The sequence below is a fragment of the Embleya hyalina genome (assembly GCF_003967355.1).
Lineage (GTDB): Bacteria > Actinomycetota > Actinomycetes > Streptomycetales > Streptomycetaceae > Embleya > Embleya hyalina.
The window spans coordinates 10,113-67,322 of the sequence record NZ_BIFH01000049.1 but is presented as its reverse complement, the minus strand read 5'-3'; the positions used below and the strand labels follow the sequence as shown (position 1 = coordinate 67,322).

General features: G+C 71.1%; 52 protein-coding genes (1 of these 52 cut by a window edge). 15 read left to right on the top strand and 37 right to left on the bottom strand.

Annotation, left to right across the window (positions count from 1 at the left end):
- Positions 1 to 253, top strand: the final stretch of a protein-coding gene (locus EMA17_RS45570; RefSeq protein ID WP_126643107.1) for a DUF1003 domain-containing protein. The gene continues 326 nt to the left of window position 1, outside the view; only the last 253 of its 579 coding nucleotides appear in the window; the start codon falls outside the window, past its left edge; the stop codon is at positions 251 to 253.
- 73 nt (positions 254 to 326) lie between these two features.
- On the top strand, positions 327 to 908 hold the full coding sequence (locus tag EMA17_RS45565; protein ID WP_126643106.1) for a TetR/AcrR family transcriptional regulator: 582 nt from the start codon (positions 327 to 329) through the stop codon (positions 906 to 908).
- On the opposite strand, the gene EMA17_RS45560 is transcribed toward EMA17_RS45565, so the two are convergent.
- From EMA17_RS45560 to EMA17_RS45550, 3 genes are read right to left on the bottom strand one after another with little or no spacing between them, the layout of a single operon-like run.
- Positions 883 to 2,133: a benzoate/H(+) symporter BenE family transporter gene (locus EMA17_RS45560; RefSeq protein ID WP_126643105.1), complete on the bottom strand. Its 1,251-nt coding sequence runs from the start codon at positions 2,131 to 2,133 to the stop codon at positions 883 to 885. The genes EMA17_RS45565 and EMA17_RS45560 overlap by 26 nt on opposite strands.
- An 18-nt stretch (positions 2,134 to 2,151) precedes the next feature.
- The gene (locus EMA17_RS45555; RefSeq protein WP_126643104.1) at positions 2,152 to 2,628 is read right to left on the bottom strand and encodes a macro domain-containing protein; all 477 of its coding nucleotides are present in this window, start codon (positions 2,626 to 2,628) and stop codon (positions 2,152 to 2,154) included.
- A gap of 42 nt (positions 2,629 to 2,670) precedes the next feature.
- A complete protein-coding gene (locus tag EMA17_RS45550) occupies positions 2,671 to 3,582 on the bottom strand; it encodes an amidohydrolase family protein (RefSeq protein ID WP_126643148.1) in 912 nt (303 codons plus the stop codon).
- A gap of 99 nt (positions 3,583 to 3,681) precedes the next feature.
- Here EMA17_RS45550 and EMA17_RS45545 point away from each other — a divergent pair, with 99 nt between their 5' ends.
- The gene (locus tag EMA17_RS45545; protein ID WP_371863198.1) at positions 3,682 to 4,830 is read left to right on the top strand and encodes an Mrp/NBP35 family ATP-binding protein; all 1,149 of its coding nucleotides are present in this window, start codon (positions 3,682 to 3,684) and stop codon (positions 4,828 to 4,830) included.
- Positions 4,831 to 4,939: 109 nt separating this feature from the next.
- On the opposite strand, the gene EMA17_RS45540 is transcribed toward EMA17_RS45545, so the two are convergent.
- From EMA17_RS45540 to sigE, 5 genes are all read right to left on the bottom strand, one after another.
- Positions 4,940 to 5,584: a hypothetical protein gene (locus EMA17_RS45540; protein WP_126643103.1), complete on the bottom strand. Its 645-nt coding sequence runs from the start codon at positions 5,582 to 5,584 to the stop codon at positions 4,940 to 4,942.
- A gap of 261 nt (positions 5,585 to 5,845) precedes the next feature.
- Positions 5,846 to 6,286, bottom strand: a complete 441-nt coding sequence (locus tag EMA17_RS45535; protein ID WP_246127319.1) for a Sec-independent protein translocase subunit TatB — start codon at positions 6,284 to 6,286, stop codon at positions 5,846 to 5,848.
- A 253-nt stretch (positions 6,287 to 6,539) separates the two neighbouring features.
- Positions 6,540 to 8,540: a trypsin-like peptidase domain-containing protein gene (locus EMA17_RS45530; protein ID WP_126643101.1), complete on the bottom strand. Its 2,001-nt coding sequence runs from the start codon at positions 8,538 to 8,540 to the stop codon at positions 6,540 to 6,542.
- A gap of 218 nt (positions 8,541 to 8,758) precedes the next feature.
- Complete coding sequence (locus EMA17_RS45525) at positions 8,759 to 9,379, bottom strand: anti-sigma factor family protein (RefSeq protein ID WP_160161804.1); 621 nt, start codon at positions 9,377 to 9,379, stop codon at positions 8,759 to 8,761.
- Positions 9,380 to 9,483: 104 nt separating this feature from the next.
- Positions 9,484 to 10,101, bottom strand: a complete 618-nt coding sequence (gene sigE / locus EMA17_RS45520; RefSeq protein WP_101897113.1) for an RNA polymerase sigma factor SigE — start codon at positions 10,099 to 10,101, stop codon at positions 9,484 to 9,486.
- Positions 10,102 to 11,149: 1,048 nt separating this feature from the next.
- Between sigE and EMA17_RS45515 the strand changes: the two genes are divergently transcribed.
- Positions 11,150 to 11,785: an O-methyltransferase gene (locus EMA17_RS45515; protein ID WP_078979442.1), complete on the top strand. Its 636-nt coding sequence runs from the start codon at positions 11,150 to 11,152 to the stop codon at positions 11,783 to 11,785.
- A 119-nt stretch (positions 11,786 to 11,904) separates the two neighbouring features.
- Here EMA17_RS45515 and EMA17_RS45510 read toward each other — a convergent pair whose 3' ends face one another.
- Positions 11,905 to 12,072 (bottom strand): DUF3117 domain-containing protein, encoded by a 168-nt coding sequence (locus tag EMA17_RS45510; RefSeq protein ID WP_078976897.1) that lies wholly within the window; start codon positions 12,070 to 12,072, stop codon positions 11,905 to 11,907.
- 282 nt (positions 12,073 to 12,354) lie between these two features.
- On the opposite strand from EMA17_RS45510, the gene EMA17_RS45505 reads away from it, so the two are divergent.
- Positions 12,355 to 13,152, top strand: coding sequence for an enoyl-CoA hydratase/isomerase family protein (locus tag EMA17_RS45505; protein WP_126643099.1), 798 nt, complete (start codon positions 12,355 to 12,357; stop codon positions 13,150 to 13,152).
- 45 nt (positions 13,153 to 13,197) lie between these two features.
- Here the strand turns inward: EMA17_RS45505 and EMA17_RS45500 are convergent, their stop codons facing one another.
- Both EMA17_RS45500 and EMA17_RS45495 read right to left on the bottom strand, forming a co-directional pair.
- Entirely contained in the window at positions 13,198 to 13,791 is a 594-nt protein-coding gene (locus EMA17_RS45500; protein ID WP_126643098.1) for a DNA-3-methyladenine glycosylase I, read from the bottom strand.
- On the bottom strand, positions 13,788 to 14,465 hold the full coding sequence (locus tag EMA17_RS45495; RefSeq protein WP_160161803.1) for a DivIVA domain-containing protein: 678 nt from the start codon (positions 14,463 to 14,465) through the stop codon (positions 13,788 to 13,790). Before EMA17_RS45495 ends, EMA17_RS45500 begins: the two co-directional genes overlap by 4 nt.
- Positions 14,466 to 14,667: 202 nt before the next feature.
- On the opposite strand from EMA17_RS45495, the gene folP reads away from it, so the two are divergent.
- Positions 14,668 to 15,480, top strand: a complete 813-nt coding sequence (folP, locus tag EMA17_RS45490; RefSeq protein WP_170222364.1) for a dihydropteroate synthase — start codon at positions 14,668 to 14,670, stop codon at positions 15,478 to 15,480.
- 163 nt (positions 15,481 to 15,643) lie between these two features.
- Here folP and EMA17_RS45485 read toward each other — a convergent pair whose 3' ends face one another.
- The 5 genes from EMA17_RS45485 to fdxA form a co-directional block, all read right to left on the bottom strand.
- Entirely contained in the window at positions 15,644 to 17,050 is a 1,407-nt protein-coding gene (locus EMA17_RS45485; RefSeq protein WP_126643095.1) for an alkaline phosphatase PhoX, read from the bottom strand.
- A 99-nt stretch (positions 17,051 to 17,149) separates the two neighbouring features.
- Positions 17,150 to 17,932 carry an LOG family protein gene (locus tag EMA17_RS45480; protein ID WP_126643094.1) on the bottom strand — a complete coding sequence of 261 codons (783 nt, stop codon included), beginning with the start codon at positions 17,930 to 17,932 and terminating at the stop codon, positions 17,150 to 17,152.
- A 134-nt stretch (positions 17,933 to 18,066) separates the two neighbouring features.
- Complete coding sequence (gene dapE / locus EMA17_RS45475) at positions 18,067 to 19,128, bottom strand: succinyl-diaminopimelate desuccinylase (protein ID WP_126643093.1); 1,062 nt, start codon at positions 19,126 to 19,128, stop codon at positions 18,067 to 18,069.
- A 66-nt stretch (positions 19,129 to 19,194) separates the two neighbouring features.
- On the bottom strand, positions 19,195 to 20,277 hold the full coding sequence (gene dapC, locus EMA17_RS45470) for a succinyldiaminopimelate transaminase (RefSeq protein WP_126643146.1): 1,083 nt from the start codon (positions 20,275 to 20,277) through the stop codon (positions 19,195 to 19,197).
- Between the two features lie 87 nt (positions 20,278 to 20,364).
- Entirely contained in the window at positions 20,365 to 20,691 is a 327-nt protein-coding gene (gene fdxA / locus EMA17_RS45465; RefSeq protein WP_020556628.1) for a ferredoxin, read from the bottom strand.
- 180 nt (positions 20,692 to 20,871) lie between these two features.
- Here fdxA and EMA17_RS45460 point away from each other — a divergent pair, with 180 nt between their 5' ends.
- A complete protein-coding gene (locus EMA17_RS45460) occupies positions 20,872 to 21,831 on the top strand; it encodes a GNAT family N-acetyltransferase (protein ID WP_246127314.1) in 960 nt (319 codons plus the stop codon).
- Positions 21,828 to 22,667 carry a SirB1 family protein gene (locus tag EMA17_RS45455; protein ID WP_126643092.1) on the top strand — a complete coding sequence of 280 codons (840 nt, stop codon included), beginning with the start codon at positions 21,828 to 21,830 and terminating at the stop codon, positions 22,665 to 22,667. The genes EMA17_RS45460 and EMA17_RS45455 overlap by 4 nt, the downstream gene beginning before the upstream one ends.
- 75 nt (positions 22,668 to 22,742) lie before the next feature.
- On the opposite strand, the gene EMA17_RS45450 is transcribed toward EMA17_RS45455, so the two are convergent.
- From EMA17_RS45450 to EMA17_RS45430, 5 genes are all read right to left on the bottom strand, one after another.
- Positions 22,743 to 24,335 (bottom strand): glycoside hydrolase family 18 protein, encoded by a 1,593-nt coding sequence (locus EMA17_RS45450; RefSeq protein WP_160161802.1) that lies wholly within the window; start codon positions 24,333 to 24,335, stop codon positions 22,743 to 22,745.
- 210 nt (positions 24,336 to 24,545) lie between these two features.
- Positions 24,546 to 25,151, bottom strand: a complete 606-nt coding sequence (locus EMA17_RS45445) for a response regulator transcription factor (RefSeq protein WP_126643090.1) — start codon at positions 25,149 to 25,151, stop codon at positions 24,546 to 24,548.
- A 10-nt stretch (positions 25,152 to 25,161) separates the two neighbouring features.
- Complete coding sequence (locus tag EMA17_RS45440; RefSeq protein ID WP_126643089.1) at positions 25,162 to 26,379, bottom strand: sensor histidine kinase; 1,218 nt, start codon at positions 26,377 to 26,379, stop codon at positions 25,162 to 25,164.
- A gap of 71 nt (positions 26,380 to 26,450) precedes the next feature.
- The gene (locus tag EMA17_RS45435; protein ID WP_126643088.1) at positions 26,451 to 27,179 is read right to left on the bottom strand and encodes an ABC transporter permease; all 729 of its coding nucleotides are present in this window, start codon (positions 27,177 to 27,179) and stop codon (positions 26,451 to 26,453) included.
- Positions 27,176 to 28,126: an ABC transporter ATP-binding protein gene (locus EMA17_RS45430; protein ID WP_126643087.1), complete on the bottom strand. Its 951-nt coding sequence runs from the start codon at positions 28,124 to 28,126 to the stop codon at positions 27,176 to 27,178. Before EMA17_RS45430 ends, EMA17_RS45435 begins: the two co-directional genes overlap by 4 nt.
- Before the next feature lie 123 nt (positions 28,127 to 28,249).
- Here EMA17_RS45430 and EMA17_RS45425 point away from each other — a divergent pair, with 123 nt between their 5' ends.
- Complete coding sequence (locus tag EMA17_RS45425) at positions 28,250 to 28,969, top strand: hypothetical protein (RefSeq protein WP_126643086.1); 720 nt, start codon at positions 28,250 to 28,252, stop codon at positions 28,967 to 28,969.
- Positions 28,970 to 29,066: 97 nt separating this feature from the next.
- Here EMA17_RS45425 and EMA17_RS45420 read toward each other — a convergent pair whose 3' ends face one another.
- The 5 genes from EMA17_RS45420 to EMA17_RS45400 form a co-directional block, all read right to left on the bottom strand.
- The gene (locus tag EMA17_RS45420) at positions 29,067 to 31,928 is read right to left on the bottom strand and encodes a VanW family protein (RefSeq protein WP_126643085.1); all 2,862 of its coding nucleotides are present in this window, start codon (positions 31,926 to 31,928) and stop codon (positions 29,067 to 29,069) included.
- Positions 31,929 to 32,283: 355 nt separating this feature from the next.
- A complete protein-coding gene (locus EMA17_RS45415; RefSeq protein ID WP_126643084.1) occupies positions 32,284 to 32,676 on the bottom strand; it encodes a DUF6113 family protein in 393 nt (130 codons plus the stop codon).
- 10 nt (positions 32,677 to 32,686) lie between these two features.
- Positions 32,687 to 33,589: an N-acetyl-1-D-myo-inositol-2-amino-2-deoxy-alpha-D-glucopyranoside deacetylase gene (gene mshB, locus EMA17_RS45410; protein ID WP_126643083.1), complete on the bottom strand. Its 903-nt coding sequence runs from the start codon at positions 33,587 to 33,589 to the stop codon at positions 32,687 to 32,689.
- A 46-nt stretch (positions 33,590 to 33,635) separates the two neighbouring features.
- Positions 33,636 to 34,265 (bottom strand): class I SAM-dependent methyltransferase, encoded by a 630-nt coding sequence (locus EMA17_RS45405; protein ID WP_126643082.1) that lies wholly within the window; start codon positions 34,263 to 34,265, stop codon positions 33,636 to 33,638.
- 90 nt (positions 34,266 to 34,355) lie between these two features.
- The gene (locus EMA17_RS45400; protein ID WP_126643144.1) at positions 34,356 to 34,550 is read right to left on the bottom strand and encodes a DUF2304 domain-containing protein; all 195 of its coding nucleotides are present in this window, start codon (positions 34,548 to 34,550) and stop codon (positions 34,356 to 34,358) included.
- Positions 34,551 to 34,763: 213 nt separating this feature from the next.
- Between EMA17_RS45400 and EMA17_RS45395 the strand changes: the two genes are divergently transcribed.
- Complete coding sequence (locus EMA17_RS45395) at positions 34,764 to 36,896, top strand: prolyl oligopeptidase family serine peptidase (protein ID WP_126643081.1); 2,133 nt, start codon at positions 34,764 to 34,766, stop codon at positions 36,894 to 36,896.
- Positions 36,897 to 36,967: 71 nt separating this feature from the next.
- On the opposite strand, the gene EMA17_RS45390 is transcribed toward EMA17_RS45395, so the two are convergent.
- The 11 genes from EMA17_RS45390 to typA form a co-directional block, all read right to left on the bottom strand.
- Complete coding sequence (locus EMA17_RS45390) at positions 36,968 to 38,050, bottom strand: ABC transporter ATP-binding protein (RefSeq protein WP_126643080.1); 1,083 nt, start codon at positions 38,048 to 38,050, stop codon at positions 36,968 to 36,970.
- A complete protein-coding gene (locus EMA17_RS45385) occupies positions 38,043 to 39,086 on the bottom strand; it encodes an ABC transporter ATP-binding protein (RefSeq protein WP_126643079.1) in 1,044 nt (347 codons plus the stop codon). The genes EMA17_RS45390 and EMA17_RS45385 overlap by 8 nt, the downstream gene beginning before the upstream one ends.
- A gap of 16 nt (positions 39,087 to 39,102) precedes the next feature.
- Positions 39,103 to 40,116 carry an ABC transporter permease gene (locus EMA17_RS45380; protein WP_126643078.1) on the bottom strand — a complete coding sequence of 338 codons (1,014 nt, stop codon included), beginning with the start codon at positions 40,114 to 40,116 and terminating at the stop codon, positions 39,103 to 39,105.
- Positions 40,109 to 41,038 (bottom strand): ABC transporter permease, encoded by a 930-nt coding sequence (locus tag EMA17_RS45375; protein ID WP_126643077.1) that lies wholly within the window; start codon positions 41,036 to 41,038, stop codon positions 40,109 to 40,111. The genes EMA17_RS45380 and EMA17_RS45375 overlap by 8 nt, the downstream gene beginning before the upstream one ends.
- 158 nt (positions 41,039 to 41,196) lie before the next feature.
- Entirely contained in the window at positions 41,197 to 42,855 is a 1,659-nt protein-coding gene (locus EMA17_RS45370; RefSeq protein WP_126643076.1) for a peptide ABC transporter substrate-binding protein, read from the bottom strand.
- Positions 42,856 to 43,364: 509 nt separating this feature from the next.
- Positions 43,365 to 44,498: an ABC transporter ATP-binding protein gene (locus tag EMA17_RS45365; protein WP_126643075.1), complete on the bottom strand. Its 1,134-nt coding sequence runs from the start codon at positions 44,496 to 44,498 to the stop codon at positions 43,365 to 43,367.
- A 41-nt stretch (positions 44,499 to 44,539) separates the two neighbouring features.
- Complete coding sequence (locus tag EMA17_RS45360) at positions 44,540 to 45,652, bottom strand: ABC transporter ATP-binding protein (RefSeq protein WP_246127313.1); 1,113 nt, start codon at positions 45,650 to 45,652, stop codon at positions 44,540 to 44,542.
- Between the two features lie 62 nt (positions 45,653 to 45,714).
- Positions 45,715 to 46,698, bottom strand: coding sequence for an ABC transporter permease (locus EMA17_RS45355; protein ID WP_078976868.1), 984 nt, complete (start codon positions 46,696 to 46,698; stop codon positions 45,715 to 45,717).
- 130 nt (positions 46,699 to 46,828) lie between these two features.
- Positions 46,829 to 48,592, bottom strand: a complete 1,764-nt coding sequence (locus EMA17_RS45350) for an ABC transporter substrate-binding protein (RefSeq protein ID WP_126643074.1) — start codon at positions 48,590 to 48,592, stop codon at positions 46,829 to 46,831.
- Between the two features lie 129 nt (positions 48,593 to 48,721).
- Positions 48,722 to 49,765, bottom strand: coding sequence for an ABC transporter permease (locus EMA17_RS45345; protein WP_126643073.1), 1,044 nt, complete (start codon positions 49,763 to 49,765; stop codon positions 48,722 to 48,724).
- A gap of 326 nt (positions 49,766 to 50,091) precedes the next feature.
- Positions 50,092 to 51,957 carry a translational GTPase TypA gene (typA, locus tag EMA17_RS45340; RefSeq protein WP_126643072.1) on the bottom strand — a complete coding sequence of 622 codons (1,866 nt, stop codon included), beginning with the start codon at positions 51,955 to 51,957 and terminating at the stop codon, positions 50,092 to 50,094.
- Positions 51,958 to 52,259: 302 nt separating this feature from the next.
- On the opposite strand from typA, the gene EMA17_RS45335 reads away from it, so the two are divergent.
- From EMA17_RS45335 to EMA17_RS45315, 5 genes are all read left to right on the top strand, one after another.
- Positions 52,260 to 52,967 (top strand): hypothetical protein, encoded by a 708-nt coding sequence (locus EMA17_RS45335; protein WP_126643071.1) that lies wholly within the window; start codon positions 52,260 to 52,262, stop codon positions 52,965 to 52,967.
- 324 nt (positions 52,968 to 53,291) lie between these two features.
- A complete protein-coding gene (locus EMA17_RS45330) occupies positions 53,292 to 53,615 on the top strand; it encodes an Rv0250c family protein (protein ID WP_218043259.1) in 324 nt (107 codons plus the stop codon).
- Between the two features lie 4 nt (positions 53,616 to 53,619).
- Positions 53,620 to 54,441 (top strand): succinate dehydrogenase subunit SdhC, encoded by an 822-nt coding sequence (sdhC, locus tag EMA17_RS45325; protein ID WP_126643070.1) that lies wholly within the window; start codon positions 53,620 to 53,622, stop codon positions 54,439 to 54,441.
- A 69-nt stretch (positions 54,442 to 54,510) separates the two neighbouring features.
- A complete protein-coding gene (locus EMA17_RS45320; protein ID WP_126643069.1) occupies positions 54,511 to 56,439 on the top strand; it encodes a fumarate reductase/succinate dehydrogenase flavoprotein subunit in 1,929 nt (642 codons plus the stop codon).
- Complete coding sequence (locus EMA17_RS45315; protein WP_126643068.1) at positions 56,439 to 57,197, top strand: succinate dehydrogenase/fumarate reductase iron-sulfur subunit; 759 nt, start codon at positions 56,439 to 56,441, stop codon at positions 57,195 to 57,197. Before EMA17_RS45320 ends, EMA17_RS45315 begins: the two co-directional genes overlap by 1 nt.
- Positions 57,198 to 57,210: the final 13 nt, after the last annotated feature.

Here is a 57,210-nt window from a genome sequence, read left to right as displayed (position 1 = left end):
GGACCGGGTCAACCTGGAGCAGGACCGGGCCCGCAACGAGCGCAACATCGCCGACACCGAGTATCTGACCCGCGAGGTCGCGGCGCTGCGGATCGCCCTCGGCGAGGTCGCCACGCGCGACTTCCTGCGCTCGGAACTGCAGTCCATGCTCAAGGAGTTGGACGAGCGTCGGGAGACGGACGGCTGGCTGATGGGCCGCGAGGTCACCGACGCGCACCCGGGCCGGGGGCCGCGCCCGCCGGAGTCCGAGTAGCCCCGACCGTCTTATACATATGTATCAGTCATCCGTATAAGACATCCGTCTAGGACGGCGCTACCATCGGGTCATGGGACATCGCGAAGACCTGCTGGCCGGAGCCAAACGTTGCCTGTACGAGAAGGGCTACATGCGCACCACCGCGCGCGACATCGTCGCCGCGTCGGGAACCAACCTGGGCTCGATCGGTTACCACTACGGCTCGAAGGACGCGCTCATGCAGCAGGCGCTCCTGGAGTCGATCGAGGGGTGGGGCGAGGAGTTGTCCGGTGCGCTGGCCGAGGCGGTCGGGGACCGGGCCGCGCCGCCGGAGCGGTTCGAGGCGATCTGGACCCGGGTGATCGACCTGATGGAGTCGCACCGGATGATGTGGGCCGCCAACTTCGAGATCCTGGCCTACCTCGACGAGTTGCCGGAGATCCGCAAGGTGCTCGCGGCGGCGCAGGACGAGGGTCGCTCCGGCCTCGCCTCGATCTTCCTGGGCCTGCCCGAGGAGGGCAACGAGCACCTGACCGGCACGGTCGGGGCGCTGTGTCAGGCGCTGCTCGTGGGTGTGGTCGGGCAGTGGATGCTCGACCCGGACAACGCCCCCACCGGGCGCGACCTCGCCGAGGGCATGCGGGTGCTCATGGGCGCGCGGCCGGCCGGCTGAACCACCTCGACGAGAGCACCACGTGGGCCAGGACCCCCGCGATCAACCCCCAGAACGCGGAGCCGACGCCCTGGATGGTCACCCCCGAGGCGGTGGCCAGGAAGGTGATCAGCGCCGCCTCCCGGTGCTCGTCGTCGGCCATCGCACCGGTCAGCCCGCTCGCCAGCGCGCCGAACAGGGCGACCCCCGCGACCGCGGCGACCAGTTCCCTGGGCAGGCCCGCGAACACCGCGACCAGGGTCGACCCGAACATCCCGACGACCAGGTAGAACACGCCACACGCGACCCCCGCGACATAACGCCTGCGGGGGTCGCGGTGCGCCTCGGGTCCGGTACAGATCGCCGCGGTGATCGCGGCCAGGTTGATCGCGTGCGACCCGAACGGCGCGAGCAGCGTGGACACCGCGCCGGTGGAGCCGATCAGCACCCGGTCGTCGGGCCGGTAGCCGGAGGCGGCCAGCACCCCCATCCCGGGCGCGTTCTGCGAGGCGAGCGTGGCCACCAGGAGCGGCACGGTGATCCCGATCAGCGCGGGTACGGACAGGTGCGGCGTGGTCCACACCGGCCGGGCGATCTCGAACGAGTCCACGTGTACGCGCAACCGCGACCCGGCCGCCGCGCAGCCCACCCCGACCACCAGCGCGACGAGCACCGCGTAGCGCGGCACGAAGCGCTTGGCCACCAGGTAGCCGAGCAGCACCCCGCCGCCGATCCACGGCGCCGTGCGCACCGAGGTGAACACCCCGGTGCCGAACGAGAACAGGATCCCGGCGAGCATCGCGGAGACCACCGCGCTCGGTACCTTGCGGATCAACCGGCCGAACACGCCGGTCACCCCGATCACGGTGATCAGCACGCCGGTGACCACGAACGCGCCGATCGCCTCGGGATACGCGTACGAGCCCAGACTGGTCACCAGGAGCGCGGCGCCCGGGGTGGACCACGCGGTGACGATCGGCATCCGGGTGTACAGGCTCAGGCCCAGGCAGGTCAGCCCGCTGCCGATGGACAGCGCCCACACCCACGAGCCGGTCCGCGCCGGGCTCAGGCCCGCGCCGTCGGCGGCGGACAACACGATCACCAGCGGCCCCGAGTAGGAGACCAGCACCGCGATCAGGCCGGCGAGCACCGCCGACAGGGAGGCGTCGCGCCACAGGTTGGGCCGGCTCGCCGGCGCCGCGGCCTCGGCGTCCGCGTCGGTGTCCGTCGTGGTTCGGATGGTCACCGCGCGCCCGCCTCGTGGTCAGTCGTGGTCGTAGACGGTGACCGGGACACCGCGCCCGCTCAACCGTTCGAGGATGAGCGGCTCCACCCTGCCCCAGGTGCCCCCGGCCAGACCACAGCCAATCCGCGGCATGTGGACCGACGCGCCGAGTTCGAGCACCCGCTCGCCGAGGGTGCCCAGGGCCCGGTCGATCGCGTCGTAGCGCACCGGCGGACCCTTGCTGCCGGTACGGGTGCCGTGCTGACCGATCAGGTTGGCCACCCACACGTAGGGGTCCACCCGGATCAGCCGCACCGCGCCGAGCCCGAAGTCGTTGTCCGCCCGCTCGCGATACCAGCGCCGGTAGTCGGCCTCCGGCTCCGGCCACCGCTTGGACAGCGCGAGCACGAAGCCCTTGCCCCAGCCGCCCCGGTCGTTGCACACGTGCGCGATGACCTTGACGCCCTTGCCCAGCGGCGTGGTCGCATCGCCCCGGACGTACCCGATCGTCTCCACCCCCGGCACGGTAGCCGGCCGCACCGACACGCCGGTATCGGTTTACGGGTGGGCGCGCGGGCCGTCGGACAGGCCCCCGGCGAGCCCGAACAGCCGCGCCGCGTTGTCGTGGCAGACCGCACGCAGCCAGTCGTCGCCGAGGTCGACCCGGGTGAGCGCGGCGAGCGCGTCGGCGTAGCCGTAGGGGATGTTCGGGAAGTCGCTGCCCCACAGGATGCGATCCGCCGCGTCGAGCAGTCGGGGCCGGTCCGCCGGCGGGAACGGGGCGGCGGCCTCGACGAATTCGGTGAACGCCATCGTGGTGTCCAGGTGCACCCTCGGGTAGCGCTCCGCCAGGTCCAGGAACGCGCCGTACTCCGGCATCCCCATGTGCGCGACGATCAGCGCCAGCCGCGGATGCCGGGCCAGCACCCGGGCGATCGGCTCCGGCCCGGTGTGCGCCCCGGGCACCGGCCCGGACCCGCAGTGCGCGACCACCGGCACCCCGGCGTCGGCGAGCGTGCCCCACACGTCGTCCAGGAGCGGATCGGTCGGATCCCAGCCGCCGACCTGGACGTGCGCCTTGAACACCACCGCGCCCGCGTCGATCGCCTCGCGCACGTACTTGGCCGCGTCGGGTTCGGCGAAGAACGTCGCCGTGTGCAGACAGTCGGGGGTCCGGGCGGCGAACTCGCGGGACCACGCGTTCAGCCACGCGGCCATCGCCGGCTTGTGCGGGTACAACATCGACGTGAACGCCGAGACACCGAAGCCGCGCAGCGTGGCGACCCGCGCGTCCTCGTCCAGGCGGTAGGTGATCGGCCACGGCCGGCCGATCAGCGGACCGGCCGCGTCGAAGTACGCCCACACCTTGTCGAGCACCTGTTTGGGCATGAAGTGCGTGTGCACGTCGATCAGCGTCGTCAGGCCCAGGGCCCGGCGGAACTCCGCCACTCGTGTGCGCTCGGCCGACATCGTCACGCGGCCACCTCCCCGTCGGTTCGCAGCCCCCGCTCCGGGCCCGGATCCCGATGCTCGCAAAGGATTCCGGCGCGAGGGTCGTAAGCTCACGGTATGGCTTCTGCAACCCTGCCCTCGGCGGACGACGTCCAGGATGCCCTGGCGACCGTCCAGGACCCCGAGATCCACCGGCCCATCACCGAACTGGGCATGGTCAAATCCGTCGAGATCCTGGCCGACGGTCGGATCGAGGTCGCGGTCTATCTGACGGTCAGCGGCTGTCCGATGCGCGAGACGATCATCAGCCGGGTGGAGACCGCCGTGGCCGCGCTGCCCGGGGTGACCTCGGTCGGCGTCGAACTCGACGTGATGAGCGACACGCAGCGCAAGGAGCTGGCGAACCACCTGCGCGGCGGGCAGGCCGAGCGCGAGGTGCCGTTCGCCAAGCCCGGCTCGCTGACCCGGGTCTACGCGGTGGCCTCCGGCAAGGGCGGCGTCGGCAAGTCCTCGGTCACGGTGAACCTGGCCGCGGCGATGGTCGGGCAGGGCCTGAAGGTCGGCGTGGTGGACGCGGACATCTACGGCCACTCGGTGCCGCGCATGCTCGGCGCCGAGGGCAAGCCCACCCAGGTCGAGAACATGATCATGCCGCCGTCGGCGCTGGGCGTGAAGGTCATCTCGATCGGCATGTTCACCCCCGGCAACACGCCGGTGGTCTGGCGCGGGCCGATGTTGCACCGCGCGCTCCAGCAGTTCCTGGCCGACGTCTACTGGGGCGACCTCGACGTCCTGCTCCTCGACCTCCCCCCGGGCACCGGCGACATCGCCATCTCGGTCGCCCAGTTGGTGCCCAACGCGGAGATCCTGGTGGTGACCACGCCGCAGCAGGCCGCCGCCGAGGTGGCCGAGCGGGCCGGCACGATCGCGGTCGAGACCCGCCAGACGATCGCCGGCGTGATCGAGAACATGTCCGGGCTGCCCTGCCCGCACTGCGGCGAGATGGTCGACGTGTTCGGCTCCGGCGGCGGACAGCGCGTCGCCGACGGGCTCTCCGCGGCCACCGGCACGAAGGTCCCGCTGCTCGGCTCGATCCCGATCGACACCCGGCTGCGCGAGGGCGGCGACACCGGCCGCCCGGTCGTGGTCGACGCGCCCGACTCGCCCGCCGCCGTCGCGCTCGCCGCGGTCGCGGCCAAGCTCGGCGGTCGCGAGCGCGGCCTGTCCGGCCTCCAACTCGGCCTGACCCCGCTGCGCAACTTCTAGGGCGTGCCCCGCCGGGGCCCCGGCGCCGGGCCGGGTCTCGGCGTGCCGATCCCGGGGGCACGCCCGCCCGGTTCGGCGCGTCCGTGACCCCGGGGCCGGCGCCGGGCGCTCACACGTCCGGCGTCGCGTACGTGCGCAGGTCCACCGAGCGGGACAGGCCCAGGCCGTACGCGCTCGCGCCCCGGCCGTACACCCCCAGGTACACCCCCGCGCTCTCGCCCGCGAGCACCCAGCCGTACGCCGACTCCCGGTAGCGGAACCGCGCCGGCACCCCGTCGACCGGGATCGCCAGGTCCGTCCACCCCGGCCCGGGGAGATTGTCGGACAGGTCCCACGCGATGTTCGTCTGCTGATCCAGCCACTCCGCACGGGTCGCGCGGTCCAACTGCCACGGCCAACTGTCCGCGAGCAACGCCACCCCTGCGAGTGACGCCGCGCTCGCCTTCGAGGTGGCCTCCATCTGCCCCGTGCCGTCGCCGGCCGGCCGCTTCGGCCGCTGCGGGACGGTCACCACGGACACGAACCGGCGGGGCGTGGGATCGCCGGGCCGGCGGCTGGGCAGGTCCCCGTGGCCCAGCGTGCCGTACTCGATCGTGCCCCGGCCCCGGCACACCGAGGACAACCAACGCCGCCCGTTCCAGCCCTCGTCCAGGCCGTACCAGGGGAAGTCCGCGCCCAGGTATTCCGCCAGCAGATCGGGCCTGCCGGCCCCGTCGGCGGGCAACGCCTCACCCGCGTGGCTGATTGTGTCCATGCTCCGCCTCAGGTCCTCTCGCGCGGCGCGACGGCGCCGCGCCGGCTGCCTCGGTCTGCCATGTCGGGCGGCCACTCCCCCGAACGATTCCGGGTGGACGAGCCGTGCGATACATGTATCCGCCGAGTCACCGGCCACACACCGCCCGTGTACTCCGGCTCCATAGTGCCCGAACGCGCGGGTGCTCCGAGGCCGTCTCCGGCGCCGCCCGGCCGGAATCCGGGCCGCGAAATCCCCTGCCGGGGACGAGCGGATCGACCCTCAGGTGGCGTCGGCGTCGTACGGCGGACGCTCGCCGGGCTCGACCCGGGCGGCACCGCCGTTCTTGTGCAGCGAGGTCTTCGGCGCGGACGACTGCCCGGCCGCCGGACGGTGGGAGGTGTCGGGCACGTCCGGTTCGAAGAGATTGCCGCTCGCCAGGCCCTTGATGTCCTCGAAGTCCTTGCCGAGCGAGTCGCGCAACTCCCGGATGCCCAGATCGTCGTCGCCGTCGCCCATCAGGTTCTTGCGGACGAAGGTCTTCGGGTTCAGGTCCTCCAGGTGCATGTCCTGGAACTCCGGGCCCAGTTCCTTCTTCAGGTCCGCACGGGCCCCGGAGGAGAACTCGCGGAACTTGCGAATGGTGCGGGCCACGTCGCCGATCATCTTCGGCAGCTTCTCGGGACCGAAGATGACGATCGCGAGGATGACGAGCGCGACCATCTCGGGTGCACCGACGTCGAACACCTGGACTCCACGAGATTGCGCGAGGGGGTTCGGTCGGGCGACCGAACCCCCTCAGAGTAGTCGTCGACCCCCCGAACGGAAGGTCGCGGGCGGCACCGAACCGGTCGCTTGGCGCCTATTGGCAAAAGTTGTGATCACCCGGCCATGTGTACGTCATGTCCGAGTCATCCTGCTTGGCGGCCGACCGGCCCCTCGGGGTCGGCCGGCCCGCGGTCGGCCCGCCTCCGGGTCAGCCCGCCTCGAGCGTCATCTCGACCGAGCGCTCCGCGCCGTCGCGCTCGATGGTGAGCTTGACCACGCCGCCCGGCGCCTTGGACCGGATCGCCACGATCAACTCGTTCGCGTCGTGCACCCGGCGGCCGTCGATCGCCTTGATCACGTCGCCCGGCTTGAGCCCGGCCCGCTCGGCGGGTCCGCCCGGACGCACCGGCGGCGTGCCCTTGACGTCCTCCGACGCGATCCGGGCACCGTCGCCCGTGTAGGCGACGTCGAGCGAGACGCCGATCACCGGATGCGAGGCCTTGCCGGTGTCGATCAACTGCTGCGCGACCCGGCGCGCCTGGTTGATCGGGATCGCGAAGCCGAGGCCGATGCTGCCCGACTCCTGCTGCGCCCCGAACGGATTGCCCTGGCCACCGCCGCCGGCCGAGCGGATCGCCGAGTTGATCCCGATCACCGAACCCGCCGCGTCGATCAGCGGGCCGCCCGAGTTGCCGGGGTTGATCGGCGCGTCGGTCTGCAACGCGCTGATGTAGGAGACGTCGCTGCCGGAGGAACCGGCGCTGACCGCGCGGTCCTTGGCGCTGATGATCCCGGAGGTGACCGTGCCCTCCAGGTTGAACGGCGCGCCGATGGCGATCACCGGGTCGCCGACCTGCACGCCGTCGGAGTTGCCCAGCGGCAGCGGGTGCAGCCCCTGGACGCCGGACACCCGGATCACCGCGAGGTCGTAGCCCGCGTCCCGACCGACCAGGGTCGCGGTGGTGCGCTGCCCGTCGTTGAACGTCACCGTGATCGTGCCGCCGGACGCGGCCGAGTCCACGACGTGGTTGTTGGTCAGGATGTCGCCGGCGGTGTCCAGCACGAAGCCGGTGCCGGTGGCCTCGCCGCGACCGGTCTTGGCGTGGATGTACACCACGCCGGGCAGCGTGCGGTCCGCGAGGCCGGCGATGGTGTCCTTGCCCCGGGCCGGACCGCTCTGCGGCGGGTCGCCCAGGCGGATCCTGGTGTCGTGCCGATCGGCGATCCAGGCCCCGATCCCGCCGCCGATCAACCCGGCCACGAGCGCGAGGGCCGCGGCCCACACCACCAGCCGACGCCCGTAGCGCCGACCCAGGTCCTCCGTGGGCCCGCCCGCCCCGGTCATGTCCCCGGGGACCGCGTAGCCGTACGGCACGGCCTGATAGGGCGCGTAGCCGGTCTGCGGGGCATACGAGGGGTACGGCCCGTAGGGCCCGTAACCCGGATGCGCGGCGCCGGCCGGCACACCGTAGGGACCGGGCTGCCCGTGCTGCCCGTGCTGCGCCGGATATCCCGGCCACTGCCCGGTCGGCTGCTGCGGAGGCGGCCCGGCGGGCGGCGGTTGCGGGGGCGGGGGCGGGGCGAAGGGGTCGTAGCCGGGATCGTCCGCGACCGGCAACTCGGCGGTGCCGTGCACCACGGGCACCTCGGCGGTCACCGCGTCCCGGACATCGGGCGTCGGCGCCCCGAACGCGTCGGGCTCGGCGGCGGGATCGGCCGGCGGCGGCTCGACGGCCGCACCCGCCGGCACGTCCTTGGCCAACGACGTCCGCGCGGGAAACGCGGCGGGCTCGGCATCGGCCGCGTCGGGACGCCCCGACTCGGCGAAGCCATCGCCGGCCGCGTGCGAACCGCCCGGCGCGGCGGGGCCTTCGGTGGTCGCGTCCCGGTGGCCGGGCTCGCCGGCCGCGTCCCCGCGACCCGGCTCGGCGCCCGCGTCCGAAGCCCGCGAGTCGTCCCCGGCGGCGGCCTCCGCCCCCGACACGGGCCGAATCTCGGTGGGCGGCTCCTCGTCCGCCGCATGGCCGGAAGCCGCGGAGCCCGAAGTCGCGCCGTCGGGTGTGTCCTCTCCGGGGTCCGTCGACACCCGCGGGCCGCCGGGCGGGAAGGCCGCCGGCTCCTCGCCGTGGTCGTGCTCGGGTGCCGGTCCGGCCGGCGCGTCGTCGCCTCGCGGCGGCTCCGCTCCCCCACGGCCGTATGCGTCGCTCATCGTGTGCCTTCCTACCGCTCCCGGTGTGCCGGGGCATCCGCTGCTTCTCCGGCCCGGCCACAGTCTTGCGCGTGCCGCTCGCCGGCGTCCGGGCGGCAGCGGATACCCGTCACATCCGGCGCGCGAACCCGCCCGAAAGCACCGCGCCCGCGCGGATCCGCGCGGGCGCCCCGAACCCGGCGCATCGACGCACGGGGCCGGGTGTACGGGCCCGCACCCTAGGGCGTGGCCTCGATCGTGTGGACGGGCACCGTCAGGGACGCCCCCGCGAGCACCGGCTCGGAGCGTTTGGCCGACTTGCCCGCGGGCAGCGCGGTGGTACTCGCGGCCTGCTCCACCAGGTAGCGCTCGACGGCCGGGGCCGCGGGTCGGCCCTCGGTGCCGCCGCTGGTCCCGCCCGGCACGAAGGCGCTGCTCAGCGCGACGGCCATCATCGAGAACGCGCCCGCCGCCGCGAACGTCAACCGGCGCCGGCTCACCGGCGGGCGCACCCGCTCGGGCATGTTGCCGGGCCGGCCCGCCCGCGGGCCGGTCGACCGCGAACGTGCGCGGGTCGAGCCCGTCGGTCGCCCGGCGGCCGGGAACATGAATCGATCGCCGCCCGCGGGCGGCGCGGGCGGCTCCTCGGCGGATTCCCCGAGCGCGAGCAGCCGCGCCATCAGGTCCTCGGAGGGGCCGGGTTGGCGCGCGTTGCCGAGCAGCTGCTTCACCTGGCGCTGCTCCTCGGCCTCCACGCGACAGTCCGCGCATTCGGCGAGGTGCGCCAGCACCTTCTCGCGGGCCTCATGGCCCAGTTCGCCGTCCACATAGGCGGCGAGTTTGTCGTCGGGGTGGCTCATGTCCCCACCTCGCATGTCACACATCGGGTCGCGGCGCGCCCCAGCCGTGTGGCACTCACTACCCCCCTGCCCAAGCGGTCGCCGGGCTCACTGCTCACGGTCCCTCATCTCCGCACCGTGGTCCGGACCTCCGCAGCCGTCTCCTGGCCTGCCTTGTTCCGGGGAGCACGATGCCGCAGCGCCGCACGGAGCTGGGACCGGCCGCGGTGGATGCGGCTGCGCACGGTCCCGAGTTTCACTCCGAGCGTGGTGGCGATCTCCTCGTACGACAGGCCCTCGATGTCACACAGTACGACCGCGGCGCGGAACTCCGGCGCGAGCGCGTCCAGCGCCTGCTGGACGTCCGCGTCCAGGTGGGCGTCGTCGTATGCCTGCGCGGGCGAGAGCTCACGACCGGCGAGGCGTTCGCCCGCGTCGTCGCCCAGACCCTCGAAGCGGATGCGCTGACGGCGCCGAACCATGTCGAGGAAAAGGTTCGTGGTGATGCGGTGCAGCCAACCCTCGAACGTGCCGGGCGTGTAGCTCGACAACGATCGGAACACTCGGACGAACACCTCTTGGGTGATGTCGTCCGCGTCGTGCGGGTTGCCACTGAGGCGGTAGGCGAGCCGATACACCCGCGCGGAGTGGGTGCGGACGATGTCCTCCCACGTCGGCGGGACCCATTCGGCCTGGGCTGGGCTGCTGGTTGCGTTTGCGGCTTCGGCCACGTGATCCGGCATCGGCGACGGCTCGCGAGTACAGGATTGTTCCCCGCGACGGTCGACCACTGCCACACCTCCTCTTCCGAGTAGCGCAACCACCATAAGCGTCCTGCCTGTTAAGCCCGGATAAGGGCGCCGAGCCCCGGTCCGACCCAACCTCTGGTGCCGCGAGACCACGAGCCTCGTGTTCACCTGTCTTCCGGGGGGCCAACGAACCACATCGGTGCGGGGTTCCCTTGTCGGACGCTTCGGGTTGGGGGGGAGGGGGTGGGTGGGGTGGGCGTGGCGGCAGGGGGTGGGTGGGGGCGGTCGCGACCGCGGCGCGGGGACGGGCACGGTCGCGACCGCGGCGCGGGGACGGGCACGGTCGCGACCGCGGCGCGGGGACGGGCACGGACGCGACCGCGGCGCGGGGACGGACACCGACACGACCACCGCACGGGGACGGACACCGACACGACCACCGCACGGGGACGGACACCGACACGACCACCGCACGGGGACGGACACCGACACGACCACGGCGTTGCTTTTTATTGGGCGCTCCGCGCCGGCTCGCGAGGGGCCGCTTTTTTCTCTCCCCCGCTTCGCTCCTCCGAGAAAAAAGCGGCCCCTCGCTCGGGGCTGTGCGCCCCTCCGCTTCGCTCCGGGTCACCCAGCCCAAACTCTGCGGCTCCGCCGCTCTCCGCGCTGCGCGCGTCGATCACCACGGTGAGCCCGGGTCGGGGGCGCTGACGCGCCCGGGCGTGGCGCGTCCCGTGTTTCGGGGTGGCCTGAGGCGGGGGCGCTGACGCGCCTGGGGGTGGCGCGTGCCGTGGTTCGGGGTGGGTGGCCTGAGGTGGGGGCGCTGACGCGCCTGGGGGTGGCGCGTGCTGTGGTTCGGGGTGGGTGGGCTGGGGTGGGGGCGCTGACGTGCCCGGGGGTGGGGCGTCTCGTGGTTTGGGGTGGGGTTGGGTGATTGGGTGGCGCTCCGCGGGCGGTGGGGGGAGGCCTCGGTAATACCCTTGCGCTCAGGTGGCCGACCCGTCCCGATCGCGAGCGGGCGGCCGGGACAGAGGAGGAAGCCATTTCCGGCAATCGCCAGGCGAGCTGGGCGTTCGCGGAAGAGTACGTCGGCGAGGACGCCGTCCTCGCGGGCGCCCGCGCCCGCGCCCGGGAAGTCGGCGTGCTCCCGATAGGTCCCGGCGGCGGCGCCGCGCTGCGCTTCCTCGCCGCCGCGGTCGAGGCCAAGGCGGTCGCCGAGATCGGGACCGGGACGGGGGTGTCCGGCCTCTACCTGCTGCGTGGCATGCGCTCCGACGGGGTGCTCACCACGGTCGACGCCGATCCCGAGAACCAGCGGCTCGCCAAGGAGACCTTCACCGAGGCGGGCTTTCCCAGCGGGCGCGCCAGGTTCATCCCGGGCCGGGCCCTGGAGGTGCTGCCCCGGCTCGCCGACGGCGGCTACGACCTGGTGTTCTGCGACGGGGACAAGCTCGAATACCTGGACTACCTCGCCGAGGCGCTGCGGTTGTTGCGGCCCGGCGGCGTGGTCTGCTTCGACAACGCGCTGCTGCGCGACCGGGTGGCCGATCCGGCGCACCGCGACGCGGAGACCGCCGCCGTGCGCGACGTGTTGCGGGTGATCCGTGAGCACGAGTCGCTGGTGCCGGCGCTGCTCCCGGTCGGCGACGGCCTGCTGTGCGCGGCTCGGCGGGGCTGAAGCCGGGCCGACATCCGGCCCGACCGGGAATGCCGACGGCCCCGGTACGAACATGAGTCTCCATGTCCGTGCCGGGGCCGTCGCATCACGACTTTCGTCGAGGGCGTCGCCCCAGGGGGTCAGCCCACGGCGTTCTTCAGCGCCTCGCTCAGGGCGCCGGCCTCATCGGCCGACAGCTCGACCACGAGCCGTCCACCGCCCTCAAGCGGAACGCGCATGACGATGCCCCGCCCTTCCTTGGTCACCTCGAGCGGGCCGTCGCCCGTCCGCGGCTTCATGGCCGCCATGCTCGTTCCCCTTCCTGCATATCGACGCACCGGTGCTCAAACCGGCCACCGGTCTTCGAGAGCATTGATCAGGGACCATTATCCCGCATCGAACGGTGGGGTGAGCAACATCGGGTCCCGTCGACCTCTCCGACCCCGTCCGTACGGCGCGGAATGGGATGGTCCGTCCCGGCTCGGAAATGTAGCTGACGGTCCGTCAGGGGCGGGACGGGGCCCGGATCCGGCTTCCGGCATGCTGTGCACATCCCACCTGCGGCGATGTATGTGATGTGGAGGCAAGTCATGACCGACAAGGCCGAGATTGTGCGGTACGACCTCGCCGACGGAGTCGCGACCGTCACGCTGAACCGGCCCGAGGCGATGAACTCGCTCGACGAGCCGACCAAGATCGCGTTGCGCGACGCGGTCCTGCGCGCCGCCGAGGATCCGGCGGTCCGGGCGGTGCTGTTGACCGGCAGCGGTCGGGCGTTTTGCGCCGGCCAGGACCTGAAGGCGCACATCCGTCAGCTGGAGACCGGCCCCGAGGCCACCTTCGCGACCGTGCGCGAGCACTACAACCCGCTCGTGACGGCGCTGGCGACGATGGCCAAGCCGGTGGTCGCGGCGGTCAACGGGGTCGCCGCCGGGGCCGGCGCGGCGATCGCCTGGGCCTGCGACTTCCGGATCATGGCGGACACGGCCGGCTTCAACACCGCCTTCGCGGGGGTCGCGCTGACCGCCGACTCGGGCGCGTCCTGGACGCTGCCGCGCCTGGTCGGCCAGGCGCGGGCGGTCGAACTGCTGATGTTGCCCCGCACGATCAAGGCCGCCGAGGCGCTGGAACTGGGCCTGGCCCACCGAGTGGTCCCGGCCGAGGAGGTCCTCGACACCGCCCGCGACCTGGCCCACCGCCTGGCCGAGGGCCCGACCGTGGCCCTGGCCGCCCTCAAGGAATCGGTCGCCTACGGCGCCTCCCACTCCCTGATCGACACCCTGGCCAAGGAGGACGAACTCCAACTGCGAGCAGGCGCCTCCGAGGACCACCGCATCGCGGTGGCCGCCTTCGTGGCCAAGCAGAAGCCCACCTTCCTCGGCCGCTGAACCCCACCACCACCCGGCCCGGCGGACCCGCCGGGTCGGGGCGGGTCAGCGGGAGACGCAGGCCTTGAGGTGGTCGTTGACCAGGCCGCAGGCCTGCATCATCGCGTAGGCCGTGGTCGGGCCGACGAAGCGGAAACCCTTGCGCTTGAGTTCCTTGGCCAGGGCGGTGGACTCGTCGGTGACCGCCGGTACGTCCGAGAGGGCCTCGGGGACCTTCCGGCGGCCCGAGGGTGCGAAGGACCATATGAGGGCGTCCAGACCGCCCTGGAGGGCCTGTGCCGCGTGTGCGTTGGCGATGGCGGCGTCGATCTTCGCCCGATTGCGGATGATGCCCTCGTCGGCGAGCAGCCGCGCGCGGTCCGTGTCGTCGAAGGCCGCCACCCGCGCGATGGAGAAGTCGGCGAAGGCGGTCCGGAAGCCCTCGCGCCGACGCAGGATGGTCAACCACGACAGACCGGACTGGAACGCCTCCAGACACAGCCGCTCGAACAGCCGGTCCTCACCGTGCACCGCGACACCCCATTCGGTGTCGTGGTACGCCCGGTAGTCCTCGGGACCGGTGGCGCCCCACGGGCAGCGCAGCCGTCCGTCCGGCCCCGGGACGGGACCACCGACGACGGCGGGGGCGGCGGCGGTCATGACTTCGGGTCGCCCTTCGCCTCGTCGCCCTCGCTCGCCGCGCCGCCCCTGCTCGCCTCGCCGTCCTCGCTCGCTGCGTCGCCCTCGCTCGCTGCGCCGTCCTTCGGCTCGTCCTTCGCCTCGTCCACAGCGGCCTCGGGCGCCGGCTCCCCCGCCGACTCGTCCGCGTTCGAGGCCGGCGTCTCGTCCGCGTCGACGGCCGGTTCGACGCGCGGCTCGGCGGACTCGGCGTCGACCGGTGTCGAGCCCGCGGCCTCGGCCCGCTCCGGCTTCTCCAGCGACAGCGTGGTGCCCGAGCCGCGCGGCGAGGGGGCGTGCCCGCTCGCGCCGAACGCGCTCGCCCCGGCGGCGCCCACGCCCGCCATCGCCGACGCGACGCCGACCGGCGTGGTGCCGGCGACCTTGTACTCGAGTTCCAGGATGCGCGCGTCGCGCGCCGCGAGTTCGCCGGTGAGCCGGTCCAGGACCAGGTCCACCTCGCTCATCCGGTAGCCCCGGAAGACCACCGGGAAGCGGATGTGGTCGACGTCGGCGCTCGTGAGCGGGCGGTCGCCGGGCATCCGCAGCTCGGGCTGTTCGCGGTAGGCGTCGGGAAGGGAGCCACCCGCCCCGAGCACGACCGCGGCGATCACGAGGACCACCCCGATCACCACGACAAGCTGGATCCAGAACACGGACGGCTCCCCTTCGACGGTGGTGCAGGCGCTGGAACGGTGTCGGCTCCGGGCCGTTTCGGGAAGCCCCCGGCTCGTCGCACGGGACGATCGTGCCACGATCAGGGGGTCAGGTGGCACGTGCAGGGTGTGGGCGGAGGTCGACGGGGTGACGACGCTGAGGCTGGGACGACGAGAGTTCGAGGGGGACGAGTTGGTGATCATGGCGATCATCAATCGGACACCGGACTCGTTTTTCGACAAGGGCGCGACGTTCGACGATCGACCCGCCCTGGACGCGGTCGCCCGCGCGATCGACGAGGGCGCGGGAATCGTGGACATCGGGGGCGTGAAGGCCGGTCCGGGGGCCGAGGTGGACGTCACGGAGGAGATCCGCCGGACGGTGTCCTTCGTGGCCGAGGTGCGCCGCCGCCACTCCGACGTGGTGATCAGCGTGGACACGTGGCGCCACGAGGTCGCCGAGGCGGTCTGCGACGCGGGCGCCGACCTGCTCAACGACGCGTGGGGCGGGGTGGATCCCAAGCTGGCCGAGGTGGCCGCGAAATTCGACGCGGGCATCGTGTGCACGCACGCCGGCCGGGCGCAGCCGCGCACCCGGCCGCACCGGATCGGCTACGTCGACGTGATGGCCGACATCCTGGACGTCACGGTGGGCCTGGCCGAGCGCGCCGCGCGGCTCGGCGTGCGCCGGGACGCGATCCTGATCGACCCGGGGCACGACTTCGGCAAGAACACCCGGCACTCGTTGGAGGCCACCCGCCGACTCGGCGAGATGGTCGACACGGGGTGGCCGGTCCTGGTCTCGCTGTCCAACAAGGACTTCGTCGGCGAGACGCTGGACAAGCCGGTGAACGAGCGGCTGCTCGGCACCCTGGCCACCACCGCGGTCAGCGCGTGGCTCGGGGCCCGGGTGTACCGCGCGCACCAGGTGGCGGAGACCCGCCAGGTGCTCGACATGGTGTCCTCGATCCACGGCACCCGGCAGCCCGCCGTGGCCCGTCGCGCCCTGGCCTGACGGGCCCGGGGCGGGTCTTCGAGCCCCCGATCGAAGACCCCGCCCCCAGGTGCCCTCGCGCGCTCCCCGGAGAACGCCTTTCGGCGCCCGCCCCCACCGCGAAGGTGGGCGCGGACGCCGAAAAGTGGGCTTCGACGGCGGCGACGGCCGGCGAATCCGTGCCTCAGCAGCGCTTCCAGGGACCCTGGATCGCGAACATCGTGCCCGGGGTCTGCACGTTCGCGAACAGCGTGCGGCCGTCCTCGGAGAAGATCGGGCCGGTGAACTCGCTGTCGCCGTCCACGTCGTTGCGGGCGACCGGGTAGGTCTTGCCGTCGTCGGTCGCGCCGAGCAGGTGCTGCACGCCCTCGCCGTCCTCGGCGATGATCACGCCGCCGTACGGCGAGACGCTGATGTTGTCCGGGCCGTCGTACGGACCGTCCACGTCCGGCGTGGTGTTGACGCCGAAGCGCAGCTTCAGGGTCAGCCGGCCGCGACGCGGGTCGTAGAACCAGATCTGCCCGTCGTGCGGGGTGCCCGGGCTCTCCTTGCGGGCGAAGCTGCAGACCACGTACGCGCCGCCGTCGCCCCACCAGATGCCCTCGATCTTGCGACCGCGGGTGATGTCGGTGTTCTGGAACTGCTTGCGGATCGAGGTGGTGCGCGCGTCGCGCTCCTGCACGGTGACCCAGTTCACGGCGTAGGTGGTGCCCACCTCGGTCGCGCGGGACAGGTCGTCCACGTGCTTGCCGCTCGCGTCCACGCAGCGCATCGCCGCGAGGGTGCCCGCGTCGTCGGCCAGCTTGCGCAGCCGGCCGCGCCCGCCGTCCCAGTGGCGCGGGGGCTCCCAGCGGTAGAACAGCCCGTTCGGGTTGCTCGCGTCCTCGGTCAGGTACAGGTGGCCGCGGCGCGGGTCCACCGCGACCGCCTCGTGGGCGAACCGGCCGAGCGCCTTGATCGGCTTCGGGTCGCGGTTGGCGCGGCGGTCGTAGGGGTCGACCTCGAAGACGTAGCCGTGGTCCTTGGTGGCGCTGCCCTGACCGGCCAGCTGCTCGGTCTCCTCGCAGGTCAGCCAGGTGTCCCAGGGGGTCACGCCGCCCGCGCAGTTGGTCGCGGTGCCGGCCACGCCGACGTACTCGCGGATGCGCCTGCCGTAACGGTTCACCTCGACCACGGTGCAGCCGCCGGCCAGGCCCTCGTCGTAGACCAGGCCCGCGAGGTGCGGCACCGGCAGCGGGGTGTCCTTGAGCGAGCCGCCGAGCTCGTGGTTGTTCACCAGGACCGTGCCGCCGCCGCGCAGCTTGAACGCGCCGGTGCCGTCGTGGTTGCTCGGGGTGGCCTCGCCCGACTCCAGCTTGGTGACACCGGCCTCGGTGACTATCTGGTACGAGAAGCCCTTGGGCAGCGCCAGCCGCCCGGCGGGGTCGTCCACCAGCGGACCGTAGCCGACGCGGGCCGGCGGGCGCCGGTCGCCCGGGCGGGACGAGGCCGAGGCGTTGGGCGCCAGCAGCATGCCGGTGCTGCCGATGAGGGCGACACCGGCACCGGTGGTGGCGGTGCGACCGAGGAAACCCCTACGGGACAGCGACATCTGGTTTTCTCCTGTGACAGGCGGGAGATATCGGGACGCCCCTACGCTTTCGCCCGTCGGTGTCGTCCGCGTGAACACGACGGGGCTCCCGCATGCCCGTCAGGTGGCAATCGACCCGCCGGCGGCGCGTCCTTCGGCGGCGGCCTTGTCCGCGCGTGCCTCGGCCTCCAGTTTCGAGCACTCCAGGTCGGCGTCGCGGATGATGCGCACCGCCTCGTCCACGTCGTCGGTGATCCGGATCAGGTCCAGGTCGGCGGGCGACGCCTTGCCCTGGGCGATCACCACGTCGCGCACCCAGTCGACGAGGCCGGTCCAGTAGTCGCGGCCGATCAGCACCACCGGGAAGTGCGTGACCTTGCCGGTCTGCACCAGGGTGAGCGCCTCGAACAACTCGTCCAGCGTGCCGATCCCGCCGGGCAGCACGATGAAGCCCTGCGCGTACTTGACGAACATCGTCTTGCGCGCGAAGAAGTAGCGGAAGGTGATGCCGCGGTCCACGTACGGATTCAGCCCGGACTCGAACGGCAGCTTGATGCCGACGCCCACCGACTGCCCGCCGGCGTCCCGGGCGCCCTTGTTGGCCGCCTCCATCGCGCCGGGGCCACCGCCGGTGATCACCGCGTAGCCGGCCTCGGCGAGGGCCCGCCCGACACGTTCGCCGGTGCGGTACTCGGCCGAGCCCGGCTTGGTCCGGGCCGAGCCGAACACGCTGACCGCGCGGCCGAGGTCGGCGAGCATGCCGAACCCGTCCACGAACTCGGTCTGGATCCGCAGTACCCGCCACGCCTCGGTGCCGAGGTGCCCCATGCCGGGATGTTGTTCCTCCACCTCGCTGGGCGAGGCGAACTCGGGTGGCTCCTCCGGAGCGAATCGCGCGTCCATCCGGCCACCCTGCCACGCCGAGCCCGGAGCCGATCGCATTTACGCCGGAGTCCCGGCCCGGGAACCGGTCCGGGATCGCTCGCGGCCGAGACCGCGAGCCCGCCGGCGACCCCGTCCGCGCCCCCGCGCGCGGGTCAGCCGAGCCAGCGCCGCAGCCGCTCCTCGCTGTCCCCGATCAGCGCGATCTCCACGTGCTCGTCCCGCTTGTGCGCCAGGTTCGGATCGCCCGGCCCGTAGTTCACCGCCGGGATGCCGAGCGCGGAGAAGCGCGCGACGTCGGTCCAGCCGAACTTGGCCCGGGGCGGGGTCCCGATCGCCGCCACGAACGCCGCCGCGGCGGGCCGGTCCAGACCGGGCAGCGCGCCGGCGGCCTCGTCGGTGAGCACCACGTCGAACCCGGCGAACACCTCGCACACGTGCGCCAGCGCCTGCTCGACATCGCGATTGGGCGCGAAGCGGAAGTTGACCGTCACCGCGCACGCGTCCGGGATCACGTTGCCCGCGACCCCGCCCTCGATCCTCACCGCGTTCAGCCCCTCGCGGTATTCGAGGCCGTCGATCTCCACCCGCGCGCCCTCGTACGCCCGCAACCGGGCCAGGATCGGCGCCGCGGCGTGGATCGCGTTGTCGCCCAGCCACGAGCGGGCCGAGTGCGCGCGGGTACCGGTGGTGCTCACCGTGGCCCGCAGCGTGCCCTGGCAGCCGCCTTCGACCGCGCCGCCGGTGGGCTCCATCAGCACCGCGAAGTCGGCGACCAGCCACTCGGGGTGGTTGTTCGCCAGCCGCAGCAGCCCGTTGCGGGCGGCCTCCACCTCCTCGCAGTCGTAGAACACGTAGGTGACGTCGCGATTGGGCTCGGGCAGGTGCGCGGCGAGCCGCAGTTGCACCGCGACGCCGCTCTTCATGTCGGAGGTGCCGCACCCGTACATCAGCGGACCCTCGATCCGGGACGGCAGGTTGTCCGCGATCGGCACGGTGTCCAGATGGCCCGCGATCAGGATGCGCTCGGCGCGCCCGAGTTCGGTGCGGGCGACGACCGAGTCGCCGTCCCGGTGCACGGTCAGGTGCGGGAAGGCGCGCAGCGCCTCCTCCACCGCGTCGGCGAGCACCCGCTCGTCGCCGCTGACCGACGGGATGTCGACGAGTTGCGCGGTGAGCGAGGCCGCGTCCTGGGACAGATCGAGCTTCACGGTCATGCCGAGCAGCCTATCCCCGTCCCCGAACGCGGCCCTCGACCCGACGCCGGGCGCCCGCGAGCGCGTTCAGTCCTCGTGCAGCCGCTTCACGCCCGCCGCGACCCGCTCGTCGGTCGCGGTGAACGCGAGCCGCACGTGCCGGTCGCCCAGCGGGCCGTAGAAGTCGCCCGGCGCGACCAGGATGCCGCGCTCGGCGAACCAGGCCACGGTGTCCCAGCAGTCCTCGTCGCGCGTGGCCCACAGGTACAGGCTCGCCTGCGAGTGCTCGATCCGGAAACCCGCCGCCTCCAGGGCGCCGCGCAGCGCCGCGCGCCGGGCCGCGTAGCGCGCCTTCTGCTCCGCCACGTGCTCGTCGTCGGCGAAGGCGACGGTCATCGCCGCCTGCACCGGGCCGGGCACGATGTGCCCCGAGTGTTTGCGCACCGCGAGCAGTTCGCGGATCACCGCGGGGTCGCCCGTGACGAACCCGGCGCGATAGCCGGCCAGGTTGCTGCGCTTGGACAACGAGTGCACCGCGAGCAGACCCCGGTGCGAGTCGCCGCAGACGTCGGGGTGCAGCACCGACACCGCCTGGGCGTCCCAGCACAGCTCGATGTAGCACTCGTCGGAGACGACCAGCACGTCGTGCTCACGGGCCCACGCCACGATCTCGCGCGTCTGTTCGAGCGTGCGCACCGCGCCGTGCGGGTTGCCCGGCGAGTTCAGCCAGATCATCCGCACCCCGGCGGGATCGGGCAGGGTGCCGTCCACCACCGGCAGCGGGGTGGCCCCGGCCAGCCGCGCGCCCACGTCGTAGGTGGGGTAGGCCAGCGCCGGGTGCGCGACGATGTCGCCCGGGCCGAGCCCGAGCTGGTTGGGCAGCGCCGCGACCAGTTCCTTCGTACCCATCACCGGCAGCACGGCGTCCGCGCTCGCCCCGGTGACGCCGAGCCGTCGGCGCAACCACCCGGCGATCGACTCGCGCAGCTCCGGCTTGCCGAACACGGTCGGGTAGCCCGGCGCGTCGGCGGCGGCGCACAGCGCGGCGCGGATCGGCTCCGGCGTGGGGTCGACGGGGGTGCCCACCGACAGGTCGACCACGCCGTCGGGATGGGCCCGCGCGCTCGCGCCGAACGGCTCGAGCCGGTCCCAGGGGAAGACGGGGAGCAGGTCGGTGACGCGACGTGCTTCCCGGCCCCGCGCGTCGGCGGGGTCGGGAAGCGGCCGCGCACCGCTGTGCGAAGCGGTCACGACGCTCTACTCGCCGGTCGCCTGCGGCGGCAGCGCGGCGATGAGCGGGTGGTCCTTGGCGATCAGACCCATCTTCGAGGCGCCGCCCGGGGAGCCGAGGTCGTCGAAGAACTCCACGTTCGCCTTGTAGTAGTCCTTCCACTGCTCCGGGGTGTCGTCCTCGTAGAAAATCGCCTCGACCGGGCAGACCGGCTCGCAGGCTCCACAGTCGACGCATTCGTCGGGGTGGATGTACAGCGCACGCTCACCCTCGTAGATGCAGTCGACGGGGCACTCCTCGATGCATGCCTTGTCCTTCAGGTCGACGCAGGGCTGCGCGATGACGTAGGTCACGTCGGGTTCCTCCTCATGCGGGCGGTACAGGGTGCGCGGGAGCGCGGCAACGTCGGTGCCCGCAACTAGTATCGCGGTGGGCCGGGGCCTACTCCTAGCAGGTGGCCCTTACCTGTGGGCCGGGAACATGTCAGCAGACGTGGGCGGACGAGGTCAGCACGGATCGGGGATGCCGGACAGGTGAAGAGGATCACACCGCGCGATGTGGGCAGACGCGTGTCGGTGCGCCGCGAACTGCCGCCCGAGGACGCCGAGGCGAGCTATTCCGACGTCGTGGGCGACCTCGTGGACTGGCGCGACGGTGTGCTGACAATCACCCGCAGGGACGGCAGTATCGCCCGGGTGGCGGAAGCGAGCATCGTCGCCGCCAAGGTCGTGCCGCCACCCGTGCGGCGGCTCACCCCGGCCCGCCTGCAGGACGTGGCCAGTCGATCCTGGCCCGCCCCCGAGGTCGCCGCGTTCGGCGAGTGGCTGCTGCGCGCGGCCGGCGGATTCACCCGGCGGGCCAACTCGGTACTGGTCCTGGGCGAGCCCGACATGCCTTTCCCGGAGGCACTCGATCGAGTGAATGCCTGGTATTCGGCGCGCGATCTGCCGACGCTGTTCCAGGTGGCGCACGAGGACCCGTTCGACCGTTTCCTCGACGCCGCCGGGTGGCTGGCCGAGGGCGACGCGCTGATGCGCACCGGGCGCCTGGTGCGCGCGGCCGACGTGCTGCGCGACGTGGACGCGGGCCGGGTCGAGATCGGGACCGCCCTCACCGACGAGTGGGTGTCGCTCTACCACCGCGTCGCGCGACACGCCGGCGGCGCCGAGCGGCACGTGCTCCAGGGGCCGCCGGGGACGCTGTTCGCGACCGTGTCCGACCCGGAGTCGGGCCGGCCGGTCGCCATCGGCCGGGTGTGCGTGCTCGGCCGCTACGCGGGCTTCGCCGGCCTGGAGGTGGACCCGGCGCACCGCAGACGCGGCCACGCGCGGGCGATCGTCAAGGCGCTGACCGACCGGGCACTCGCGGGCGGCGCGGTCACCGGCTGGCTCCAGGTGGAGTCGGACAACCGGGCGGCGCGCGAGCTCTACGACGCGCTCGGCTACACCGACCACCATGGCTACCACTACCGCCGCTCCCCGGGCGCCACGTGAGCGCTCCCGGGAGTCCCCGCGACCGGTTCGCCGCGGTCGTGCGGGCCGACGAGGTGGATCTGGCCGAGGCCGCGCTGTTGATGGGCGTCGAGGTCGATCCGGCGTTCGATCCGGCCGTGGGGATCGCCGAGCTGGAGCGGCTCGCGGCGGCGGTGCGGGCCGAGGCGGGGTCCGCCTTCGACCCGTCGAGGGCCGCCGCGGCGCTGGCGCGGGTGCTCGGCGGGCGGGCCCGGTTCCTCGGACAGCAGTCCGACTACGCCGACCTGCGCTCGTCGCTGCTGCACGAGGTGCTGCGCCGCCGGCGCGGGCTGCCGATCCTGCTGTCGGTGGTGTGGATCGACGTCGGCCGCCGGGCCGGGCTGCCGGTGTACGGCGTCGCGTTGCCGGGACATTTCGTGGTCGGGATCGGGGATCCCGACGGCGAGTTCGAACTGGCCGACCCGTTCCACGGCGGGGTGCCGCTGTCGGTGTCCCGGGCCCGCCGACTGGCCGCGGAGGCGGGTGGCCGGCCCGGCGATCCGACGCTGCTGCAACCGGCGCGGCCGACCGCGATCCTGCTCCGGATGTTGAACAACATCCGCGCCTGGGCGGCGCAGCCCGAGCGCGGGATCGAGGGCGCCTGGACCCGGCTGTGGGCGGTCGAGCTGTCCCTGCTGCTGCCGCGCCACCCGGCGGCGCTGCGCCACGAACGCGGCACACTGCTCGCCAGGACCGGGCAATTCGCGGCCGGCGCACGGCAGTTGGAGGAGTACGCCGAACTGGTCAAGCACATCGACCCCAAGGCCGCCGAGGGCATGCTCACCGAGGCCAAGGCGGCCCGGGCCCGGCTGAACTAGCGAGCCGGCGCCTGTCCGCCGGGTCACCCGGCCCGGCGGGGCCCGGTCCGGATCCGCCGCGCCCCGCCCGCGCGCTCAGCCGCCGAGGGCGCGCAGGAATGCCTCCGGCTCCTGGGCGATCCCGCTGCACGAGGGGTCGGCGCCGGTCTCGGTCGCGGTGCCGTCGGGGCACGGTCGGTCCCGCGCGGCGGACCACCACGCGACCCGTCCCAGGTGGTTCTGTCGGGCGAAGTCGGCGAACCGGCGCGCGTCGTCCAGGGTGAACACCTCCCCCGGCACGTCGTTGCGGCCGATCATCACCGTCACCGACACCCGCCGCCAGGCCTGTTCCTCGGTCAGGTGCGGCCACACCTCGCGGATCTGCGCCTGGAGCGCGTGCGCGGCGTCGGCGGCGAAGCGGCCCATCCGTCCCTGCGGCCGGGGCGCGACCCCGGCGCCGTAGTTCATCGCCTTGATGTTCACGTAGGAGACGTCGATCTGCCGCGCGGCGGCGTCCCGCAGCAGCGCCTTGGCCTCGTCGCCCAGGCCCTGGAGCGGATGCACCGGCAGCGAGTAGCCGACGTCCACCCGTCGATCCGCACGCCGGGCGTCCTCCTGGAGCAGCCGCAGCGCGGCGTTGCGCCGCTGCATCACATCCGGGCGGACCAGCGCGCGGCCCTCGATGTCCAGGTCCATCGCGTCGGTCCCGGTGGCGTCCAGGACCTGCCGGTAGGCGGCCGTCAACTCCTCCGGGCTGCCGCAGGACACCGCGAGGTCGGCGCCGCCGGCGCCGCCGAAGGCGACCCTGATCGATCCGCCGGCCTCGCGCAGCGCGGCGATCCGGGCGATGGTCGCGGGGTCGTCGAGGCGGGTCACCCCGCCCCACATCGGCCGGCAACCACCGCCGTCCACGACGTAGGCGAGGGTGCGGTCGCGCACGCCGGACGATCCCGCCAGCGTGGGGTCCAGCGTCATGTCCAGGTAGGGCGCGAGGTGTTCGATCGTGCCCGCGCGCGGTGTGGCGTCGGTCGGGGGCGCGGTCGTCGGCGGGGCCGAGGGGGTCGACGTCGCCCCGCCGCCCCGGCCGGTGCCGGTCGGGGTCGGGGTGCCGGTGTGCCGGTCGAGGCCGGCGGACGCGCTCGCGGCCGGCGTCGCCCCGGACGGGGTGGCCGGCTCGTCCGGTCCGGTCCCGGCCGACCCGCCGCACGGCTTGTCGTTGATCGTGCAGGCGGTCGGCCCGTCGGCGCGCACCGGCTCGGTCGCGGTCGGCGCGCCGGCGCCGTCCCGGCGGACCTCGAAGCCGACCACGATGCTCTCGCCCGGCCGCAGCGCCCGGTTCCAGTTCTCGTTGCGCACGGTGTAGCGGCCGGCCGCCGGTTCCAGCCGGCCGTTCCATATGGTGGCGATCCGCATGCCCGCCGGCAGGTCGAAGCGCAGGGTCCAGCCCTCGACCGTGTCGGAGCCGGCGTTGCGCAGCACGTACTGGCCGCTGTATCCGCTGGGCCAGGATCCGGTGCGCACGTAGTCGGCGCTGAGCAGGTGATCGGCGTCGGACGAGTCCCCGGACAGGGCCACCACCAAGGCGGCCGGCAACGCGGCGAGCGCGGCACTCGCGGCGGCCCAGCGGATGCGTTCCCGACGGGGACGACGGGTGCCCGGTTCGGGACCGCCTGCCCGGTGCGACCCCATGCCCATTCCTCCGACATCCTCTCCGACGGCACTCGGGCCGCCGGGCACGAGGACTCTACCGGCCTTCGGGCCCCGGTCCCATCGATCCTCCCGGGGCGGCCGACGGGAAGATCCGTTGTCCCACAACGAGGGATGTCGGTCCCACATTCCGTCGGCGACCCGTACGCCACCGGGGCGGCCGCGCGATCCGGACACCCGGACCGGCGCCGGTCAGAGCCAGCCGTTGTCGTGCGCGATGCGCACCGCGTCCGCACGGTTGCGGGCGTGCGTCTTGCCGATGCACGAGGACAGGTGGTTGCGCACGGTGCCCTCGGACAGGTGCAGCAGGGTCGCGATCTCGGACACCGTCGAGCCACCCGCCGCCGCGCGCAGCACGTCGCGCTCGCGCTCGGTCAGCGGGTCGGCGCCGACCGAGAGCGCGGTGGCCGCGAGCGTGGGGTCGATCACCCGCTCGCCGCGCAGCACTCGGCGTACGGCGTCGGCCAGTTGCGCCGCGGGCGCGTCCTTGACCAGGAACGCGTCCACGCCCGCCTCCATCGCCCGGCGCAGATAGCCCGGACGGCCGAACGTGGTCAGGATGACGATCCGGCATCCGGGCAGCGCCGCGCGCAACTCGGCGGCGGCGGCCAGACCGTCCCGCCCCGGCATCTCGATGTCCAGCAGCGCCACGTCGGCGCCGCTCGCCCGCACCGCCTCGACCACCTCGTCCCCACGCGCGACCTGGGCGACGACACGGATGTCCTCCTCCAGGCCGAGCAGCGCGGCCAGCGCCTCGCGCACCATGGCCTGGTCCTCGGCGAGCAGTACGTTGATCACGGCCCGAACGTTAGCGGGTCGCTCCCGGAGCTCCGGGGGCAATCCGGCGCTCGGCGGTCTTTCCGGGAAGCACCGGGACCGAAGCGGTCAACCCGAACCCGCGTCCGTACTCCCCGCCGCCGACCTCGATGGTGCCGTCGGCCAGGGCGAACCGCTCGCGCAGTCCGGTCAGCCCGTTGCCCTCGCCGCCCGTCGCGCCGCGCCCGTCGTCGCGGATGTCCAGGCGCCACATCGCACCGGTCTCCAGGCGCACCGTGCAGCGCCGCGCCCCGCTGTGCCGCATCGTGTTGGTGACCGCCTCGCGCAGCGCCCAGGCGAGTACGGCCTCCGCCTCCGGGTCCGGGCACTGCGGCCACTGCTCGGGCACCACGGTCAGCTCGATGCCCACCGCCCGGGCCGCGATCCGCGCGCCCGCCAGCTCGACCGCGAAGGTCGGCCGTCGGTAGCCGCTCACCGCCTCGCGCACGTCCACGAGCGCCTGCCGGCCGACCCGCTCGATATCGGCGACCTGTTCGGCCGCGCGGTCCACGTGCTCGGGCAGGAAGCGGCCGGCGAGTTCGCTCTTGAGCGTGATCAGCGACAACGAGTGGCCGAGCACGTCGTGCAGGTCCCGGGCCATCCGCAGGCGCTCCTCGTTGGCCGAGAGCCGGGCCACGATCTCCCGGGCCTCGCGCAGCTCGACCAGGGTCTCCAGGAGTCGGCGCACCCCGATCATCACCCCGCCGGTGAGCACCGTGACGAACGCCAGGACCAGCACGTCGTCGCCGGCCGCGCCGAGCAGCACGCCGAGCCCGACCCCGGAGACCACGCAGCCCAGGATCCCCCACATCGACCGCGGGAAGCGCAGCCCGGCCCCGATCGACACCGCGACGTAGACCATCAGGCCGAGCCAGGCGTCGTCGAAGGTCAGGATCAGCCCGACCGCGACCGCCCACAGCAGCAGGCAGGCGCCCAGTTGGGCCCGCTCGGTGTCCAACGTCCGGCGCAGCACCGCCTCCACCCCACCGAACAGGCCGAACCAGCCGACCCCGCCGAACACCAGCGCGACGTAGCAGACCACCACCACGAGCAGCCCGATCGAGCCCACCGTCAGTCGCACCGGCCCGTACCCCTCGGTGGCCAGGTCGTGCACCACCGGGGTCAGGAAGAACAACCAGAGCAGCGACCACGACATCCGGATGGCCCGCCCCCGCGTCGAGTCCTGCCGTGTCGCGTCCGACCACCGCATGTCACGCGCTCCTTCTCGGGAACAGGTCCCACCACGCCTCGGGACCGTCCCGTCGGGCGAGCGGCCCCGGCTCAGGCCGCCACCTTCTGCTCGTCGCGACGGTAGCGCCAGGCGGCCAGCGCGGTGAACGCGACCAGGTACACCGCGAGCACCACCACGTCGGCGACCCGGGGCCGATGCCCGGCGAGCACCTCCCAGCCCAGTTGCCCGTAGCGATACGTCGGCATCACGTGGCCGATGTCCTGGAGGATCTGCGGAAACCCGCTCAGCGGGACCCACATGCCACCCAGCACCGCCATGCCCAGGTAGACCAGCATGAACAGCGGCTGCGCGGAGTCGGGGGCGACCAGGTAGCCGAGCCCGATCCCGAGCACGGCGAACACGAACGAGCCGAACCACAGCGCGATCACGATCACGCCCCACTGCCACGCGTCCAGCCGTACCCCGCGCAGGAAACCGGTGAAGAGCACGAGCACGATCGCGGGCAGGCCGACCACCGCCGCCGAGACGAGCTTGGAGATCACGTACTGCCGCCCGGTGAGCGTGGTCAGCCGCAACTGCCGGGTCCAGCCGCTCTGCCGCTCCGCCGCGATCCGCTGCACACCGGCGCTGAGCACCGCGCCGACCGCGCCGAAGGAGGCCATCGACACCATCACGTACGCGGACACGTCGGTGCCGTCCACGTCCCCCGACTGGCTGCCGAAGATCAGGTACATCGCGACCGGATACGCCAGCGTGAAGAGCAGGTAGCGGCGGTTGCGCACCATCCTCAGCACTTCGAGTCGCATCAACGTCCTCATGCCGGGATCCCCTTGCCTTCCGCCTCGTCCGCCTGCTGGGTGATCGCCAGGAACGCCTGCTCCAGACCGAGGCCGGCGACCTCCAGGCCGCGCGGACGCAGGCCGGCGGCGTAGATCGCGGCCACCGTCTCGTCGGCGTCGCCGCTGCGGATGCGCACGGTGTGGCCGCTCAGTTCGATGTGCGCGACGCCGGGCAGCGCGCGCAGCGCGGCCTCGTCCTCCTCGACCGCCCGGTCCAGGTCGAACGCGATTCGGCGCAGCCCGGCCCGGGCCTTGATCTGCGCGGCGCTCGCGTCGGCGAGCAACCGCCCCCGGTGCAGCACGAGCACCCGGTCGGCGACGTTGTCCGCCTCTTCCAGGTAGTGCGTCGCGAACAACACGGTGCGGCCCAGTTCGGCCTGCTCGCGCATGCTGACCCAGAACCGCTGCCGGCTGTCCACGTCCATCCCCGTGGTGGGCTCGTCCAGGACGATCAGGTCCACCTCACCCGCGATCGCCATCGCGAAGCGCACCCGTTGGGCCTGGCCGCCGGAGAGCTTGTCGACGTTCTTGTCGACCAGGTCCTCGATGCCGGCGCGACGCAGCACGTCCGCACGCGGCAGTGGGCGCGGATGCAGGTCGCGGGCCAGGCCGATCATCTCGCCGACGGTCACGTCCGGCATCAGGCCACCGCTCTGCAACATCGCGCCGACGCGTCCGCTCCTGATCGCCTCGCGCGGATCGCCACCGAACAGCGCGACCGTGCCCTCGGTGGGCCGACTCAGCCCGAGCAGCAGGTCGAGCGTGGTCGACTTGCCGGCACCGTTGGGTCCGAGCAGCGCGACGGTCTCCCCCTGGCGCAGTTCGAGGTCGAGCCCGTCCACGGCACGCAGTTCGCCGAAGCTCTTGCTCACCCCGCCGAGCGCGACGGCCGGCGCGGTCGTCTGTTTCCCAGCCGTGATCGTCATGCCCCCAGCCTGGCCGACCACCCGCGGCGGGCGAAGTGGGAAACCTCCTGATCACGGCATGACAGATGTCATGGGGGCGGGAACGAGTGTCCCGGGGGTGGGGACGCGGCTAGCGTTGCCGCCATGGTGCGACTGACCGACTCCCAGACCGGCAAGTCCGAACTCGTGACCGCCTCGATCGGCAGGCGGGTGCGGGTGGCCTACCCGAGCCGTTCGCTGCGCGCGGCGATCATCGCCGACACCTTCCGCCGGGTCGCCGGCCGACACCACCTGACCGTGACGGTCCATCACCTGCCCTATCGCGCGCAGGTGGCGGACGCGGCGGGCTACGGCCGGTACAACATGCCGCAGCCCACCACGGGGCGACCGGACGGCGCGATCGACCTGTACTTCGGCGAGGACGGGGACGAGGGGCCGCGCGCCCGGGTGCACGTGCTGCATCCGGCGGCGGTGGTCGACGCCGCGCCCCGCCGACCGGTCCCGCACCCCGAGGATCCGCTCGCGCTGCGGCTGGTCCTGCTCTCGCTGGCCGCCGACGAGCCGCTGCGCGGGGACCGCGCCGGGTACCACGGGGTGGCCGACGCGACGGCCGTCCTCGCCGAACTGCGCGCCCGGACCGCCACGTGCGCCGAGTCCCCGTCCGCGCCGATGCCGGCCGAGGCGATCGGGCCGATCCACGCCGCGCTCGACGCCGACCTGGACACCCGCACGGCGATCCGCCTCCTGGTCGAGTTGGCCCGCGACGAGAAGGTGCCACCGGGGGCACGGTTCGAGGCGTTGGCACACGTCGACCGGTTCCTGGCCCTCGAACTGTCGCGCGACGTGGGCCGGGCCGGGTCGTGAGGGCGTCGCGGGGGCCGGGCCGACACGGCGAAGGCGGGGCCGGATCGCCCGTCGTGCGATCCGGTCCCGCCTCGTGCGCTCGCCGCCTCGACGGCCGCTAGTCGTCCGACCTCCGTACCGGCGGTGCGCCCGGCGGGGGTGAGTCGGCCGTGCGGCCCTGGCCCTCGCCCTCGCCCGCGCCGCCGGTCTTGTCACAGGTGATCTTGTCGGCCGGGTCGTACTTGGTGTGGAACTTCTCCCGGGCGGTCTCCTTGCCGCCCTGGACGAAGACCCGGGTCACGTCGATCTTGAACCCGTCCGACGCGGCCTGCTCCACGCAGCCCGCCGACTTGTCCACCACCGACTTGGGCTTGATCACGTCGTACTTGCTGCCGGGCTCGGCCTTGATGTCGTCGTACTTGCGGGTGCCGAACAGCGTCACGGTCACCGTGGAATCGGTGTACGTGGACTCCAGGTAGACGTTCTTCCCGGAGTCGTTCTGGAACTTCAGGTCCAGCGACGGCCAGGCCACCGTGGCCTCGCGACCGGCCGGGTAGCGGTCGATCCAGAAGCTGTGCGGGCGGTGCATCACGTCCTTGAGCCCGGCGAAGAACACCGCGTTGAACGTGGTCGTGGCCACCTGCGAGACGCCGCCGCCGAAGTCGGTCTGGAAGCGCCCGTTGTTGATGATCGTGCCCTTGGCGAAGCCGTTCTCCGCGGTGCGCTCGCCGACCGTCTTGTTCAGGCTCCAGGTGTCGCCCGGCTTGATCACCGATCCGGTGATCAGATCGGCGGCCCGGTGGATGTTGGTCAGCCGGTACGCGGCGTACGGGTAGTTCGTGGTGTAGGTCGACATCACCTCGGTGATGCCCAGCTTGTTCGCCGCCTCCGTAGTCAGCGCGGGCTCGACCGGACCGAGGTTGACCTTCGCGGTGCGCGCCGCGCCGGACTTGGTCAGCACCGACAACACCGCGTCGGCCGCGGTGGCACCGGAGACGCCCTTGCCGGACACGGACGGCACGACGGTCACCTTCGCGCCGGCCGCGAGTTTGCCCTCCACCTTGAACGTGGCGTTCTTCGGCTTCTCGCCGACCGAGGAGAAGGTCTGACCCAGCTCCTCCTGGAGACCGTTCGCGTCGATCCTGGGCTGCAGCTTCCCGGCGGCGTCCGGGACCATGGTGAGGTACTTCGCCAGCGCCGCCGGGTTGAGCTTGAAGGACTTGGTACCGGCCGTCAGGGTCACCGGCCCCGACATCGCGGGCACCGCGAACTCGCGCATCGCCCGGTCCACTTCGGCCTGGGTGACCTTGGGGTCGGCGGCCTTGGTCGGCAACGCGACCGGACCGCCGCCGTGCAGGAAGGCCGCCTCGACCAGCTTGATCGCGGCGGGGGTGTCCAGCACCTTGCCCTTGGCCGGCGGCACCGCGGTGGCCTGGCCGCTCGCGAACGAGATCCCGCCGTCGACCTGCGCGCCGCCGGCCTCGGCGGCCAGCGCCTCCAACGCGGCGCCCAGCTTGACCGGGTCCACCACGGTGCGCGGTTGGGTCTCCCGGGTCTTGCCGAACATCGCGGGCACCGAGGTGAGCGGATTCATCCCGCCCTTGCTCGCCTCGCTGACGGTCGCGCGCGCGTCGAGGAGCAGCCCGGACGCGGCCGGTTCGAGCCGCAGCTCCTTGCCGCCGAGGTCGAGCAGTATCGGCTTGGTGGTGCGGTCGCCGAGCTTTTGTTCGAGCGTACGCACCGCCTCGTCGCGGGACTGGCCGCCGATGTTGACGCCGAGCACCGAGGTGCCGCGCGGCACCCCGCCGCCGGCGTAGGCCAGCGACGCGCCGTACACCCCGCCCAGGACCGCGATCCCGGCCGCGCAGGCGATCAGCGCCTTCGGCCTGCGCCGTCGGGGCGGGGCCGGGGCCGGGCGCGCCTCGTCGGTCCGCGCCTCGGCGCCGACCGGGTGCTCCTCGGCGGTCTCGGCCGCGTGCGCGTCGGTCGTGCCGTACTGCGGGAACCCGTGGTCGGCGGCGTCCTGCTCCTGCATCGTGCGGTATTCGTACGGCCCGTCCGAGTCGCCGTCCAGGGTCCACCGCGGCGCCTCCTGCGAGGGCAGCGGAGCCTGACCGCGCAGCACCACCGGCGGAATCGGCCGCGATCCCGGGATCTTGATGCTGACCCGGGTGGTCATCGTCTGGTCGCCGGAATCACCCGCGTCGGCGGGCGATTCGGCGTCCGTGCCGCCCACGGCCGGCGGGGTCGGCACGGGGCCGGCCTCCGGCGTGCCGAAGCCGGCGATCAGCCGACGCCGGCCCACCCGGTTCGGCAGCGCGCCGCCCTCGGTGGCCGACCGGGCCGCGTCCGAGGCGCCCGGATCGATCGGGTGTACGACCGGCTCGGCACCGGTGGGCACTCCGCGGCCGGCCTCGTCCGGGCCCGGCCCCGACGCTCCCGCGCCGTGCTCGCCCGCGACGCCGTACACGGTGTGCGGCGGCAGCGGCCGCTGTTGCTCGGGCGCCTGCGCCGGTCCGGGCTGCCCCGGCACATACGGCGTGGCCGGCGCGTCCGAGAACGGCACGGGTCCGGGCGCACCGGTGCCCTCGGTGGTCAGGCTCCTGGCCCCGGAGGCGCCGGGAACCCGCTGCGGCAGGCCGCCCGGTCCCGGCGGCGGCGCGGCCGCCTGCCGGGTCGGCGGCACGACGGGCGGCACATCGTCGTCCGCGCTGGGCCACGACGAACCTCCCGGCGGCCCCGCGACGGGCGCGGGCCGGGGCGGTTCGTCGTCGAACCACGACGCGAACTCGTCGTCGTCCCCGAACGGATCGGGAGACGGATGCGGAGACGACGCGGGCGCGGCGGATCGCTCACGGGCGGCGGGCGCCGACGACGACGGCCGCCCGCGTCCGAAGAACGGATGCGGATCACCATCGTGATCGTCGCGGCGCGGCCGCGCGCCCGGGTCGTCGGGCGTGGGGGGCTGGTCGTTACTCACGAAGAACGAGCTCTCCGACAGCTGAAGGTTGCGTGGCGGCGCGCGGCCGCCCCCGCCCGGGGTCGGACGGTATCCGGGAAAGTGCGACGGCGGTGCGTTGACACCCGCCGCGTGCGGGTCGTGACACGGCCTTCGAGGGATCTGGTGCTCCCCGCCGAAGGCACATGGGCGAACTCGGCCACCGAGGTTGCCCGGTACGACGGGCCGGAGGCGTCGGTCGCGACGGCCCCATGGACAGGGCATGACACGCACCGCACCTCGGCACACACAATACTGCGCTCCTGCCACGCCGTTACCTCGCACCGTCGCGTGCCTCCCGGCACGCGCCGTCGGCAAGCATGGCGGCGCAAGGGGTTCACCTCGTCCGCGTCTTCACCGATTCACCCGAAAGAAGGACGGGTTTGATGCCGCCCCAGGGGTAAGTGGCGGCGGCGACACCGAAGATGGTGCCACCCAGAAGGTAGATGTACGAGAGGAAGCCGCTGACGAAGATCCAGTCGCCCTCCGGCTTGGTCCAACTCGCCAGCCACAACACGGTGAGCATCCAGGCGGCGACCGGCACCGCGGCCCCGGCCTTGGTCTTCAGCAACGAGCCGCCGGCGACGAACAGGCCGCCGCTGCCCGCGAGCGAGACGATCAATCCGGCGGGCGGGTAGGCCGCCTGGGTGAACGCCCCGATGAAGGCGATCACCACGCCGAGCAGGAACAGCACGACGTATGCCGCGACGCGGCCGGCTTTCTCTGGCACGAGGGCTACCTTACGGGCGCAGTCCGGCGAACAGGTCGTCCTCGCGGCCGTCCGGGCCGGTGGGCCCGAGGTCGCCGCGGACCAGTCGATAGTGCTCGACCGCCATGATGCTCTGGCCGATGTTGTTGGACAGCGCGAAGAAGCCGTCCTCCACCGAGACCTGGGTGGGATAGGCGCGCAACGCCTCGAACTTGGCGTCGAGGTGGGCGCCCGCGTCCACCGCGGTGGTGACCTGGTCGTCGTCGACCGCGAACGGCAACTCGTCCACCTCGACCGCGGTGAACGGTACGTCCTGCCCGGCCTCGATCATGCGCTCGATGCCGGCCTTGAGGATCGACCGGGGCATCACGTTGTAGTAGATCTTCGCGATCGTCCACGACCGGCCCTCACCCTCGGCGTGGGTCGGGTCGGCGGCCAACTCGGCCGCGCGCAGCGCCACCCGGTGGGCCTGGATGTGGTCGGGGTGGCCGTAGCCGCCGCGCTCGTCGTAGGTGGCGAGCACCTGCGGCCGCACCTCGCGGATCACCGGCACCAGGTGCGCGGCGGCCTCCTCGACGTCGGCCTGCCAGAAGCAGTCGGGCCGCGCGTTGCTCGGCACACCCATCATCCCGGAGTCGCGGTAGCGGCCCGGACCGCCCAGGAAACGCTGGTCGAGGACGCCCAGCGCCTTCATCGAGTCGGCGATCTCGGTCATCCGGTGCGGCCCGAGCCCGTCCTCGCGGTCGGCCGCCAGGTGGGCCAGCTCGGGCACCAGGATCTCGCCCTCCTCGCCGAGGGTGCAGGTGACGAGCGTGACATGCACACCCTCGGCCGCGTACCGCGCCATGGACGCGCCGTTGTTGATCACTTCGTCGTCCGGGTGGGCGTGGACGAGCAGTAGTCGCAGCGGGCTCTCGACAGTGCGTTCGGTCATGCGCGACAGCCTACGCGCGCCGCCGGACACGCCCCGGACCGCCCGTTCAGGCCCCGCGCCCGGGCGGCGCCGCGTGCACCGCGACCAGGTAGTCGCCGCCGGGCACCCACGGCTCGCGGTCCCATCCGGCGTAGCGGGTGCGGCGCACCAGGCCGGCCGCCGCGCACGCTTCCTCGTACTCGGCGGCGGTGATCGTGGCCCCGACCCCGTCCGGGCCGCCCTCGAGGCTGAATCCGCTGACCAGGATCCCGCCCGGGCGCAACATCGCGGCCAGCGCGCGCACCACCTCGGCCTCGCTGCCGGGGGTCAGGAAGATCATCACGTTGCCCGCGGCCACGACCAGGTCGAAGCTCCCGCGCCCGCCGAGCTGCAGCGGGTCCAGGTCGGCCAGGTCGTCGAGCACCCAGGTCAGACCGGGCGCCGCCGCCTCGGCCTCGGCGAGCATCGACGCGTCCAGGTCGACGCCGACCACCTCGTGGCCCTGCCGGGCCAGCTCGATCGCCACCCGCCCGGTGCCGCATCCCGCGTCGAGGACGCGGGCGGGCTCGGCCAGCAGGTCGTCGCAGAACCGGGCCTCGCCGTGCAGGTCACGCCCTTCGGCCGCGAGCCGGCGAAACCGCTCGGCGTATTCGGGCCCTCGGGTGCCACCGGTATTGGCCAGCCATCGATTGGTCATGACAGACCAGCCTACAAAGCCCGGCCCACAGTCGACCCGGCGGCGACCTCACGGCCCCGCGTCGACACGGCTCACGCCCGGGGCGGCGGCTCAGAAATGGATCCCGTTCACCACGCCCGCGAAGCTCGTGCCCGCGTCGCGGATCGAGGGGGCCATCGACGTCGTGGAGAGATAGAAGCCGAGCAGGGCGCAGATGATCGCGTGCACCGGCTTGAGCGACGACTTCCGGACGAAGAAGACGACGGTGACACCGAGCAGCAGCACGGCGGAGACGGACACCACCACAGTCACGCACCTCCTGTGCGCAGGGACCCGCAGTTCGTGCTCGGGGAAGCCGGCCTGTGGGCCCAAAGGGACATGTCTACACACAGACTGTAAGCCAACGGTCACGAATCGCGTTCACTCGTTCAGCGGGCGCGAGGTGGTGTTCGTACTGCTGTCCGCACTCTCCCCCGGTCTCCCCTCCCCGTGCGCGTACGTCCCCGTACGCTGTGGCACATGAGCTCGGAGATCACATTTCCCCGGCAATACGCCCGCACGCAGCGCTTCACCCAAGGCGCTCCACGCAGCTTCGGCTTCGCCGACGGCAGGATCACATTCCTGCGGTCCAAAGCCGCCGACGACTCCACCACCTGCCTGTGGATCCTGGATCCGGACACCGGCGACGAGCGCTTGGTGGCCGACCCCGCGACGCTGCTCGGCGGCGCGGCCGAGGACTTGTCCGCCGAGGAGCGGGCCCGGCGCGAGCGCAGTCGCGAGGGGGCGGCCGGCATCGTCGGCTACGCGCTCGACAGCGCCGGGGATCTGGCGGTATTCACCCTTTCGGGCCGGCTGTTCGCCGTGTCCCCGTCCACCGGCGAGGCGCCGCGCGAGCTGGCCGTGCCCGGTCCGGTGATCGACCCTCGACCGTCGCCCACCGGCGAGTGGATCGCCTACGTGTCCGCCGGCACGCTGCGGGTGGTGGCCGCCGACGGCTCGGGCGACCGCGCGCTCGCCGAGCCCGACGGCGACGACGTCACCTGGGGCCTGGCCGAGTTCATCGCGGCCGAGGAGATGAGCCGCTACCGGGGCTACTGGTGGGCCCCCGACGGCTCCGCGCTGATCGCCGCGCGCGTGGACAACGCGCCCGTGGACCGCTGGTGGATCAGCGACCCGGCCAACCCGGCCGCGGCGCCGAGCGAGGTGGCCTACCCGGCGGCCGGCACCGCCAACGCCGAGGTCACCGCGTGGCTGATCGGCCTCGACGGCGCCCGGACCGAGCTGACCTGGGACCACGACGCCTACCCCTACCTGGCGAGCGTGCACTGGTCGGCCGGCGGCGACCCGCTCCTGAGCCTGCAACCGCGCGACCAGAAGGTGCTGCTCACCCTCGCCGTCGACGTGGCCGCCGGGACCACCCGCGAATTGCACCGCGAGCACGACGACGTGTGGATCGACCTGTTCCCGGGCGTGCCGGCGTGGACGCCCGACGGCCGGCTCGTCCGCCTGGTCGACGCCGACGGCGCGCGCCGCGTGGTGGTCGCCGACAAGGAGCTGACCGACCGGCGCCTGTTCGTGCGCTCGATCCTGGACGTGGCCGACGAGGACGTGCTGATCACCGCGTCGGCCGGCACCGACGCGGGCGCGCCCGAGATCGGCGAGATCCACGTCTACCGGGTCGCCCCCGACGGGGTCACCCGGGTGAGCGCCGAGCCCGGCGTGCACACCGCGGTGCGCGCCGGCGACACCACGGTCCTGGTGTCCGCCACGCCGGAGCGCTTCGGCACCCGGGTCGCGGTGCTGCGCGGCGGCGCCGAGATCGCCACGGTCGCCTCGCACACGGCCACCCCGGTGCTCACCCCCCGGGTCGAACTGCTCCGCGCCGGCGCCCGCGGCATCCCGTGCGCGCTGATCCTGCCGACCGGGTTCGACCCCGCGTCCGGCGAGCGGCTGCCGATCCTGATGGACCCGTACGGCGGCCCGCACGGCCCGCGCGTGCTCGCCGCGCGCAACCCGCACCTGACCTCGCAGTGGTTCGCCGACCAGGGCTTCGCGGTGCTGGTCGCCGACGGCCGGGGCACCCCGGGCCACTCCCCCGAGTGGGAGAAGTCGGTCCACCTCGACCTCGGCCCGATCAGTCTCCAGGACCAGGTGGACGCCCTGGAGGCGGTCGCCGCCGAGCGACCGTGGCTGGACACCACCCGGGTGGGCATCCGGGGCTGGTCCTACGGCGGCTACCTGGCCGCGCTCGCCGTGCTGCGCCGCCCCGACGTGTTCCACGCGGCGGTCGCCGGCGCGCCGGTAACCGACATGGCGCTCTACGACACGCACTACACCGAGCGCTACTACGGCATGCCCGCCGAGCAGGTCGAGGCGTACCGGCGCGGTTCCCTGGTGTCCGGCTCCGAACTGGGCGAGGTGGCGTCGACCCGACGGGCGCTGATGCTGGTGCACGGCCTCGCGGACGACAACGTGGTCGCGGCGCACACGCTGCGGCTGAGCGGCGCGCTGCTCGCGGCCGGCTATCCGCACGAGGTGCTGCCGCTGTCCGGGGTCACCCACATGACCCCGCAGGAGCAGGTCGCGGAGAACCTGCTGCTGTTCCAGGTCGCGTTCCTGCACCGCTCGCTCGCCCGCCCCGCGACCGACTGACGCCCGCCGGACACGACGACGCCCGCCGTTCCCGATTCGGGAACGGCGGGCGTCGTCGGTCGACGCGCGGTTCAGGACGCGCCGACGATGTCCTTCTCCTCGGCGAAGTGGCACGCGCTGTCGTGCGCGGCCAGTCCGTCCAGACCGGTGCGGATCTGCAGCAGCGGCTCCTGCTCGGCACAGATGTCCTGCGCCTTCCAGCACCGGGTGCGGAACCGGCAGCCCGACGGCGGGTTCGCCGGCGACGGCACGTCACCGGTGAGGATGATCCGCTCGCGGTGCTCGCGGCCGTCCGGGTCCGGCACCGGCACCGCGGACAGCAGCGCCTGGGTGTACGGGTGCGTCGGGTGGTCGTAGATCTGCGCGTCGGTGCCGATCTCGGCGATCCGACCCAGGTACATCACCGCGACCCGGTCCGAGATGTGCCGCACCACGGACAGGTCGTGCGCGATGAACAGGTACGACAGGCCCAGTTCGTTCTGCAGCTTCTCCAGCAGGTTGACCACCTGCGCCTGCACCGACACGTCCAGCGCGGAGACCGGCTCGTCCGCGATGATGATCTCCGGGTTGAGCGCGAGGCCCCGGGCGATCCCGATGCGCTGGCGCTGGCCGCCGGAGAACTGGTGCGGATACCGGTTGATGTGCTCCGGGTTCAGCCCGACCAGGTCGAGCAGTTCCTGCACGCGCCGCTTGCGGTCGCCGCGGGGGGCGACCTCCGGGTGGATGTCGTACGGCTCGCCGACGATGTCGGCGACCGTCATCCTCGGGTTCAGCGAGGTGTACGGGTCCTGGAAGACCATCTGGATGTTGCGGCGCACCGCCTTGAGCGCGCGCCCCGACAACTTCGCCAGGTCGTCGCCCTTGTACAGGACGCTGCCCTTGGTGATCGACTCCAGGTTCATCAGCAGTCGGGCCACCGTGGACTTGCCACAGCCCGACTCGCCGACCAGACCCAGCGTCTCGCCCTTCATCAGGTCGAAGGTGACGCCGTCGACGGCCTTGACCGCGCCGATCTTCTTCTGGAAGAGGATGCCCTGGGTGATCGGGAAGTGCTTGACCAGCCCCCGCACCTGAAGGATCGGCTCGCCCTGAGCCACGGGCTGAACGACCTTGCGCAGATCGGCGGCGGTCGCGCCGTTCGAGGACTCAGCCACGGACTTCTCCCTCCATCACGGTCTCCCAGAAGTGGCACGCGCTGCCCCGACCGGCCGAGATCCGGTGCAACGGCGGAACGTCGCTGCGACAGATGTCCTGCGCGTACGGGCAGCGCGGGTTGAACGCGCAGCCGGACGGAATGCGCATCAGGTTCGGCGGCAGACCCTTGATCGCGTACAGCTCGCGACCCTTGTGGTCCAGGCGCGGGATCGACTCCAGCAGACCCTTGGTGTACGGGTGCGTGGGCTGGCGGTACAGCTCGCGCACCGGCGCCTGCTCGACGATCCGGCCCGCGTACATGACCGCGATCTTGTCCGCGACGTCGGCGACCACGCCGAGGTCGTGGGTGATCAGGATCAGGCCCATGTTCCGCTCGCGCTGCAACTCCGCGAGCAGGTCCATGACCTGTGCCTGGACGGTCACGTCGAGCGCGGTGGTCGGCTCGTCCGCGATGATCAGCTCGGGGTCGAGCGCGAGCGCCATGGCGATCATGATGCGCTGGCGCATACCGCCGGAGAACTGGTGCGGGTAGTCGTCCACCCGATCCTTGGCCGCCGGGATGCGCACCTGGTCCATCAGCTCGATCGCCTTGAGCTTGGCGTTCTTGCGGGACATGCCGCGGTGCACGGTGAACATCTCGGCGAGCTGGAAGCCGACCGAGTACACCGGGTTGAGCGCGGAGAGCGCGTCCTGGAAGATCATCGAGATCTTCTGGCCGCGGATCTTCCGGCGCTCCTCCTTGGACATCTTGAGCATGTCCTTGCCGTGGAACCGGATCTCACCGCCGGTGATGTGCCCCGGCGGCATGTCCAGGATGCCCATGATCGTCTGCGCGGTCACCGACTTGCCCGAACCGGACTCGCCGAGCACGGCGAGCGTCTCGCCGGCGCTGACGTCGTACGAGACACCGTTGATCGCCTTCGCCACACCCTCGCGGGTGCGGAACTCGACGTGCAGGTTGTCCACTTCCAGGAGCGGCGCGGCGCCTGCCGAGCCCGATCCCTCGGGCTTCTTCTTCGTGTCGATCGTCGTCACTTGTCTGTCCCCTCCCTCAGCGGAGCTTCGGGTCGAGGGCGTCGCGCACCGCGTCGCCGAGCAGGATGAAGCTGAACACCGTGACCGAGAGGAAGATCGACGGGAAGATCAGCTGGTACGGCGAGTCGCGCAGCGCGGTGGTCGCCGAGCTGATGTCCGCACCCCACGAGATCTCGGTGGGCGGCAGCCCGATACCGAGGAACGACAGTGTCGCCTCGGTGGCGATGAAGGTGCCGAGCGAGATGGTCGCGACCACGATCACCGGGGCGATCGCGTTGGGCAACACGTGCCGACCCAGGATGCGGCCGGTGCCGGCGCCCAGGGCGCGGGCCGCCACCACGTAGTCGGACTTCTTCACGGTGATCACCGAACCACGCATGATGCGCGCGATCTGCATCCAACCGAAGATGCCGAGCGCGGCGACCACGGTCCACACCGTGCGGTCCTTGAACGAGCTCATGAACACCAGCGCCGCGAGCAGCAGCGGGATGCCGAAGAAAATGTCCGTCACCCGGGCCAGGATGGTGTCGAGCCAGCCGCCGAAGTAGCCGGACAACGCACCGATGAGACCGCCGATGACCACGATCAGCGCGGTCGTGGCGACGCCGACGATGATCGAGGCGCGGGCACCGAACACGGTGCGCGCGTACACGTCGCACCCCTGGACGTTGGTGCCGAACCAGTGGTCTCCCGACGGGTCCTTGTTGGTGTCCAAAATCGGACAGTGCCGCGGATCGATGTCGGTGAACACGCCCGGGAAGAACGCCATGAAGATCAGGAACAACAGCAGCACGCCGGAGACGTAGAAACTCGGGTTGTGCCGCAGCTCGCGCCACGCCTCGCCCCACGCGCCGCGGGGCTTGCTCTGCGGGCCCTGGACCTCGGGGGCCGCGTAGGCGCCACGCTTCTCCAGCGTCGTGCCCTCTTCGTCCGCCAACATCAGGCCGGGGTTCTCGATCGAGCCGAACTGGGGCTGCTCGTCGCTCGCCGTCGGCAGCTGTTCGCGCTGCTGCTTGTTCATGTCAGGCATACCGGATCCTCGGGTCCAGGACGGCGTACAGCAGGTCGACGATCAGGTTCATGACCAGATAGATCATCACCAGTGCCGCCACCGCGCCGACCACTGTCGAGCTCTCGTGCTTGGTGACCGCGAGGTAGATCAGGCGGCCGACGCCGTCGACGTTGAAGATGCCCTCGGTCACGATCGCGCCGGCCATCAGCGCGCCGAGGTCGGCGCCCAGGAACGTCACCACGGGGATGAGCGAGTTGCGCAGCAGGTGGCGGGTGACCACCCGGCGGCGCGGGAGACCCTTGGCCGTGGCCGTACGCACGTAGTCCGCGCGCATGTTCTCCGCGACGCTGGTTCGGGTCAATCGGGCGACGAAGGCCAGCGAGAGCGAACCGAGCACGAGGCCGGGCAGGACCAACTGACTCCAGGTGGGGTCGCCCACACTCGCGGTGGCTTCGAAGATGCCCCACTCGCTGCCGAGCCAGAACTGCGCGACGGTGCCGAGCACGAACACCGGGATCGAGATGACCACCAGGGTGCCCGCGAGGACCATGGTGTCCGCCAGCTTGCCGCGGCGCAGGCCGGACAGCAGGCCGAGGCCGACACCGATGACGACCTCGATCGCGAAGGCGATCATGGCGAGCCGGATCGACACCGGGAAGGCGCGCTTCAGCTCCTCGGCGACGGGACGGCCGTTGAAGCTGGTCCCGAAATTACCCTGGAGCAGGTCGGTGATGTAGTACCAGTACTGCACGATCAGCGGGTCGTTCAGGTGGAACTCTTCCCGCTTCAGGCGCACGAAGACAGGGTCGGCACCCTTGTCGCCGAACATGGCCGAGATGGGGTCGCCACCCAGCTGGTACACCATGTAATAGATCAAGAACGTGGTCCCGATGAACACCGGGATCATCTGGAGCAGTCGCCGTACGACATAACGCCCCATGCCAGCCTCCTGCTGTCGTCGTCGGCCCGAAGCGAGGATCGGACCCAGGCCGGCGTCGTGGATCGCACGTCGCCGGCCCGGCCCGTCACCGCCAAGATCCGGCCGCACCGATTGCGGTGCGGCCGGACCGTGGTCGATGCCGGGTCATATCCGGATCGCTACTTGACGGTGACCTCGGTCCAGACCGGGTTGCCGTACGGGTCGAACTGGACGTTGGAGACCTTGGTCGAGGAGCCGCCCTTGGTCACGTAGTACCAGAGCGGGATCGACGGAACGTCCTTCACCATCTGCTTCTCGGCGTCCTGCCAGAGCTGGATGGCCTGGGTCTGGTCCGAAGCGGCGCTCGCGCGCTTGGCCAGGTCGTCGAAGACCGGGCTGGAGTAGCCGGAGTCGTTGGACGCGGCGCCGGTCTGGTAGACGTCGGCGAGGAAGTTGTCCGGGAACGGGTAGTCGCCGCGCCAGCCGGTGCGGTACGCGCCCGTCATCTTCTTACCGGAGATGTCCTTGCGGGCGACACCGAACTCGGGGTAGAGCTTCGGCTCGCAGGAACCCTGGCCGATGACCTCGTTGATGCTGTTGCAGACCGCGGTGACCCATTCCTTGTGCGGGCCGTCCGCGTTGGTGGCGATGGTGAGCTTGCCACCGGGGATGCCGCCGCCGTCCTTGACCAGCTGCTTGGCCTTGACCGGGTCGTACTTGGTCAGCTCGCCGGTGATGTCCTTGCTGTAACCCGGGATGTTCGGGGCCAGCCAGTCGGTCGCCGGCTGCTCGGCGCCCTTGTAGATCGCCTTGACGATGCTCGCCCGGTCGATCGCCATGGACAGGCCCGCGCGGACCTTCTCCTTGCCCGGCGCGCCCCAGCCGGCGTCGTACAGCGGGAAGCCGATCTTCTGGATCGAGAACTGCGGGGCCTCGATCGCGCGCTCGCCCAGGTCCTTCTTGAAGCTGCCGATCGCCGACGTGGGGATCTGGTCGATCACGTCGAGCTTGTTGTCGCGCAGCGCGGTGTAGCCCGCGTCGTAGGACGTGTAGAACTGCAGCTGCACGCCGTTCGACTTCGGCTTGTCGTCACCGGCGTACTTGTCGAACTTCTTCACGGTGAGCGACTTCTTGTGGTTCCAGCCGCCGTTGGCGCTGTCCAGCTGGAACGGACCGTTGCCGATCGGCGCCTCGCCGTACTTCGCCGGGTCCTTGAAGAACTCCTGCGGCAGCGGCGAGTAGACCACGTAGCCGAGGCTCGCCTTGAAGGACGAGTACGCCTGGACCAGCTTGATCGTGAACGTCTTGTCGTCCACGACCTTGAGGCCGGTCAGCTCCTTGCTGGTGGGCGCGCCCTCCTTGGGGTGCACCGCGTCGTAGCCCTCGATCTTCTCGAACCAGGGGCTCGCGTTGATCTGCTTGTTCGTGGAGAGGGCGCCCCAGTTCCAGGCGTCCACGTACGACTTCGCGGTGACCGGCTCGCCGTTGTGGAAGGTCCACCCGGACTTGATCTTCACCGTGTAGTTGATCGAGTCCGTCGACTCCACCGACTCCGCCATGGCCGGCACGGGCTGGCCGGTCTTGGAGTCGTAGGTGTACAGGCCGCGGAACATGAGCTGGAGGGGGTAGAAGCCACCCGTCTCGTTCGAGTTCGCGGGCTGAAGCGGGTTCTGCGGCTCCGTGCTGTAGGCCGAGAAGTAGCCGGCGGGCAGGCCGTTGCTGCCGCCACCGCCGCCCTTGTCGTCCTTCTTGTCGTCGCTGCTGCTGCCACACGCAGTCGCGGCCAGGCCCAGAACGGCCACACCGACGACCCACTTCACGCGCGTTGTTCCGCGCATGGGTTGCCTCCTCATGGAATCACTAGCGAAGTGAAGTGCAACGGGGCCACCCGAGCGGGAAGCATCCGTCACAGCTGCTCGTAGAGTCGGCGCCCCCGAGCGCGTGACCAGGTTCCGAGCACAAGCGGATCTACTATCCGTCACCGATTGGCCGTGACCAATCCCTTGCAGGTTTCAGTTTGATCACGTAAATCCGTGATCAATCTCGAAACCCAGACATATGAGACCAGTAATGAAGCCGTATCAATCGGACACCATGTACCGCTGCCCGGAGCATACAGTCCGATGAACGAACACCCATAAGACGCCCCTACCTCGTCTCACAAAGCGAGAAACGCTACGGAGCGTGACGGCACTCACTCGGCCGAGACTGCGCGGACCGACCGGTTACATCGGGTTCAACGCGCGTAGCTGACCTGCAGGAAAGCACGAAAAACGGGATGCCGCCAAATCGGTGGCATCCCGTTCTCGGGAGCGGTACGACGATCCGCCGATACGACGACGCGTCGTTACTCCGGGTCCGTCGTGATACCCGCCTCGAGGGCCGCCTCGATCCGCTCCTCGGGCATCGACTCCTCCGCCTTGGCGGTCGCCTCCAGCGGACCGGGGAAGTGGCATGCCACCCGGTGGCCCGCGAGCAGCGTGTCGATCCCGATCAACGGGGGCTCCTCGTTCGCACACACGTCCTGTGCCTTGGGGCAGCGGGTCCGGAAGCGGCAGCCGGACGGCGGGTTGATCGGACTGGGCATGTCGCCGAAGGCGTGCACCCGTGTCCGGTTTCCGCTCTTGTCCGGGTCCGTCTCCGGCACCGCGGCGAGCAGCGTGTGCGTGTACGGGTGGTGCGGATTCGCGTACAACGACGTACGGTCGGCGATCTCGACGATCTTGCCGAGGTACATCACCGCCACCCGCTGGGAGAAGTGCCGCACCACCGCGAGGTCGTGCGCGATGAACACGAACGCGATGCCCATGTCCCGTTGCAGGCCCTGGAGCAGGTTGACCACCTGCGCCTGGATGGACACGTCGAGCGCGGAGACCGGCTCGTCGGCCACGATCAACCGGGGCTGGAGCGCGAGCGCGCGGGCGATCCCGATCCGCTGCCGCTGGCCGCCGGAGAACTCGTGCGGGAAACGGTTGTAGTGCTCGGGGTTGAGACCGACGCGTTCCAGCAGCTCCTGCACCCGCTTTTTCCGGCCACCCTCGGGGTCGATCCCGTTGACCTCCATCGGCGAACTCACGATCGTGCCGACCGTCTGTCGCGGGTTCAGCGACGAGTACGGGTCCTGGAAGATCATCTGGATCTGGCTGCGGATCGGGGCGATCTGCTTGCGGGTCGCGTGCGTGATGTCGTTGCCGTCGTAGTGGATCGTGCCGCCGGTGGGCTCGAGCAACCGGCTGATCAGCCGACCGGTGGTGGACTTGCCACACCCGGACTCGCCGACCAGGCCCACGCTCTCCCCCGCCGCGACGGACAGGTCGATCCCGTCCACCGCGCGCACGTTGAGCATCTTGCGGCGGACCAGGCCGCCGCCCTTGACGGGGAAGTACTTGACCAGCCCCCGTACGTCGAGCAGCGGTTCGCCGGGCGACTTCGGCGCGGGGTCCGGAGCCGGCGCCGGGGTCTCGCTGATCGTCTCGGTCATCGTCGTTCTCCTGCTTTCTGCCGTCGGCCGAGCCTCGGCGATCAACCGAGCAGCGGGCGGACGTCGTCGATGAAGATCCGCTGCTTGTCCTCGGCGCTCAGGTGACAGGCCGTACCGCGCCCCTCGGACAGCGCCAGGAGCGGCGGCTCGGTCCGGCACCGCTCGCCCCCCACCACGTCGGCGTAGTCGCACCGCGGGTGGAACGGACAACCCGGCGGCGGCGCCAGCAGACTCGGCGGCGTACCACGCACCGGCCGCAGCGGAACGTCGACGTCACCGGAGAGATTGGGCATCGAGGACAGCAGTCCCCACGTGTACGGGTGCCGCGGATTCTTCAGCACCTCGCGCACGGTGCCCTTCTCCACGCTGCGTCCCGCGTACATCACCAGCACGTCGTGCGCCATCTGGGCGATCACGCCGAGGTCGTGGGTGATGAACAGGATCGCGGTGCCGAACTCGTCCTGGAGGTCGCGGAGCAGATCCAGGATCTGCGCCTGGACCGTCACGTCGAGCGCGGTCGTCGGCTCGTCGGCGATCAGCAGGTCCGGGTCGCACACCAGCGACATCGCGATCATCGCGCGCTGGCGCATGCCGCCGGAGAAGTGGTGCGGGTAGTCGTTCACCCGGGTCTTCGGATTCGGGATGCCGACACGATCCAGCATCTCGATCGCCCGTGCGTGCGCGTCGCTGCGATTGGCGCCCAGGTGCCGCCGATAGGACTCGGCGATCTGCTCGCCCACCGTGTAGAACGGCGACAGCGCGGTGAGCGGGTCCTGGAAGATCATCGAGATCCGCCGCCCGCGCAGGTCGCGCAGCTTGCGCTCCGGCATGGTGATCAACTCGCGGCCGTCGAACCGGATCTCGCCCTCGATCTTCGTCTTCTCCCGGTTGTGCAGCCCCAGGATGGTCAACGAGGACACCGACTTGCCCGAGCCGGACTCGCCGACGATGCCGAGCGTGCGGCCCTTCTCGACGTCGAAGGACAACCCGTCCACGGCCTTGACCACGCCGTCGTCGGTGGAGAAGTGCACCCGCAGATCGCGCACCGACAAGAACGCGTCGGAGCCGTCGGATCGGGCGGGCGCCCCCGCCTTTTTCGCGGTCTCGGCCTTGCCGGTCGGCTGATCGGCGGTGGTATCGGTACTCGCGGCCATGCCCTGCTCCTCGGCCCCTGCGGCTGGTGGACGGTGACGCTGACTCATCGGACGCCGCCCTCTCACGAGAGCCGGACCCGTGGATCGATGACGGCGTACAACAGGTCCACCACGAGATTCGCGAGCATCGTGAAGCTGGCCGCGATGACCACCACGCCCATCATCATCGGCAGGTCGGAGTCGGTCACCGAGGTGACCGCGAGCATGCCGATGCCGTGCAGACTGAAGGTGCTCTCGGTGATGATCGTGCCGCTCATCAGCACGCCGATGTCCACGCCGAGCACGGTGACGATCGGGCTGAGCGCGCCCCGGAAGGCGTGCTTGATGTACACGCTGCGTCCGGACAGGCCCTTGGCCTTGAGTGTTCGTACGTAGTCCTCGGACAACACGTCCACCATCGTGGATCTGGTGAGGCGGACGTACATGGCCATGTGGATGGTCATCAGACAGATCCACGGCAACAACAGTCCCGACGCCCATTGGAACGGATCGTCGGTGAACTGGTGATACTGCGGTCGATCCATCCAGCCCAACTGCTGGACGAAGAGATAGATGAACAGGGGCCCGAGCACGTAGATCGGTGCCGAGCCGCTGAGCAGCGCGAAGCCCGTGGCGACCTTGTCGGTCTTCTTCCCCCGCCGCATCGCGGCCAGGATGCCCAGGCCGATGCCCAGCGTCATGAACAGCACGACCGCGCCGATGGCCAGCGACACCGTGGTCGGGAAGCGGTCCGCCACCGTGTGCGAAACGTTCTGGTTGTTGGCGAACGAGTAGCCCAGACACGGGAAGTTGCAGGTTTTCTCACCGATGTTACGGCCGGCGAAGATCCCGGATATGAAGATCCAATACTGCTCCAGGAGCGGTTTGGTCAGGCCGAGGTTGTGCCGGACCGTCTCGCGCATCTCTGGCGTGCAGTTCTTGCCACACGACAGGCGCACGACCGAGTCCTCGCCGGAGGCGGCGAAGAACAGGTAGAACGTGATGAGGCTGACGACAAGCAGGATCGCCGCTACGCCGAGCAGCCGCCGGACCAGGAATCGAAGCATGAGGCCGGTCTTCCTCCGCGATGTGCCCCCGGCGATCGATCCGGTCGGACCGGTCGGTCCCGGGAGTCGAAATCGCGACTCCCGGGACCGACCGACCGACGGGCGGATCGACCGCCGACGGGCCTGACGGCTACTTGATGAAGATGTTGTTCAGGTCGATCGCGCCCTTGGAGTTGAGCGCGGCGCCGCCGATCTGCGGGCCGTACACCAGGCGGTGACGCTGGTAGATGTACGGGATGGACGGCACGTCCTGCATGATCTTCTCGTCGAGCTTCATCCACTCGACGGCCTGCGCGTTGGTGTCGGTGATCTTCAGGATGCGGTCGATCTCCGCGTCCACGGCCGGGTTCTTGTACTTCGCGTAGTTCTGGCCGTTGTCGAGCACCTGGCGGCTGTCGTACACCGGGGTGTAGACGGTCGAGCCGGTCGGCCAGTCCGCTCCCCAGCCCGCCCAGTAGAGGTCACACGGCGTGTCGAGCTTGCCGATGACGTCGTAGTACTCCTTGTCGGAGATCTCCTTGCGCTCCATCTGGAAGCCGGCCTTGCCGAGCATGTCCATGATCGGCAGCGCGCGCTCCTGCTGGACCTTGGTCGTGTTGATGCACAGCACGACCTTCTGGCCGACCTTGCCCGCGGCCTCCAGCATCTGCTTGGCCTTGGCCTGGTCGCCGTCCGGCGGCAGACCGTCGAACAGGCTCTTGTACGGCGCGTAGCCCAGCTGGGTCGGCGAGGCGATGGTGGTGGAGAAGTCGCCCGCGGTGGGGCCGCCCTCGGCCAGACGCGCGGACTGCCGCGGGAACGCGATCGCCATCGCCTTGCGGACGTTGACGTCGGTGATCCGCAGGTTGTTGATGTCGAACCGGTTCGCGTACGGGCCGATGCCGTCCGTGACCCGGTTCTTCAGCGCCGGGTCGGTGGCGATCTGCTGGGCGAAGTTGGCGTCGGGACGCTCGTTCAGGGTGAACGCGGCGGCGTCGCTGCCGGCCGCGGCGGTCAGCCGCTGGAACTGCGTCGCGCCCGGGATGCCCATCTCGAACTTGAACTGGTCCACGTACTGGTGGCGCACCGAGTCGCTGGCCGGGTCCCAGTTCGGGTTCTTGTCCAGGATCAGCTGCTTGTCCGGCTCGTGCGTGGTGATCTTGTACGGGCCGCTGGCGAACGGCTTGGTGTCGATCTGCTCCTTGGTGTCCTTCGACTTGGGCATCGGAGCGGTGGTGCCCATCGCGGCGGCGAAGGGGAAGTCGCCCTGCGGCGAGGCCAGATGGAAGATGATCGTCTTCGCGTCCGGCACCTCGATCTTGTCGTTCGGCAGCTCGGCGCCCTCGTACGGACCGGGGTAGGCCTCCCAGTACTTGTCCGAGCCGGTCAGCCAGCCCTGGATCCAGACCGGGCCCTCGTTCCACGCCTTGTTGAACATGCGCTCGACGCCGTACTTGACGTCGGCGGCCACGATCGGCGTGCCGTCCTCGTACTTCAGGTTGTCCTTGAGCGTGTACTTCCAGGTCTTGCCGCCGTCGGTGGTGGTGCCGGTGTCGGTCGCCAGGTCACCGACGAGGGTGGTCTTGTCACCCTCGCGCTTGTAGGTGGTCAGCCGGCGCGAGATCAGCTCGGACACCGTCATCAGGTTGCTGACGTAGGCGCGACCCGGGTCCAGGTGCGAGAAGCCGGTGCGGTTGAGGACGCCGGCCACGCCGCCCTTCTTGGCGCCGGGCACCTCGGCCGCCGGGCCCTTCGAGTCGGCTGCGGTGCCGATCACGACGGACGCCGTCTTGGCGGAGGGTTTCGCCGTGTTGTCCTTCTTGTCTCCGCCGCCGCTGCTGCACGCGGAGGCCGAGGCCGCGAGGGCCCCTACCGCGAACAGCGCGACGAATCGGCGCTTCCCCGTCGATGTCATGTGATCCCCTCATCCAAGAAACCGTTCACCGGGCCCAGGTGCCGCGGCGGGTGGGACGTACGCAGGAGCGGTTGCGCAGGCTCCGGGGTCACGACGGGCACGATCGGCCCGCGCGTGGACCCCGGCCGGTCATCGGTTCGACTTGGGGTCGAGCGCGTCGCGTACCGAATCGCCGAGGAGGTTGAAGGCGAGCACGAAGATCACCATCGCGATGGCCGGGAAGGCCAGGTAGGTGACGTCGCTCTGCATGCCTTCGAAACCCTTGTTGATCATCCGACCCCAGTCCGGGGTGGGTTCGGTCATGCCGACCCCGAGGAAGGACAGCGCCGCCTCGGTGGTCACGTATGTCGGCAGGTCGAGCGTGGCGACGATCAGGATCGGGGTCCACAGGTTGGGCAGGAGTTCCTTGAAGATGATCCGCCCGGATCCCGCCCCGCTGACCTTCGCCGCCTCGATGTACTCGCGTTCGCGCATCGACAGGACCTGGCCCCGCAGGATGCGGGCGATCCGGGTCCAGCCGAACAACGACAGCACGATGATCAGGGCCGTCGCCCGGAGCATCGTCGGTGTCGTCTCGCGCTCGCTGACGAACAGCGCGAGCACGATCGGGGTGAACGCGATGAAGAACAACTGCGAGGGCATCGCCAGCAGGGTGTCGATCACCCGGCTGATCACGTAGTCCACCTTGCCGCCGAGGTATCCGGCGGTGATGCCCAGGATGGTGCCGACCACCGTCACGATGATCACCACGACCACGGCGAGCAGCAGCGAGGTACGGATCCCGTACACGAGCTGCATCAGCACGTCCCGGCCGACCGCGGGTTCGATGCCGAACCAGTGCTCGCCCGAGATGCCGCCGTTGGGCGCGATGGGCGCGCCGACCTCGTTGAGCAGGCCCGGGTGGATCTGCCCGTAACGTGTGTACGGGTCCTTTCCGTACAGCTTTTCGATCAATGGCGCAGCGAAAGCGATCAAGAAAAAGAAAATCACGATCGACGCGGATATGACGCCGCTGCGATCCTTGCGGAAACGCCGCCAGGCGAGCTGGCCGGGCGATCGCCCGACCACCTCTTGCGGTGCCGCCGCGACCCCCGCTTCGGAGAGCGGTGAGTCGGGCGTTCCCGGATTCGGGGATCCTCCCGCCTCCGGGACCAGCTGGGGTTGCATGGTCATGACTGCAAATACCCCCGAGTCGCGGTCGAGTGCGACCGGATTCCGTTTGGTTTGGTGGCCGCACGGACTCTCGCAACCCAATTACCGTGTCGTCAAGAGGACAGTCAGACTAAACCGGAGAGCGAAAGATATTCGTCATTTAGGTTTGTTAGAAGTTTCGAATCTGATCGATTCTTGCTCGAAAATGTCACTCGCATTGGAAACATAACGAATATAACCGGGCAAAGATATCGAGTTGGTCTCAGCATGCGAAAAGCCGGTGACCTGCGGGTTCGACCGCAGGTCACCGGCTCGTTTCGGGTCGCCGAACGGCGCCCTTCGCGTGATCAGCGCTTGGCACGCGAGGCCGAGCGGCCCCGCTCCTTCTGATCGAGGACGACCTTGCGGATGCGCACGGTCTCCGGGGTCACCTCGATGCACTCGTCCTCGCGGCAGAACTCGAGGGCCTGCTCCAGCGACAGCTTGCGCGGCGGGATCAGCTTCTCGGTCTCGTCGGAGGTCGACGAGCGCATGTTCGTGAGCTTCTTCTCCTTGGTGATGTTGACGTCCATGTCGTCGGCGCGCGAGTTCTCGCCGACGATCATGCCCTCGTACACCTCGGTGGTCGGCTCGACGAACATCTGGCCGCGTTCCTGCAGGTTCATCATCGCGAACGGCGTCGCGACACCGGCGCGGTCGGCCACCAGGGAGCCGTTGTTGCGGGTCCGGATCTCGCCGAACCAGGGCTCGTAGCCCTCGTGCACGCTGTGCGCGATGCCGGTGCCGCGGGTGTCCGTGAGGAACTCGGTACGGAACCCGATCAGGCCGCGGGCGGGCACCACGAACTCCATCCGGATCCAGCCGGTGCCGTGGTTGGTCATCGTCTCCATGCGGCCCTTGCGGGACGCCAGGAGCTGGGTGATCGCGCCGAGGTACTCCTCGGGCGAGTCGATGGTCAGCCGCTCGACCGGCTCGTGGATCTTGCCGCCCACCTCGCGGGTGACCACCTGCGGCTTGCCGACGGTGAGCTCGAAGCCCTCCCGACGCATGGTCTCCACCAGGATCGCCAGCGCCAGCTCGCCGCGGCCCTGGACCTCCCACGTGTCGGGACGCTCGGTGGGCAGCACGCGCAGCGACACGTTGCCGACCAGCTCGCGCTCCAGGCGGTCCTTCACCAGGCGGGCGGTGACCTTGTGGCCCTTGCCCCCCTTGCCGACCAGCGGCGAGGTGTTGGTGCCGATGGTCATCGAGATCGCGGGCTCGTCCACCGTGATCAGCGGCAGCGGACGCGGGTCCTCGGGGTCGGCGATGGTGTCGCCGATCATGATGTCCGGGATGCCGGCGATGGCGATGATGTCGCCGGGGCCGGCCTCCTCGGCGGGCTTGCGCTCGAGCTGGTCGGTCATCAGCAGCTCGGTGATCTTCACCCGCTCGATGGTGCCGTCGTGCCGGCACCAGGCGGCCTGCTGGCCCTTGCGGATGGTGCCCTGGTGCACGCGGCACAGCGCGATGCGGCCGAGGAAGTTGGACGCGTCCAGGTTGGTCACGTGTGCCTGGAGCGGCGCGCCCTCCTCGTACTCCGGGGCGGGGATGGAGTCGAGGATGGCCTGGAAGAACGGCTCCAGGCTGTCGCTGTCGGTCGGCACGGTGCCGTCGGCGGGGCGGACCAGCGTGGCCACACCGTCGCGCGCGCACGCGTAGACGATGGGGAACTCGATCTGCTCCTCGGTGGCGTCCAGGTCCATGAACAGCTCGTAGGTCTCGTCGACGACCTCGGAGATGCGCGAGTCGGGACGGTCGACCTTGTTGATGCACAGGATGACCGGCATCTTCGCCGCGAGCGCCTTGCGGAGCACGAAGCGGGTCTGCGGGAGCGGGCCCTCCGACGCGTCGACGAGCAGCACGACACCGTCCACCATCGACAGGCCGCGCTCCACCTCTCCGCCGAAGTCGGCGTGGCCGGGCGTGTCGATGATGTTGATGGTGACCGTGGGGCCACCGTCCTTGGGGTGATAGGCGACGGCGGTGTTCTTCGCGAGAATGGTGATGCCCTTCTCGCGCTCCAGGTCGTTGGAGTCCATCACCCGGTCGTCCATCTGGTGGTGGGCACTGAACGTGCCCGCCTGCTTCAGCATGGCGTCGACGAGGGTGGTCTTGCCGTGGTCGACGTGGGCGACGATGGCGACGTTGCGGATGTCATGGCGCGTGGGCACGGCTGCGTGTCTCTCGGCTTCGGTCGGGGATGCTACGGACGGCCGGCGACCGCGGGCCTCCTCGGTCGTGCGATGGGCATCGCGCGAACCGGCCTGCCTCCTCGGCGCCAAGGTCAATCGTACGGGGAGTGGCGCCCGCCGCTCGGTGCCGGCGCCCGCCGGAAGCCGTTCGGGGGGCGTACAGGGCACAATCCGTAGGTGTGAGCGAGTCTGGCGAGTCCTTCAACGAACGCATCCGCAAGCGGTGGTCCCGGCGGGCCGCGGAACGGCGGGACGGAACCTTTGGGCCCGTTCCGGCCGATATGGGAGCGGACGAAACGCCCGCCCCGTCGGATCAGGGCACCCCCGAGGGGCGGGCGCGGGTGCTGTACGAGCGGGCCACCGAGGCCTATCGCGACGGAGATGTCGCGCTGGTCGAACAATTGGCGGATCTGATCCCCGACGGGCCGGAAAGTGAGCCCTATCGCACTTTCGCGCGTGTCCAATCCCTGGAGGCGCACGCCGACGACGCCGCGGCGGCCGCGGTCGCCCGGGCCTATCTGGACCGGATCGGCCCCAGCCATCCGGCCTGGGACACCACCCGCGCGCTGTTCGGCGAGGTCATGGTGCAGGCGCTGATCATGGGCACGGTGCCGCTCGCGGACAACCTGGCCGCCGCCGAGGAGGCGCTGCGCAAGCCGGGCGATTCGTACCGACACCCCTCGGGCGCGACGATCCGCTTCGAGGCCGAGGACGACGAACCGCTGCTGATGGTGCTGCACGGAAACGCCGCGAAAGCGGTACGCGCCGCCAAACGCCTGGTGGACACCGAAAAGCGGGCATCCCGCGCCGGGCATGCCGACGCATTGTGCACATTCGCGCTGTGCGTATGCGCCGAGGGCGACATCGTTTCCGCCCGAGAGGCGCTGGCCGAGGCGGAACGAATTCTTCCCGGCCGGCCCCGGATCGCGGCGACACGCGCTCGGGTGGAATCCAGCCCGGCCGCCACGATGCGCCTCGACGACCGCTGACTCCGCCGGATCACCGAAACCGGCAATCGGCGGACATCGACAAGATCGTTAAACCTCGACCGGCCCGCCCGATCGAAGATCTTTATCGCCCATCCCCCCTGATCACCGGAATTCGATCTTGTTTCCCGAAGATCGAATTCCGGTGATCTTTCCGTTCCCGATCATGTTTTCCCGATCTGTGACCGACGAGATCCGCGAAACACTTTCCATCGATTGATCGTTCGCGCCAGACTGCCGACGTTCCCACCTCGGGAATCCATGGCAAGTCCGCAACACCATCCCCATCCCCCGGCCCCCGACGACGTGGCGCCGGAAAAGCAGGAGGTGAGCGCGATCTTGACGACTCGGGCGCACGAGGACCTGGCCCTTGCCCGGCGCAGGCTCGACGAACTGGCACGCGCGGTGCGCGCTCTGCGCCGCACGCTCGGCGATACGTACGGCGTCCGTCGGCTCTGCGACGACGTGGAGCGGGCTCGAAGCAGTCTCGGTTTCGTGGGCGAGACGATCACCGAGGCCGAACCCGTGGCCCTGCCCGTCGCGACGCCGACCGAAGTGATGTCCGATCTGCCGTACGACCCGGTCATCTTCGCGGACGCGGACGACGAAGGCGTGGGCGGCATGCGGCCGCAGCGCCGGACAGGAAGGTGACGTCTTGGCTACAGGGACGACGGGGCCGGCGGGCAGCACCGGCACCAACGCGCCGGGCCGCGCGCACATCCGGGCGCGACATCTGCGCACGGACCGCTGGTGGCTATCGCCCGCGGTGACCGTGACCATCCTGTCCGCGTTCATCGTCTACTCGACCTGGCGAGCGTTCGCGAACGACGACTACTTCGCCGAACCCTACGTGTCGCCGTTCTACTCGCCCTGTCTGGCGTCCGAGTGCGACAGCATGCCGATGAGCGCCAACGCGCCGCTGTTCGGCGACTGGTGGGGACTGTCCCCGGCGCTGCTGATCCTGATCTTCCCGCTCGGCTTCCGACTGACCTGCTACTACTACCGCAAGGCGTACTACCGGGGGTTCTGGGCGTCGCCGTCGGCGTGCGCGGTCCCCGAGCCGCGCGGCTCGTACTCGGGCGAGACCCGGTTCCCGCTGATCCTGCAGAACATCCACCGCTACTTCTTCTGGTTCGCGGCGGTGGTGGCGGTGATCCTGACCTGGGACGTGCTGATCGCGTTCCGCGACGAGCACGGCGCCTGGGGGCACATGGGGCTCGGCACCCTGGTGCTGCTCGCGAACGTGCTGCTGATCTGGGCGTACACGCTGTCCTGCCACTCGTGTCGGCACATCGTCGGCGGCAAGCTCAAGCACTTCTCCAAGCACCCCGTGCGGTATCGCCTCTGGGGCTTCGTCAGCAGGCTCAACGGCCGACACATGGAACTGGCCTGGGCCTCGCTGTTCGGCGTCGCGCTCGCGGACCTGTACGTGTACCTGGTCGCGAGCGGGGCCTTCGACGATCCCCGCTTCTTCTGAGCGATCCCCCCCCCGCACGGTTCTTCGCCCCCGGCACCAACGTCCCAGCCCAGTACAGGAGTGGCACTCGTGTCCGAAGTGGAACGTCATTCGTACGACGTGGTCGTGATCGGCGCGGGCGGCGCCGGATTGCGGGCCGCCATCGAGGCCCGCACGCGCGGCCTGCGCACCGCCGTGGTCTGCAAGTCGCTGTTCGGCAAGGCCCACACGGTGATGGCCGAGGGCGGCATCGCCGCCTCGATGGGCAACGTGAACTCGCAGGACGGCTGGAAGGTGCACTTCCGCGACACCATGCGCGGCGGCAAGTTCCTCAACCACTGGCGGATGGCCGAGCTGCACGCCAAGGAAGCCCCGGACCGCGTCTGGGAGTTGGAGTCCTGGGGCGCGCTGTTCGACCGCACCGCCGACGGCCGGATCAGCCAGCGCAACTTCGGCGGCCACGAGTATCCGCGCCTCGCGCACGTCGGCGACCGCACCGGACTGGAGCTGATCCGCACCCTCCAGCAGCGCATCGTCGCGCTCCAACAGGAGGACGAACGCGAGTTCGGCGACCCCGAGGCACGCCTGAAGGTCTTCCAGGAGTGCACCGTCACCCGGCTGCTGACCGTGCCGGACGCCGGCTCCGAGGCGGGCAACCGGATCGCCGGCGCGTTCGGCTACTGGCGCGAGTCGGGCCGGTTCACCGTCTTCGACGCGCCGGCGGTGGTACTCGCCACCGGCGGCATCGGCAAGGGCTTCAAGGTCACCTCGAACTCGTGGGAGTACACGGGAGACGGGCAGGCCCTCGCGTTGCTCGCGGGCGCGCCGCTGATCAACATGGAGTTCGTCCAGTTCCATCCGACGGGGATGGTCTGGCCGCCGTCGGTGAAGGGGATCCTGGTCACCGAGTCGGTGCGCGGCGACGGCGGGGTGCTGCTCAACTCCGAGGGCAAGCGCTTCATGTTCAGGTACATCCCGGACGTGTTCAAGGAGAAGTACGCCCAGACCCCCGCCGAGGGCGACCGCTGGTACACCGACCAGGAGAACAACAGGCGCCCGCCCGAGCTGCTGCCCCGGGACGAGGTGGCGCGGGCGATCAACTCCGAGGTCAAGGCCGGTCGGGGCTCGCCGCACGGCGGGGTGTTCCTGACCGTGGTCGGCCGGATGGCCGGCGGCACCGAGGAGATCCGGCGCAAACTGCCGTCGATGTACCACCAGTTCAAGGAACTGGCCGACGTGGACATCACCGCCGAGGCGATGGAGGTGGGCCCGACCTGCCACTACGTGATGGGCGGGATCGCGGTGGACCCGGACACCGCGGCCACCCCGGGCGTGCTCGGCCTGTACGCGGCCGGCGAGGTCGCCGGCGGCATGCACGGCAGCAATCGGCTCGGCGGCAACTCGCTGTCCGATCTGCTGGTGTTCGGCCGCCGGGCGGGCGAACACGCGGCGCGCTACGCCGAGGAGATCGGCGAGGCACGGCGCGAGGCCGCGCAGGAGCAACTGGACGCGGCCGAGGCGGAGGCACTGGCACCGTTCGCCGTGGAGAGCGCGGAGAACCCGTACACGGTCCACCAGGAGCTTCAGCAGACCATGAACGACCTGGTCGGCATCATCCGCCGGGAGGGCGAGATGACCGAGGCGCTGACCCGCCTGGACGAGCTCAAGGCGCGCGCGGCCAAGGCGGGCGTGGAGGGCCACCGGCAGTACAACCCGGGCTGGCACCTGGCCCTGGACCTGCGCAACATGCTCCTGGTGTGCGAGTGCGTGGCGCGCTCGGCCCTGGAGCGGCAGGAGAGCCGCGGCGGGCACACCCGCGACGACTTCCCGGCGATGTCCGCCGAGTGGCGTCGGGTGGTGCTGGCGTGCTCGATCGTCGATCCCGACGCGGAGACCCTGTCCGTGCGGCTGACCAGGGGCGAGGCCGTGCCGATGCGCGCCGACCTGCTGGAGCTGTTCGAGCGGGACGAGCTGACGAAGTACCTGACCGACGCGGAGCTTCCCGGGAAGGACGGCTGATGACCTACAAGGCGGACTTCCGCATCTGGCGCGGCGACACCGACGGCGGCGAGCTGCGCGACTTCAAGGTCGAGGTGAACGAGGGCGAGGTGGTCCTCGACATCATCCACCGGCTCCAGGCCACCCAGGCCCCCGACCTCGCGGTGCGCTGGAACTGCAAGGCGGGCAAGTGCGGTTCGTGCAGCGCGGAGATCAACGGCCGGCCGCGGTTGTTGTGCATGACCCGGATGAGCACGTTCGCGCCGGACGAGGTGGTCACGGTCACCCCGATGCGCACCTTCCCGGTGATCCGCGACCTGGTCACCGACGTGTCGTTCAACTACGCGAAGGCCCGGCAGGTGCCCTCGTTCACGCCGCCGGAGGGGCTGAAGCCGGGCGAGTACCGGATGCAGCAGGTCGACGTGGAGCGCTCGCAGGAGTTCCGCAAGTGCATCGAGTGTTTCCTGTGCCAGAACACCTGCCACGTCATCCGCGACTTCGAGGACAACAAGGCGGCGTTCTCCGGCCCGCGCTTTCTGATGCGGATCGCCGAGTTGGACATGCACCCCCTGGACGTGGCGGACCGGCAGAAGGCCGCGCAGGAGGAGCACGGGCTCGGCCTGTGCAACATCACCAAGTGCTGCACGGACGTGTGCCCGGAGCACATCCACATCACCGACAACGCGCTGATCCCGATGAAGGAGCGGGTGGCCGACCGCAAGTACGACCCACTGGTGTGGTTGGGCAACAAGATCCGCCGGCGGGGGTCCGGGGACTGAGGAGGGCGGGCGG

Bases quoted from the DNA above. Each gene is read 5' to 3' on its own strand.
- EMA17_RS45355 (WP_078976868.1), bottom strand. From the start codon at position 46,698: ATGCTTCGATTCCTGGTCCGGCGGCTGCTCGGCGTAGCGGCGATCCTG.
- EMA17_RS45435 (WP_126643088.1), bottom strand. From the start codon at position 27,179: ATGAGGACGTTGATGCGACTCGAAGTGCTGAGGATGGTGCGCAACCGC.
- EMA17_RS45365 (WP_126643075.1), bottom strand. From the start codon at position 44,498: ATGACCGAGACGATCAGCGAGACCCCGGCGCCGGCTCCGGACCCCGCG.
- EMA17_RS45345 (WP_126643073.1), bottom strand. From the start codon at position 49,765: ATGACCATGCAACCCCAGCTGGTCCCGGAGGCGGGAGGATCCCCGAAT.
- EMA17_RS45405 (WP_126643082.1), bottom strand. From the start codon at position 34,265: ATGACCAATCGATGGCTGGCCAATACCGGTGGCACCCGAGGGCCCGAA.
- EMA17_RS45510 (WP_078976897.1), bottom strand. From the start codon at position 12,072: ATGGCGGCCATGAAGCCGCGGACGGGCGACGGCCCGCTCGAGGTGACC.
- EMA17_RS45425 (WP_126643086.1), top strand. From the start codon at position 28,250: ATGGTGCGACTGACCGACTCCCAGACCGGCAAGTCCGAACTCGTGACC.
- EMA17_RS45450 (WP_160161802.1), bottom strand. From the start codon at position 24,335: ATGGGGTCGCACCGGGCAGGCGGTCCCGAACCGGGCACCCGTCGTCCC.
- EMA17_RS45545 (WP_371863198.1), top strand. From the start codon at position 3,682: ATGGCTTCTGCAACCCTGCCCTCGGCGGACGACGTCCAGGATGCCCTG.
- EMA17_RS45395 (WP_126643081.1), top strand. From the start codon at position 34,764: ATGAGCTCGGAGATCACATTTCCCCGGCAATACGCCCGCACGCAGCGC.
- mshB (WP_126643083.1), bottom strand. From the start codon at position 33,589: ATGACCGAACGCACTGTCGAGAGCCCGCTGCGACTACTGCTCGTCCAC.
- EMA17_RS45505 (WP_126643099.1), top strand. From the start codon at position 12,355: ATGACCGACAAGGCCGAGATTGTGCGGTACGACCTCGCCGACGGAGTC.
- EMA17_RS45370 (WP_126643076.1), bottom strand. From the start codon at position 42,855: ATGCGCGGAACAACGCGCGTGAAGTGGGTCGTCGGTGTGGCCGTTCTG.
- EMA17_RS45525 (WP_160161804.1), bottom strand. From the start codon at position 9,379: ATGAGCCACCCCGACGACAAACTCGCCGCCTATGTGGACGGCGAACTG.
- EMA17_RS45535 (WP_246127319.1), bottom strand. From the start codon at position 6,286: ATGGTCGCGCTCGTCATCCTCGCGATCGTCATCTTCGGTCCCGAGAAG.
- EMA17_RS45540 (WP_126643103.1), bottom strand. From the start codon at position 5,584: ATGGACACAATCAGCCACGCGGGTGAGGCGTTGCCCGCCGACGGGGCC.
- EMA17_RS45480 (WP_126643094.1), bottom strand. From the start codon at position 17,932: ATGGACGCGCGATTCGCTCCGGAGGAGCCACCCGAGTTCGCCTCGCCC.
- sigE (WP_101897113.1), bottom strand. From the start codon at position 10,101: ATGCCGGATCACGTGGCCGAAGCCGCAAACGCAACCAGCAGCCCAGCC.
- EMA17_RS45360 (WP_246127313.1), bottom strand. From the start codon at position 45,652: ATGGCCGCGAGTACCGATACCACCGCCGATCAGCCGACCGGCAAGGCC.
- EMA17_RS45350 (WP_126643074.1), bottom strand. From the start codon at position 48,592: ATGACATCGACGGGGAAGCGCCGATTCGTCGCGCTGTTCGCGGTAGGG.
- dapE (WP_126643093.1), bottom strand. From the start codon at position 19,128: ATGACCGTGAAGCTCGATCTGTCCCAGGACGCGGCCTCGCTCACCGCG.
- EMA17_RS45335 (WP_126643071.1), top strand. From the start codon at position 52,260: ATGGGAGCGGACGAAACGCCCGCCCCGTCGGATCAGGGCACCCCCGAG.
- EMA17_RS45550 (WP_126643148.1), bottom strand. From the start codon at position 3,582: ATGTCGGCCGAGCGCACACGAGTGGCGGAGTTCCGCCGGGCCCTGGGC.
- folP (WP_170222364.1), top strand. From the start codon at position 14,668: ATGGCGATCATCAATCGGACACCGGACTCGTTTTTCGACAAGGGCGCG.
- EMA17_RS45380 (WP_126643078.1), bottom strand. From the start codon at position 40,116: ATGCCTGACATGAACAAGCAGCAGCGCGAACAGCTGCCGACGGCGAGC.
- EMA17_RS45500 (WP_126643098.1), bottom strand. From the start codon at position 13,791: ATGACCGCCGCCGCCCCCGCCGTCGTCGGTGGTCCCGTCCCGGGGCCG.
- EMA17_RS45565 (WP_126643106.1), top strand. From the start codon at position 327: ATGGGACATCGCGAAGACCTGCTGGCCGGAGCCAAACGTTGCCTGTAC.
- EMA17_RS45430 (WP_126643087.1), bottom strand. From the start codon at position 28,126: ATGACGATCACGGCTGGGAAACAGACGACCGCGCCGGCCGTCGCGCTC.
- EMA17_RS45375 (WP_126643077.1), bottom strand. From the start codon at position 41,038: ATGGGGCGTTATGTCGTACGGCGACTGCTCCAGATGATCCCGGTGTTC.
- EMA17_RS45440 (WP_126643089.1), bottom strand. From the start codon at position 26,379: ATGCGGTGGTCGGACGCGACACGGCAGGACTCGACGCGGGGGCGGGCC.
- EMA17_RS45315 (WP_126643068.1), top strand. From the start codon at position 56,439: ATGACCTACAAGGCGGACTTCCGCATCTGGCGCGGCGACACCGACGGC.
- EMA17_RS45485 (WP_126643095.1), bottom strand. From the start codon at position 17,050: ATGTCGCTGTCCCGTAGGGGTTTCCTCGGTCGCACCGCCACCACCGGT.
- EMA17_RS45530 (WP_126643101.1), bottom strand. From the start codon at position 8,540: ATGAGCGACGCATACGGCCGTGGGGGAGCGGAGCCGCCGCGAGGCGAC.